Annotated in this window: 53 protein-coding genes, 2 tRNA genes, 1 other RNA gene and 1 riboswitch (1 of these 57 running past the window's edge); of the genes, 24 read left to right on the top strand and 32 right to left on the bottom strand. The window is 41.5% G+C overall.

The genetic code is table 11. The features are described from left to right. Nucleotides 1-387: the 5' end (the start) of a DUF5009 domain-containing protein gene (locus tag AC1RM2_RS27345; protein ID WP_492988332.1), read on the bottom strand. The gene continues 789 nt to the left of window position 1, outside the view; only the first 387 of its 1,176 coding nucleotides appear in the window; the start codon lies at nt 385-387; the stop codon falls past the left edge of the window. 761 nt (nt 388-1,148) lie between these two features. Between AC1RM2_RS27345 and AC1RM2_RS27340 the strand changes: the two genes are divergently transcribed. Both AC1RM2_RS27340 and AC1RM2_RS27335 read left to right on the top strand, forming a co-directional pair. Further along, the gene (locus tag AC1RM2_RS27340; protein WP_492988331.1) at nt 1,149-4,028 is read left to right on the top strand and encodes a TonB-dependent receptor; all 2,880 of its coding nucleotides are present in this window, start codon (nt 1,149-1,151) and stop codon (nt 4,026-4,028) included. 149 nt (nt 4,029-4,177) lie between these two features. Continuing rightward, nucleotides 4,178-5,104 carry an AraC family transcriptional regulator gene (locus tag AC1RM2_RS27335; protein WP_492988330.1) on the top strand — a complete coding sequence of 309 codons (927 nt, stop codon included), beginning with the start codon at nt 4,178-4,180 and terminating at the stop codon, nt 5,102-5,104. Here the strand turns inward: AC1RM2_RS27335 and AC1RM2_RS27330 are convergent. Next, a complete protein-coding gene (locus tag AC1RM2_RS27330; protein WP_492988329.1) occupies nt 5,101-5,802 on the bottom strand; it encodes a class I SAM-dependent methyltransferase in 702 nt (233 codons plus the stop codon). The two genes, AC1RM2_RS27335 and AC1RM2_RS27330, sit on opposite strands and share 4 nt — an antisense overlap. Nucleotides 5,803-5,863: 61 nt before the next feature. Here AC1RM2_RS27330 and AC1RM2_RS27325 point away from each other — a divergent pair, with 61 nt between their 5' ends. Together AC1RM2_RS27325 and AC1RM2_RS27320 are read left to right on the top strand one after the other, a co-directional pair. After that, nucleotides 5,864-6,574 carry a DUF92 domain-containing protein gene (locus tag AC1RM2_RS27325; RefSeq protein ID WP_492988328.1) on the top strand — a complete coding sequence of 237 codons (711 nt, stop codon included), beginning with the start codon at nt 5,864-5,866 and terminating at the stop codon, nt 6,572-6,574. A gap of 16 nt (nt 6,575-6,590) precedes the next feature. Next, nucleotides 6,591-7,367, top strand: a complete 777-nt coding sequence (locus AC1RM2_RS27320) for a M90 family metallopeptidase (RefSeq protein WP_492988327.1) — start codon at nt 6,591-6,593, stop codon at nt 7,365-7,367. Here the strand turns inward: AC1RM2_RS27320 and AC1RM2_RS27315 are convergent. Next, nucleotides 7,364-8,182 carry an MBL fold metallo-hydrolase gene (locus tag AC1RM2_RS27315; RefSeq protein ID WP_492988326.1) on the bottom strand — a complete coding sequence of 273 codons (819 nt, stop codon included), beginning with the start codon at nt 8,180-8,182 and terminating at the stop codon, nt 7,364-7,366. The two genes, AC1RM2_RS27320 and AC1RM2_RS27315, sit on opposite strands and share 4 nt — an antisense overlap. 160 nt (nt 8,183-8,342) lie before the next feature. Here AC1RM2_RS27315 and AC1RM2_RS27310 point away from each other — a divergent pair, with 160 nt between their 5' ends. From AC1RM2_RS27310 to AC1RM2_RS27300, 3 genes are read left to right on the top strand one after another with little or no spacing between them, the layout of a single operon-like run. Then, nucleotides 8,343-8,996: a YceH family protein gene (locus AC1RM2_RS27310; protein ID WP_492988325.1), complete on the top strand. Its 654-nt coding sequence runs from the start codon at nt 8,343-8,345 to the stop codon at nt 8,994-8,996. A gap of 20 nt (nt 8,997-9,016) precedes the next feature. Beyond that, nucleotides 9,017-9,505: a hypothetical protein gene (locus AC1RM2_RS27305; protein ID WP_492988324.1), complete on the top strand. Its 489-nt coding sequence runs from the start codon at nt 9,017-9,019 to the stop codon at nt 9,503-9,505. Continuing rightward, complete coding sequence (locus AC1RM2_RS27300) at nt 9,502-9,936, top strand: hypothetical protein (protein ID WP_492988323.1); 435 nt, start codon at nt 9,502-9,504, stop codon at nt 9,934-9,936. Before AC1RM2_RS27305 ends, AC1RM2_RS27300 begins: the two co-directional genes overlap by 4 nt. Nucleotides 9,937-9,952: 16 nt before the next feature. Here AC1RM2_RS27300 and AC1RM2_RS27295 read toward each other — a convergent pair whose 3' ends face one another. Next, nucleotides 9,953-14,257, bottom strand: coding sequence for a hybrid sensor histidine kinase/response regulator (locus AC1RM2_RS27295; protein WP_492988322.1), 4,305 nt, complete (start codon nt 14,255-14,257; stop codon nt 9,953-9,955). Nucleotides 14,258-14,683: 426 nt separating this feature from the next. Here AC1RM2_RS27295 and AC1RM2_RS27290 point away from each other — a divergent pair, with 426 nt between their 5' ends. Then, nucleotides 14,684-14,908, top strand: a complete 225-nt coding sequence (locus AC1RM2_RS27290; RefSeq protein WP_492988321.1) for a VF530 family protein — start codon at nt 14,684-14,686, stop codon at nt 14,906-14,908. Here AC1RM2_RS27290 and AC1RM2_RS27285 read toward each other — a convergent pair. Further along, nucleotides 14,905-16,197: a DEAD/DEAH box helicase gene (locus AC1RM2_RS27285; RefSeq protein WP_492988320.1), complete on the bottom strand. Its 1,293-nt coding sequence runs from the start codon at nt 16,195-16,197 to the stop codon at nt 14,905-14,907. The genes AC1RM2_RS27290 and AC1RM2_RS27285 overlap by 4 nt on opposite strands. Before the next feature lie 114 nt (nt 16,198-16,311). Next, a complete protein-coding gene (locus AC1RM2_RS27280; protein WP_492988318.1) occupies nt 16,312-17,121 on the bottom strand; it encodes a tRNA pseudouridine synthase A in 810 nt (269 codons plus the stop codon). 128 nt (nt 17,122-17,249) lie between these two features. Then, nucleotides 17,250-17,445, top strand: a riboswitch (cobalamin riboswitch). Between the two features lie 109 nt (nt 17,446-17,554). Here AC1RM2_RS27280 and AC1RM2_RS27275 point away from each other — a divergent pair. The 5 genes from AC1RM2_RS27275 to AC1RM2_RS27255 all read left to right on the top strand — a co-directional run bounded on the left by AC1RM2_RS27275 (nt 17,555) and on the right by AC1RM2_RS27255 (nt 22,993). Continuing rightward, nucleotides 17,555-19,582 carry a TonB-dependent receptor plug domain-containing protein gene (locus tag AC1RM2_RS27275; RefSeq protein ID WP_492988317.1) on the top strand — a complete coding sequence of 676 codons (2,028 nt, stop codon included), beginning with the start codon at nt 17,555-17,557 and terminating at the stop codon, nt 19,580-19,582. A gap of 11 nt (nt 19,583-19,593) precedes the next feature. Next, nucleotides 19,594-20,688 carry a YncE family protein gene (locus tag AC1RM2_RS27270; RefSeq protein ID WP_492988316.1) on the top strand — a complete coding sequence of 365 codons (1,095 nt, stop codon included), beginning with the start codon at nt 19,594-19,596 and terminating at the stop codon, nt 20,686-20,688. 169 nt (nt 20,689-20,857) lie between these two features. Beyond that, nucleotides 20,858-21,436 (top strand): DUF6580 family putative transport protein, encoded by a 579-nt coding sequence (locus tag AC1RM2_RS27265; protein ID WP_492988315.1) that lies wholly within the window; start codon nt 20,858-20,860, stop codon nt 21,434-21,436. Between the two features lie 72 nt (nt 21,437-21,508). After that, on the top strand, nt 21,509-22,198 hold the full coding sequence (locus tag AC1RM2_RS27260; protein WP_492988314.1) for an SIR2 family NAD-dependent protein deacylase: 690 nt from the start codon (nt 21,509-21,511) through the stop codon (nt 22,196-22,198). A gap of 78 nt (nt 22,199-22,276) precedes the next feature. Further along, on the top strand, nt 22,277-22,993 hold the full coding sequence (locus tag AC1RM2_RS27255) for a Dph6-related ATP pyrophosphatase (protein WP_492988313.1): 717 nt from the start codon (nt 22,277-22,279) through the stop codon (nt 22,991-22,993). A gap of 229 nt (nt 22,994-23,222) precedes the next feature. Here AC1RM2_RS27255 and AC1RM2_RS27250 read toward each other — a convergent pair whose 3' ends face one another. Beyond that, nucleotides 23,223-23,471, bottom strand: coding sequence for a hypothetical protein (locus AC1RM2_RS27250; protein WP_492988312.1), 249 nt, complete (start codon nt 23,469-23,471; stop codon nt 23,223-23,225). Nucleotides 23,472-23,474: 3 nt separating this feature from the next. After that, a complete protein-coding gene (locus AC1RM2_RS27245; RefSeq protein ID WP_492988311.1) occupies nt 23,475-24,176 on the bottom strand; it encodes a DUF3291 domain-containing protein in 702 nt (233 codons plus the stop codon). Between the two features lie 456 nt (nt 24,177-24,632). Here AC1RM2_RS27245 and AC1RM2_RS27240 point away from each other — a divergent pair, with 456 nt between their 5' ends. After that, the gene (locus tag AC1RM2_RS27240) at nt 24,633-25,346 is read left to right on the top strand and encodes a ThuA domain-containing protein (protein ID WP_492988310.1); all 714 of its coding nucleotides are present in this window, start codon (nt 24,633-24,635) and stop codon (nt 25,344-25,346) included. A 90-nt stretch (nt 25,347-25,436) separates the two neighbouring features. On the opposite strand, the gene AC1RM2_RS27235 is transcribed toward AC1RM2_RS27240, so the two are convergent. The 4 genes from AC1RM2_RS27235 to AC1RM2_RS27220 form a co-directional block, all read right to left on the bottom strand. Next, nucleotides 25,437-26,696: a nucleoside permease gene (locus AC1RM2_RS27235; protein WP_492988309.1), complete on the bottom strand. Its 1,260-nt coding sequence runs from the start codon at nt 26,694-26,696 to the stop codon at nt 25,437-25,439. Between the two features lie 185 nt (nt 26,697-26,881). After that, nucleotides 26,882-27,487 carry a bifunctional nuclease family protein gene (locus AC1RM2_RS27230; protein ID WP_492988308.1) on the bottom strand — a complete coding sequence of 202 codons (606 nt, stop codon included), beginning with the start codon at nt 27,485-27,487 and terminating at the stop codon, nt 26,882-26,884. A gap of 24 nt (nt 27,488-27,511) precedes the next feature. Continuing rightward, nucleotides 27,512-28,489, bottom strand: coding sequence for an electron transfer flavoprotein subunit alpha/FixB family protein (locus AC1RM2_RS27225; protein WP_492988307.1), 978 nt, complete (start codon nt 28,487-28,489; stop codon nt 27,512-27,514). Nucleotides 28,490-28,525: 36 nt separating this feature from the next. After that, nucleotides 28,526-29,263 carry an electron transfer flavoprotein subunit beta/FixA family protein gene (locus tag AC1RM2_RS27220; protein WP_492988306.1) on the bottom strand — a complete coding sequence of 246 codons (738 nt, stop codon included), beginning with the start codon at nt 29,261-29,263 and terminating at the stop codon, nt 28,526-28,528. Between the two features lie 45 nt (nt 29,264-29,308). On the opposite strand from AC1RM2_RS27220, the gene AC1RM2_RS27215 reads away from it, so the two are divergent. Both AC1RM2_RS27215 and chrA read left to right on the top strand, forming a co-directional pair. Continuing rightward, the gene (locus tag AC1RM2_RS27215) at nt 29,309-29,650 is read left to right on the top strand and encodes a tetratricopeptide repeat protein (protein ID WP_492988305.1); all 342 of its coding nucleotides are present in this window, start codon (nt 29,309-29,311) and stop codon (nt 29,648-29,650) included. A gap of 115 nt (nt 29,651-29,765) precedes the next feature. After that, on the top strand, nt 29,766-30,965 hold the full coding sequence (gene chrA / locus AC1RM2_RS27210; protein WP_492988304.1) for a chromate efflux transporter: 1,200 nt from the start codon (nt 29,766-29,768) through the stop codon (nt 30,963-30,965). Between the two features lie 155 nt (nt 30,966-31,120). On the opposite strand, the gene dnaB is transcribed toward chrA, so the two are convergent. Then, on the bottom strand, nt 31,121-32,683 hold the full coding sequence (gene dnaB, locus AC1RM2_RS27205; RefSeq protein ID WP_147059983.1) for a replicative DNA helicase: 1,563 nt from the start codon (nt 32,681-32,683) through the stop codon (nt 31,121-31,123). A 306-nt stretch (nt 32,684-32,989) separates the two neighbouring features. Here dnaB and rlmB point away from each other — a divergent pair, with 306 nt between their 5' ends. The 3 genes from rlmB to AC1RM2_RS27190 all read left to right on the top strand — a co-directional run bounded on the left by rlmB (nt 32,990) and on the right by AC1RM2_RS27190 (nt 37,319). Further along, nucleotides 32,990-33,757 (top strand): 23S rRNA (guanosine(2251)-2'-O)-methyltransferase RlmB, encoded by a 768-nt coding sequence (rlmB, locus tag AC1RM2_RS27200; RefSeq protein ID WP_090650107.1) that lies wholly within the window; start codon nt 32,990-32,992, stop codon nt 33,755-33,757. 443 nt (nt 33,758-34,200) lie between these two features. Then, nucleotides 34,201-36,393, top strand: a complete 2,193-nt coding sequence (gene recQ / locus AC1RM2_RS27195; RefSeq protein WP_492989285.1) for a DNA helicase RecQ — start codon at nt 34,201-34,203, stop codon at nt 36,391-36,393. Between the two features lie 398 nt (nt 36,394-36,791). Continuing rightward, entirely contained in the window at nt 36,792-37,319 is a 528-nt protein-coding gene (locus tag AC1RM2_RS27190) for a hypothetical protein (protein WP_492988303.1), read from the top strand. Here the strand turns inward: AC1RM2_RS27190 and AC1RM2_RS27185 are convergent. From AC1RM2_RS27185 to AC1RM2_RS27165, 5 genes are all read right to left on the bottom strand, one after another. Further along, a complete protein-coding gene (locus AC1RM2_RS27185; RefSeq protein ID WP_492988302.1) occupies nt 37,312-37,962 on the bottom strand; it encodes a carbohydrate-binding protein in 651 nt (216 codons plus the stop codon). The two genes, AC1RM2_RS27190 and AC1RM2_RS27185, sit on opposite strands and share 8 nt — an antisense overlap. A 112-nt stretch (nt 37,963-38,074) precedes the next feature. Next, nucleotides 38,075-38,782, bottom strand: a complete 708-nt coding sequence (locus tag AC1RM2_RS27180; RefSeq protein WP_492988301.1) for a hypothetical protein — start codon at nt 38,780-38,782, stop codon at nt 38,075-38,077. Nucleotides 38,783-38,792: 10 nt separating this feature from the next. Next, nucleotides 38,793-39,668 (bottom strand): SIMPL domain-containing protein, encoded by an 876-nt coding sequence (locus AC1RM2_RS27175; protein ID WP_492988300.1) that lies wholly within the window; start codon nt 39,666-39,668, stop codon nt 38,793-38,795. A gap of 101 nt (nt 39,669-39,769) precedes the next feature. Next, nucleotides 39,770-41,671: an OmpA family protein gene (locus AC1RM2_RS27170; RefSeq protein WP_492988299.1), complete on the bottom strand. Its 1,902-nt coding sequence runs from the start codon at nt 41,669-41,671 to the stop codon at nt 39,770-39,772. A gap of 39 nt (nt 41,672-41,710) precedes the next feature. Beyond that, nucleotides 41,711-42,334, bottom strand: a complete 624-nt coding sequence (locus AC1RM2_RS27165; RefSeq protein ID WP_492988298.1) for a 7-carboxy-7-deazaguanine synthase QueE — start codon at nt 42,332-42,334, stop codon at nt 41,711-41,713. A gap of 214 nt (nt 42,335-42,548) precedes the next feature. Between AC1RM2_RS27165 and AC1RM2_RS27160 the strand changes: the two genes are divergently transcribed. From AC1RM2_RS27160 to AC1RM2_RS27150, 3 genes are read left to right on the top strand one after another with little or no spacing between them, the layout of a single operon-like run. Next, nucleotides 42,549-43,313 carry a hypothetical protein gene (locus tag AC1RM2_RS27160; RefSeq protein WP_492988297.1) on the top strand — a complete coding sequence of 255 codons (765 nt, stop codon included), beginning with the start codon at nt 42,549-42,551 and terminating at the stop codon, nt 43,311-43,313. Nucleotides 43,314-43,331: 18 nt separating this feature from the next. Further along, on the top strand, nt 43,332-44,030 hold the full coding sequence (locus AC1RM2_RS27155) for a hypothetical protein (RefSeq protein ID WP_492988296.1): 699 nt from the start codon (nt 43,332-43,334) through the stop codon (nt 44,028-44,030). Nucleotides 44,031-44,032: 2 nt separating this feature from the next. After that, nucleotides 44,033-44,371 carry a Rieske (2Fe-2S) protein gene (locus AC1RM2_RS27150; protein ID WP_492988295.1) on the top strand — a complete coding sequence of 113 codons (339 nt, stop codon included), beginning with the start codon at nt 44,033-44,035 and terminating at the stop codon, nt 44,369-44,371. Nucleotides 44,372-44,493: 122 nt separating this feature from the next. Here AC1RM2_RS27150 and AC1RM2_RS27145 read toward each other — a convergent pair whose 3' ends face one another. From AC1RM2_RS27145 to AC1RM2_RS27130, 4 genes are all read right to left on the bottom strand, one after another. After that, entirely contained in the window at nt 44,494-45,375 is an 882-nt protein-coding gene (locus AC1RM2_RS27145; RefSeq protein WP_492988294.1) for a bifunctional 5,10-methylenetetrahydrofolate dehydrogenase/5,10-methenyltetrahydrofolate cyclohydrolase, read from the bottom strand. A gap of 99 nt (nt 45,376-45,474) precedes the next feature. After that, nucleotides 45,475-47,262, bottom strand: a complete 1,788-nt coding sequence (gene lepA, locus AC1RM2_RS27140; RefSeq protein WP_477358376.1) for a translation elongation factor 4 — start codon at nt 47,260-47,262, stop codon at nt 45,475-45,477. 100 nt (nt 47,263-47,362) lie between these two features. Then, on the bottom strand, nt 47,363-48,115 hold the full coding sequence (locus tag AC1RM2_RS27135; protein ID WP_492988292.1) for a CPBP family intramembrane glutamic endopeptidase: 753 nt from the start codon (nt 48,113-48,115) through the stop codon (nt 47,363-47,365). Nucleotides 48,116-48,119: 4 nt separating this feature from the next. Further along, nucleotides 48,120-48,662, bottom strand: a complete 543-nt coding sequence (locus AC1RM2_RS27130) for a hypothetical protein (RefSeq protein WP_492988291.1) — start codon at nt 48,660-48,662, stop codon at nt 48,120-48,122. A gap of 82 nt (nt 48,663-48,744) precedes the next feature. Here AC1RM2_RS27130 and AC1RM2_RS27125 point away from each other — a divergent pair, with 82 nt between their 5' ends. Further along, nucleotides 48,745-49,611: a fructosamine kinase family protein gene (locus tag AC1RM2_RS27125; RefSeq protein ID WP_492988290.1), complete on the top strand. Its 867-nt coding sequence runs from the start codon at nt 48,745-48,747 to the stop codon at nt 49,609-49,611. 1 nt (nt 49,612) lies between these two features. Here AC1RM2_RS27125 and AC1RM2_RS27120 read toward each other — a convergent pair whose 3' ends face one another. From AC1RM2_RS27120 to AC1RM2_RS27075, 10 genes are all read right to left on the bottom strand, one after another. Next, complete coding sequence (locus tag AC1RM2_RS27120) at nt 49,613-51,262, bottom strand: hypothetical protein (RefSeq protein ID WP_492988289.1); 1,650 nt, start codon at nt 51,260-51,262, stop codon at nt 49,613-49,615. Between the two features lie 245 nt (nt 51,263-51,507). After that, nucleotides 51,508-51,969 (bottom strand): hypothetical protein, encoded by a 462-nt coding sequence (locus AC1RM2_RS27115; RefSeq protein WP_492988288.1) that lies wholly within the window; start codon nt 51,967-51,969, stop codon nt 51,508-51,510. A 145-nt stretch (nt 51,970-52,114) separates the two neighbouring features. Further along, a tRNA-Ser gene (locus AC1RM2_RS27110) sits at nt 52,115-52,197 on the bottom strand. An 11-nt stretch (nt 52,198-52,208) separates the two neighbouring features. Continuing rightward, nucleotides 52,209-52,280 (bottom strand) — tRNA-Phe (locus AC1RM2_RS27105). A 209-nt stretch (nt 52,281-52,489) separates the two neighbouring features. Further along, entirely contained in the window at nt 52,490-53,869 is a 1,380-nt protein-coding gene (locus tag AC1RM2_RS27100) for a sigma-54-dependent transcriptional regulator (protein ID WP_492988287.1), read from the bottom strand. Between the two features lie 124 nt (nt 53,870-53,993). Further along, nucleotides 53,994-54,381, bottom strand: an RNA gene (gene rnpB, locus AC1RM2_RS27095) — RNase P RNA component class A. A 93-nt stretch (nt 54,382-54,474) separates the two neighbouring features. Then, a complete protein-coding gene (locus AC1RM2_RS27090; RefSeq protein WP_492988286.1) occupies nt 54,475-54,891 on the bottom strand; it encodes a c-type cytochrome in 417 nt (138 codons plus the stop codon). After that, entirely contained in the window at nt 54,888-55,532 is a 645-nt protein-coding gene (locus tag AC1RM2_RS27085; protein WP_492988285.1) for an SCO family protein, read from the bottom strand. Before AC1RM2_RS27085 ends, AC1RM2_RS27090 begins: the two co-directional genes overlap by 4 nt. After that, nucleotides 55,533-55,934, bottom strand: coding sequence for a hypothetical protein (locus AC1RM2_RS27080; RefSeq protein WP_492988284.1), 402 nt, complete (start codon nt 55,932-55,934; stop codon nt 55,533-55,535). Between the two features lie 45 nt (nt 55,935-55,979). After that, nucleotides 55,980-56,447 carry a DinB family protein gene (locus AC1RM2_RS27075; protein ID WP_492988283.1) on the bottom strand — a complete coding sequence of 156 codons (468 nt, stop codon included), beginning with the start codon at nt 56,445-56,447 and terminating at the stop codon, nt 55,980-55,982. 398 nt (nt 56,448-56,845) lie between these two features. Here AC1RM2_RS27075 and AC1RM2_RS27070 point away from each other — a divergent pair. After that, nucleotides 56,846-57,671: glycoside hydrolase family 1 protein (locus AC1RM2_RS27070; RefSeq protein WP_492988282.1), on the top strand; the 826-nt coding region annotated here is incomplete at its 3' end.

Below are 57,671 nucleotides of genomic sequence, written 5' to 3'. Positions count from 1 at the left end.
GAGGAAGAAACCAATGGTTATTAATATAGCCCACAAAGCTTGTGGTATAATACCTGCGGTAAGCGCATAGTTTTCCAGGTTTACATGGAAAAAGCCCATAATAATTAATGCGGCGCTACGGGTAAGTATATACACTAATATTGATGAAAAGGAATCGCCCTTATTCAACCTGTTTTTAATGGCAAAAGGCAACGAAAGCCCTACAATGAACAAAAACGCCGGGAAAATGGTATCTGCAAAACCCATCGCATCGGCTTTCCCGCTTGCGTGGTCTATCCATTCGGGAATGTGTTTTACGCCGCTGGCGTCGTTAACAAATATCATCAGTAACATAGTGACGGCACGTAGGACATCAATAGATAAAAGGCGTTTAGGGAGCTGGTTCATTGTGATTTTGCGATTTAATTACCGGCCATTAAAATACTTGTTTTCATTGAATTATCATAAAATATTAAAAACATTTTAGTTCTTTTTAAAATTTTTGTAGAACTTTTGATTTTGCACTTTCGTTGATAAATCTGATGGTTCTGGTTATAGATTACAGATAACTATTCGTTCTTGGGTTGACCATGAAATTGGTGGAAGGAAAAAAACAACAGACGCCCGGTTAGGCTACTGTTTAGTAATGTTGTTTGGATATCTGCTATTAATATTGGGCAAATTCTACACTCCTGAGAAAATTACGCTGTTATGGTTGTAGATGAAAATAAAAGTACTGGTATTCGATTGATGCTAATAATTTATGAGCAGCCAAACTTTATAGCGAGTTGCCGGTACATGTTTTGTATATGAAATTAAGTGTTTTAAATACACTAAGTTTTTATATTTATAAATTTTTATCTATAATTTTTGATAATTTTTTTATTTTTTTAACAAATTTCATGTGTTTTACTGCCATTTATGTTTGAAATTGCAAAAACTATTAAATTATGTATATTTTTTTGGTGTTTTTTTGCCTTAGGAAGATTTATTCATAAAATATTCATCATTTAATTATAAATAAATTGATAAAAATTAAATTTTATATAAAATGTTTATGTTGACAATCTGTTTTTTATATGTTTTTTGTAACAAAAATGATATTTAGTTAAAATTTATTGCTATTTTGTTGATTAATTAACATAACAATCAATCCAATCAAACAAAGCATGAATTTAAAATTACATTTTTTCCTTTTCGGAGCATTTTTACTGGCCTGCCTGCCGGTGTTTGCCCAAAAGCTAACTGGAACTGTTACAAGTGGAGGCCAGCCGGTAACGGCAGGCACGGTTAAAGTAGTACCTGCAGGCACAGGTACCATCACAGATGCAGATGGCAAGTACAGTTTAACATTAAAAGCGGGGAGTTACCAGGTAAGTTTTTCGGCTATCGGGCTTGAGAAGAAAACAATCTCAATTCAGCTTGCTGCCGGTGAAACCAAGGTATTGAATATGGATCTTGCACCTTCGGCCGAAGGATTGAAAGAGGTAGTAGTGGTAGGAAGCCGCGGTGGTGGCCGTACTAAAATGGATTCGCCGGTGCCTGTAGATGTACTCCGTATGAACCAGATAGGCGAAACTACCGCAAAGCCCGATTTAATGAGCCAGCTAAACCAGGCTGTGCCTTCATTTAACTACAACAAGCAAAGCGGCGGCGATGGATCTGACGCTATTGACTTTGCCAGTTTACGGGGCCTGGGCTTCGATCAAACATTGGTACTTATCAACGGCAAGCGCCGTCACCTGTCGGCCTTCGTAAACCAGGTGGGTACCCGCGGCAGGGGCAACAGCGGTACCGACTTAAATGCCATCCCCGAGGCGGCTATTGACAGGGTAGAGATATTGCGCGATGGAGCTTCGGCACAATACGGGTCTGATGCCATCGCCGGCGTTGTTAACATTGTTTTGAGAAAAGATATCGGTAAGCTGAATGTCAACATAGGCGGTAGTGGTTATTATGACCATAAATACAATACGCTGAACAATGTTGACCCAACCCAATATTATACAGGGTCGCAAATTGACGGCAAAACCTTCACTTTAGGGTTAGATTACGGGCTGGCTATTGGCAAAAACGGTGGTTTTATCAATTTTGGCGGCAATTTTATGGATCAGGGTAAAACCTTTAGGGCAGTACCCGAAACAAACTGGGATACCAACCCCAATGCCTTAAGTGTTGATGCCTGGAGAAGAGCTTTTGGCGATGGCTCTGTTAAATCAGGCGGCGGAATGTACAATATGGAAATCCCCCTTGCCGGTACCAAAACCACTTTTTACTCTTTTGGCGGCTATAACTATAAGCACTCCAATGTTTATGCCTGGACACGCAGGTGGAGCAGTGCAAGTAATCACATCAAATTCCCTACCGACGAAAATGGAAAGATGATATTTGTACCGGGTATTATGCGCGTTTTTGACCCTACGCCAGGTGTTCTGGATACCGCCAATGTATATTATAATCCGCAGGAAGATGTGTATATTAAAGATATGTCGGCTGCATTGGGCTTTAAAGGTACTATTGGTGATGGCTGGGACTGGGATTTGAGTAATAATACTGGCTATAATGATTTTCATTATTGGGGCAACCAAACCTTTAATGCTTCATTGCCTTTGCCAGAACAGTATACCAAAACCAGGTTTAATGACGGCGGGTTCAACTTTTTACAAAATACTGCCAATTTAGATGTAACCAAACATTTTGAGCATGTAGCCCAGGGTTTTACGCTATCTTTTGGCGCAGAATACAGGTATGAGCGCTATAAACTATACGCCGGCGAGCCCGACTCCTACAGAAATGGCGGAGCTTTGTTAAACGGTGTTCCTAAAGCTTCCGGCTCCGAAGGGTATCCCGGCTATCAGCCAACTGATGCAACCACAGCCAACAGAACAAATGAGGCCGCTTATATTGAAGGCACTTTAGATGTAACCAAAGATTGGCTGGTTGATGGTGCAGCCCGTTTTGAACATTACTCGGATTTTGGAGGGGTAAGCACATTTAAATTAGCATCCCGCTATAAAGTAAGCGACAACTTCAATGTAAGGGGATCATTTAGTACAGGCTTTAGGGCGCCTTCACTGCAACAAATGAATTTTAGCAATACCAATACCAACATTATTGCAGGTGAACTGGTTTACGCTAAATTGATTCCAAATTATGCCGATGCCGCCCGCCAGGTAGGGATTCCAAAGCTTACCCAGGAAACCTCAACCAATACCAGCTTAGGCTTTACATGGAAACCAACACATGATTTTAATGTTACAGTCGACGGTTATCTTATTAAAATTAAAAACAGGATAGTAATTACAGGTGCTTTTGATACCTCGGTAGCCGCGCTAAAAGACTACCTTATAGCTAATAATGTAACAAATGCCAACTTTTTTACCAATGCTGTCAATACAACCAACAGAGGTATCGACATTGTGTTAGATTATCGCAAATCGTGGGGTAAAAATAAATTTACTGCTTTATTTGCAGGCAACATTCAAGGGATAACTATTAATAAGGTTAATATCCCGGCCGCGCTGAATGATACCTATGCACACCAGCAAGCATATTTTAGCACAAGAGAAGCTGCATTTTTAAAGGCTTCAGCTCCCGCCGAAAAATTCTCGTTAGGGCTTGAATACGGATATGGTAAATTTGCCGCCGGTAGCCATATTACCTATTATGGTAAACTGACCACCCAAGGCTTCGGTTATAGCAGTGTACCTGGTGCTAACCCCGACGGACCGGGCGGCTCAAACATATCTGCATCGGGTAACGGCTGGGACCCTTATGTTGATTTGGATAACGGCAAAGGCGTTGTTCCCGAAAACTTTGTTTTCCACGGAAAAGCTACTACCGATTTATACGTATCTTATAAAATATCAAAGCAAATTTCATGGACTGTTGGGGTAGATAACATATTTAATGTACACCCGGATTTAGCTGTTACAGAAGGCGCCCATAAATCATCATGGGGTGATAGTGAATCCGGCGGTCCTTTTGATGCCGTACAAATGGGTTTTAACGGTATGAGGATGTTTACCAAGCTGGCATTCCATTTTTAACAGGAGGATATAGCTTAATAGTCCCCCGGCTTGAATCAGTCGGGGGATTTTTTTTGTCTTACTTTGGTAGTATTTGACAAATATTAGCCTATCGATTTGAAAAATAAGCTATTTTATGATAATATTTGCTTGTTAATAGGCAATTGCAAATGAAAGTTTTACAATTTACCATTCCTGTACCCCACGATAAAAGTGTAATTGCCGATCAGTTTAGCCTGCCTTATTTTTACCCTTACCTGCACCGGCATAAAGAGGCGCAAATTACCTGGATTCAAAAGGGAGAAGGCACACTTATAGCCGGCAATAATATGCACCATTTTGCACCCGGCGATGTTTTTTTAATAGGAGCAAACCTGCCGCACCTGTTTAAAAGTAATCCCGAATATTTTGAAAATGAAACGGAAGATGCGATAAGAGCGCTGAGTATTTTTTTTAATCCCGAAGGAATATTAACGCCGCTATTTGAGCTGCCGGAAATGAGGGCCTTTAAGCTATTTATACAGCAACATCAGCAAGGGTTTAAGGTGCCTTTTCCTGATGCGGAAAAAGCTATAAATAATATGACGGCCTTAAGAGATACCACAGGTGCCGGGCAACTGATTCAGTTTATAAAACTGATGAAAGGCTTAACCGAGATAAACGAACAGCTACAGCCGTTATCGTCCTATGGTAATTTACCAGGAATTACCGAAAATGAAGGGATTAGGATAGGCAACATTTACAATTACATTATGCAAAACTATACGGAGCCTATTACCCTGGAGGATGTATCTAAAGCCGCGTTTATGACGTCCGAATCGTTTTGCAGGTATTTCAAAAAGCATACGGGTAACACATTTGTCACTTTTTTAAACGAGGTGCGTATCAACGAAGCCTGTAAGATATTAAATGCCAATAAAGTTGAAAGTATCTCGGCGGCGGCTTACCAATGTGGCTTTAAAAGCATTACCAACTTTAACCGGGTATTTCGTTCGGTAACCGGTAAATCGCCAAGGGAGTACATGGATCATTATAACGGAAAAATCGTCAATAGCCCCTATAGTTTTAAAAGTCTCCCCCTTCAGGGGGAGATTTAGAGGGGGCTTGGGCTTGGTGTCAACCTAACCAGGTATTGCTGATATTCATCTTCCAGTAAAACATCCATATCATAACCCGCTTCATTGGCAATTGTTGTTAACGTTTTCTCGTCTATATAAAGCCATGGAAACCATTCGGATGTTTGGCGATTGTATTGATACTGATAGCTAAGTTCGCCGTAGTATTTACCGTTATCAGGCAGGTTTCCTTCGTATAGGTAAGCAATATCCGATGAATCAAAAAGCAACTGCCCTCCTTTATTAAGCAACAGCCTGGTTTGCTGCAGGAAAGTTTTTAAGTTGGATAAAGTACCCGTAAGGCCGATGCCGTTCATGAGCAGCAACAGGGTGTCGTATTTATGATCGTTGTATTCAAAAATATCGGCGGTAACAACTTTTTTAACACCGCGAGCCTGCATTACATCTACGGCGAAGGCAGAAATCTCCAATGCGGTTACATCAAAGCCACGTTCCTGTAATATAAGGGCATGGCTGCCGGCGCCTGCTCCAATATCCAATACTTCGCCGCGGCATTCATTTAAGGCAAGCCATTCAATATCGGGCATATCATCCTCATCCCTGAAATAGGTTTCAATAGGCATCTCCTCCTTTGGGCCGTATTGGTTGTTAATCCACAATTTGTGGGCTGCTTTTTTATAGTAATGATTATGTATGGCCTGGCCTAAAATATCTTTCATGCTGTGGCAAAAGTAGCAATTGACTGCCTAATTACCGGTACATTAAATACCTTTGGCAATTATGTTTAAGAGTAATGCCTTATTGACTGCCATTATTATCGCGGGTATAGGTTATAGCGTTATAGCCAAAAAGCTAACCGTTGCCGCCGCCTTAACGGGTGGGGTAGTGGCTTACCTGGTTTTTGCTGGTGCAGGGTTTACAGGAATAGCAATGATGACCAGCTTTTTTATTTTGGGATCGGCAGCTACATCGTGGCAACAAAATAAAAAGCAGACGTTTGCCACAGCCGAAGAACATAAAGGTGGCCGTACAACAGGGCAGGTATTGGCCAATGCAGGTGTCCCCGCTGTTATTGGCATCCTGGTGTTATTTTATCCCCGGCATAGTCATTTATTTACCCTGATGATGGCTGCAGGTTTTGCCTCGGCCACAGCCGACACCTTATCATCTGAACTGGGGACTGTTTATGGTACAAGGTTTTTCAATGTTATCACGCTAAAACCCGATCAACGGGGATTGGACGGCGTAATAAGTGTGGAAGGATCATTGATTGGTATTGCAGGAAGCTGCGTAATAGCCTTAATTTATGGCATTGGTTTTGGCTGGGATTTGAACCTGATTTGGATTATTGTAGCAGGTACCGCAGGGAATTTAAGTGATTCGGTATTGGGGGCATTGCTGGAGCGGAAGGGCATCATCGGTAATAATGCTGTTAACTTTTTAAATACATTTATAGCCGCATTTGTCGCGCTGTTGTTTTACTTTATTTAATCCTCACATTTACCACATGGCTTTTATAATAATTGGCTTTATCGTTTTAGCACTGATCGGCTATTTCATTTTAAAAAACAACAAATCAAAATCGGCCGGCATTGTTGCCAATACCGATTACAAACCTGTTTTGTTGCAAAACATATCGTTTTACCGGGAATTGGACGATGCGGGCAAGCTATTGTTTGAGCAGAAAGTAAATAGCTTTTTATCGGGCATTACCATAGAAGGTGTGGGAACTGGAGTTGATGATACCGACAGGGTGATGATAGCCTCAAGTGCTGTGATCCCCATATTTGGTTTTAAAGATTGGGAATATCGCAACTTAACCAATGTAATATTATACCCGGATACCTTTGATGGCGAATTTCAGTTTGAAGGCGGGAGCCGGAACATATTGGGTATGGTTGGTAGCGGTTATATGAACGGGCAGATGATATTATCGCGGGCGGCGCTCATCAAAGGTTTTTCCAAATCGGCGGGGAAGGAGAATACGGCGATTCATGAATTTGTACACCTGCTGGATAAAAGCGATGGTGCCACCGACGGTGTACCCGAAAACCTGCTGGCACACGAATATGTGCTGCCCTGGCTAAAGATGATACACCAGGAAATTCATAAAATTGAAGCGGGTAAATCAGATATCAATCCCTATGCGATTACCAACGAAGCTGAATTTTTTGCGGTAGTGGCCGAATATTTCTTTCAAAAGCCAACCGAACTTAAGCACAAACATCCCGAACTCTACGAAATACTAAGCACCATATTTATGCAGGATAGGGCCAGCGACTAATTAAAGCCCAAATCAAGCTGCCCTAAAACTTCCAGCGTTTTACCTTGGTTGCCGTCAATAAAATAAACCGGGGTTTCCTCGTGTCTGGAAGCAACAACAATGTGAACACCATCGGCGCAGGCGTTAAAAAGTTCTTCCACCAGTTTTGGATCGTTGTTGTTTTTGGATAGGTGCGACAGCAGTAAATGTGTCATATGTGCCGGGCGATGTGTTGTAAATAAGGCCAAAGCTTGTTTGTTACTCAGGTGACCCTTACCGCCACGGATACGCCTTTTAAGATGATAGGGGTAGCCACCAGTCTCGAGCATAACCTCGTCGTAATTAGCTTCTAAAAAAGCGGCGTGGCATTGACTGAAATAGCGGATAAGCCTGTCGCAAACAATGCCCAGGTCGGTAAATACGCCAACTTTTATGTCGCGGCAGCTAACTATAAAACTGTGTGGCTCTGATGCATCATGCTCTTTGGGGAAGGATGTTACTTCCAGTTGGCCAATGGTAACCCTTTCAAACTCCCGCAGGGGATGTATGAGTTTGGCATCTACAGTGTTTCCTAAATGAAGCAGTGTGCCTGGGGTAATATAAACCGGCAGGTTAAACTTTTTGGCCAGCACCGGAATCCCCCGGATATGGTCGGAATGTTCGTGGGATACAAAAATGGCTTTTACCTTGCTCATGGGCAGGCCCAGCCGGGCCATACGTTTTTCGGTTTCGCGGCATGATATACCCGCATCAACCAAAATAGCCTCCTGATCGTTCCCCACGTAATAGCAATTGCCATTACTCCCCGAATTTAGTGATGTAATAAATAAAGACATGTTTTTGAGCCAAAAGCTGAAGGCCGAAAGCTAAAAGCAATCACTTCAAAACTATTATACAAAGTAACGGATTTACTGAATGTTTTTGTTTCAGACTTGCCTATTCTTTTAAATAAACTGAAGTTTTTTTGCACTTATAAAAACCTGCTTATATTTAGCCATGGATTCACCGCAAACTTTACCCGTACTTGATGCCGCCGAACTGCGTGTGCTTGGCTCGCTGATGGAAAAAAGCAAAACCACGCCCGACTATTACCCCATGACCCTTAATGGCTTAACTGCGGCATGTAATCAGAAAACCTCCCGCAAGCCGGTGGTGAATTATGACGAAACTACAGTAACCGAAGCACTGAACACCCTCAAAAGGCGCGGACTGATTTCAACAGCAACCGGCGGATCTATCCGTAATATCAAGTACAAACACAATTTTGCCATTGTATTCCCGGTTATCCCGGCCGAAGTGGCTTTAATTTGCCTGCTGATATTGCGGGGCCCACAAACCCCCGGTGAGTTAAACACCAATTCGGGCAGGTTGTATGAATTTGAGTCGATAGAAGAAGTTCAGGAAATGCTGGAAAAACTGGCCGATCCGGCTATGCCTTATATCGTACAACTCCCTAAACGCCCCGGTCAAAAGGAACAGCGTTACGCACATTTATTGGCCGGCACTCCTGATATAAATGATGACGAGGAAATAGAAGAGGCCGGCGGTCGCTCATCAAACGGTCTTGAAACGCGTGTAGCCAAGCTGGAGCATGAACTTGCCGAAATGAAAGAGGCTTTTGATAAGCTGATGAAGGAGTTGATGGGGTAGGGAGGTACTAAACAATAAACATGAATTGGATTATAAGGCGTTGTGTCAGGCTTTCGGGTCATACTTATTTGAATGAACTTCTTGCTCCCATATTAGAGGACATACGGGAATTAAACTGGCTTATTTCTGATTTGGAATACAATACGAGTGGCTTGATGAATGGTCAGGAAATACCTGTCGACTTTGATCATGATTACTTCGTTTTGGCAGAGAACAAGTTTCGTGAGCTATTAGATCTGGACCTGCAAATTTACTGGGGAGTTATTTTGGGAATCCCGGCATCTATTGATATTGTTGTTGACGGAGATAACCTGCCGTTTGCTGAAGGCAATGGCCTGATCTGGAAAAATGATAATATTCAACACGCGGATGCGCAAATAGAAATTGTTTGCTTTGATAGCGGCTATACTATCGTTAAGTTCAGAGATCAATACTTGTCTGGCAAATTCAAGAACTATTTTACAGAGGCTGTTGAATTAGAAACTTTTTCAAATAAATGGCTTAAATGAACTTCTTCTCAAATAAAGATATTACATCCGATAACAGCTTCAGGAAACTTGATGAAACTGACGTTTTTGTTTTGGGACATGTTTACGAGGATACTTTGCTTTTTGATAAAAGGAAAAAAAAAGAAACCCTTATTGGATTTTTCTATGGTGATCCCTCATGTGGTTTGATTAGCCCTAACAATGATTGGGCTTTTGTCGGAGGCGAGCATCTTTCCGTATGGCAAAAAGACCACGGGGTTATCGAAATAGATGATGAAGAAATCGCCTGGATTGAAGATGTGAGGTTAATATCGGAAAACAGCGTTGAATTTTTGATAGATCCCTGGTCGGACCATAGTGCCGTTTGGGCGTTAAATATGTTAACGTTAGAGAGAATAAAGATTAGAGATTTCAAACCCAACGATGATGATGAAAGGCCTTTCAACTGGTAAACCTCTCCATGAAACGTTACTTCTTCTTACTTACCCAATCCATCATCTTATGCGCCGCTTTCAAAACCGCTATTAACCCTTCTGATTTCATGGGTTTCGCAATATAATCATCCATACCTTCGGCTATGCACAAGTCACGGTCATCAGGGCCTGCATTGGCGGTCATAGCTATAATAAACGGCTGTAGTTTACGGTCGCTTTCGCGGATTGACCGGGTGGCTTCAAAACCGTCCATTTCGGGCATTTGCACATCCATCAATATGACGTTAAATTCCTGCTCGTCCAGTTTCTTTAATACTTCAAGCCCGTTTTCGGCCATGGTAAATTCATAACCCAGCTTGCTCAACATCCGGCTAATGAGTTTTTGGTTAACCTGGTTATCCTCGGCGACAAGAATATTTAGCGGATATTCCACAGCAAAGTTATTGTCAAGCAATTTTATTGCTTTGGGTTCGGGTGCCGGCGTTTTTCCAACACTCCTCAATTCAGCCTGTACGCTTTTGCCTAACTGATTTAGCTTAACCGGTTTTGTTAAAATAGCTGCAAATAAGCCCGGATATTTTACCTTCGAGCTATCGCCGATGGAGCTAAGCATAATGACAGGAAGTTGCGGATACTTTGCTTTAACCGTCGCGGCAAAGCCAACACCATCCATGTCCGGCATTTCCATATCGGTTATAATCAGGTTGTAGTCTTTGTCATTAGCCAGCAAATCAAGCCCCTCTGCCGCCGAGGAGGCTGTGAGCGTGATAAGGCCCCACTGCTCCAGTTGGGTTTTAAGGATAAAACGATTTGTTTTGTTATCGTCAACCACCAATACTTTTTTGCCTTCCAGATCGGCAGTATCAAATACCAGGGGAACATATTTTGATTGTTTTTGGCTTACCGCAACTTTTATCGTAAATACAAATACCGATCCTTCGCCATACACACTCTCTACCCAAATATCGCCGCCCATCAATTTAACCAGGCGCTGGCTAATTACCAGGCCAAGGCCGGTGCCCCCGTATTTGCGCGTGGTTGATGAATCGGCCTGCCAAAACGCGTTAAATAAACCGGATACTTTTTCTTCAGAAATACCGATACCGGTATCCATGATACTGAAACCAATTTCAATTTGTCCGTCGGGGTGTGTTTTGGATGAAAATACCTTGATAAATACCTCGCCTTTTTGGGTAAATTTAAGCGCGTTACCAGTTAAATTGGTAATAACCTGTTTAAGACGCAAGCTATCGCCAATAACCTGCTGGGGCAGGGCAGGGTCTATCTGGTACACCAACTCCAGTCCCTGTTGCGAAGCTATGGGCGAGAAAATGTCCATCACTTCCTCAATGCAATGGCGCAGGTCAAAATCCTCCTGCTCCATGTTCATTTTACCCGATTCTATCTTCGAGAAATCAAGAATATCATTAATTACATTTACCAAACTATCACCACATGAAATGATGGTATCGGTATATTCCCGCTGTTCGGTGTTCAGTTCGGTTTCGCCTAAAAGCGAAGCCATACCTATAACACCATTCATCGGCGTACGAATTTCGTGGCTCATGGTGGCCAGGAAAATGCTTTTCGCCTGGTTGGCTTTGTCGGCCTCTTCGCGGGCCTCTTTTTCATGAGCCATATGCAATTCCAGCTCTTCCGACTGGGATAGTAATTCCTCGTTTAAGGCATGCAATTCTTCTGATTGGGATTGCAACTCTTCGTTTAATACCTGCAAATCTTCCGATTGCTTTTTTAACTCATGCGATTGCTGTAAAACTTCGGCCGTACGCTCAGATACCTGCTCTTCCAGCAAACGTTTTTGCTTTTCTATATTATTTACCTTGGCTTTATACAAACCGTAAATTATGGCAAAAATAACAAAGGTAATAAGCGATAAAAACCACCAGGTAAGCCAAAACGGAGGCAAAACAATAATTTCTAAAGTAAGTTCATGACGCGACCATTTGCCATCGCTGTTACGACTTTTCACTTTAAACGTGTAAGTACCCGCAGATAAGTTGGTATAGGTAGCCGTATTTTTGTTACCTACATAGTTCCAGGTTTTATCGAAACCCGCCAATTGGTAAGCATATTGTTTTTTGCTGGCCAGTCCAAAATCCAACGATACGAACTCAAATGAAATTACCGACTGCTCATGGGTTAGCGTAATAGATTTGGTCTCCGAAATATCCTCTTTTAAAGGCGAAGGATCATTGTCATTCTGGGCTACAGGTACGGTTTTATTGAAAATCTGGAAATCGGTTAATATCAGCGGCGGATCGTACGAGGTTTCACTTATTTTTTCAGGATCAAACATATTGAAGCCGTTAATTCCACCAAAATAAATGGTGCCGTCTTTACTAATCGCTGCCGAATGCGGTTTAAACTCGTCGGATTGTAAGCCGTCTTCTACGGTGAAGTTCCTGAATTGCTTTGTACGGGGATTAAACCTTGAAATACCATTATTGGTGCTTATCCATAAGTTATTGTTCCTGTCTTCCCTTATGGCATAGGTATAATCGTTTGGCAGGCCGTCTTTTGCTTTGTAATTGCTAAACTGCCTGGTATGCGTATCAAAATGCGTTAATCCATTATAAGTACAAATCCAGATGTTGCCCAGGTGGTCTTCAAATAAATCGAGCGCGGCGTTATTACCCGTGCTGTTTTTTAATACATCGTATTTGTATATTTTAAATGAGTTGGTTTCCGGGTCAAACAAATCAAGGCTGCCATCATTTGTACCAACCCAAAGGTTTCCCTTTGAATCGGCCAAAAGGGAGTTAATATTATCACTGCCTACGCTTGTTGGGTCAGCCGGATCATGCCGGTAATGGATAAAGCCATTTGTTTTGGGGTTAAATAAATCCAGGCCCTGGCCGAGTGTGCCACACCAAATTTTATTGTCGGGAGTAACCGCAACAGCATAAACATTATTGCCGCTTAAACTGGTAGAGTCGTTGGGTTTATTGCGATACGATTTGAATTTGTGGGTTTGTAAATCCATAACGCTCATGCCATCCCCCCAGGTACCTATCCACAAATTATTCTTGTAATCTTCTTTCAACGCTAAAACGTAGTTGCCGCCTATGCTTGTTTTATCGGCGTCATTATAGCGATATGCCTTAAATGTACCTTTTTTAGGGTCGAACTGGTTGAGCCCGCCACCATCCGTGCCTATCCAAATGTTTGCTTTTTTGTCTTCCAGGATGCTTAAAACAAAATTATTGGATATGCTATTGGCCAGCGAGTTATGGTTAAAATGTTTAAAGTTATCGGTTACCTTTTTATATAAACTGATACCCGTGGCAAAACCGCTCACCCACATGTTACCTGTGTTATCTTTTAGCAGTACATCAACTGAATTGCTGGCGATACTTGTATTATCTACTTCATCCTGTAAATGGTTGCTGAATGTGCCCTTTTCATAATTAAAAATGCTAAGGCCACCGTTTTCGGTGCCAATCCATAAATTACGGTTACCATCCTCGGCAATACATTGAATGCTATTATAGGCTAATGAATTGCTGTTATAGGGGTCGTTTTTGAAATGGCGAAAAGTTACCGTGGCCGGGTCGTAGAGATTTAAACCGCCAGAGCCGCAACCTATCCATAAACGATGGCTGCTGTCTTCAAAAATACTGGTTATCCTATCTGCCGATATGGTACCGCCATCATGCTCGTCGTGTTTAAAATTGGTGAAGCTTTTGGTTTTTGCATTAAAAAGGCTGAGGCCTCCATAGGCTGTTCCAATCCAAACATCGCCTTTACTGTCGACATAGGTAACCCTGGCATTATCATCGCTTAAACTGGTTGAATCATGCTTGCTATTGCGGTAGTGGATAAATTTATGCTGATTAATAATATATTGGTCAACACCATCTTTTAAGGTGGCTATCCATAGATTGCCGTTTTTATCTAAGGCAATATTTACGGTAAAGTTGCTGGCCAGTGTGTTGGATATTTTATCGTTATGCAGAAAACGGGTAAAACGGCTTTTAGTCAGATCGAATTTATTAAGGCCTCCGCTGGTTGCTATCCATAAATTGCCGTCCTTATCTTCGGCAATGTGATTTATGTAGTTGTTGCTAATGCTGGTTTTATCATTAACATCATTCCTGAAAACTTTAAACTTATTGCCATCGTAACGGTTTAGGCCGTCGCGGGTGCCAACCCAGATAAATCCTTGCTTACCCTGGATCATGGCGTTGATGTTAAGCTCAGAAAGATTTTCTTTACTGCCTATGTGCTGAAAGTGCATAGGATGCTCCTGGGCCAAAACCCCAAAGGAACATGTTATAAAAATGAATACCAGGTAATACTTTAAGCCTCTTATTGACATCAGAAAAACATAAGATTTTGGCGTACGCACAGATTTCTAATTTAAAACTTATTACGGGATTGTTTATAATTATTTGATGAATAGTTAAACGGCGTGAAGGTTAAATTAGTTATGCCCACATTAATCACGAAATAACAGGTTATGCACAGCCTCGGGTGCAAATCAGATTGTGGCTAACGGACTATTTGGGCTAAAGCTCTTAACTCCCAATTTATTATCCGCCCCTAAAAAGGGACGGCAATGAATGATTTAATTCATTGCCGTTGGCTTCAGCCAACGGACAAAGATCTAACGGAGATAGGGCTTCAGCCCAATTTACGAATATAAATCGGAAACATTTGGCAATATTCGTTTAGCGACAAATTGATTTACGCCCGCAGCATCTTACTTAAAACAAGCTGCCCTATATTTTTTAACTTTGCCCATATGGATCAAAAGAGTAAGGACCCGCTGCACGGTAAAACTTTAGAAATGATTTTGAACGAACTGGTTGCCCGTTTTGGCTGGCCCGAGTTAGGCTACCAGATAAGAATTAATTGTTTTTTGGATAATCCCAGTATATCATCCAGCCTGAAGTTTTTGCGCAAAACGCCGTGGGCACGTAAAAAGGTAGAGGATATGTACATTCACTACTTTGCCAAAAAAGATTAGTGCTTGCGCTTATTGTTCATTTTAGCTTTTTGGCCCGAGCTAAAGTTATAAGTTTTTGAATTGGCAGCCTTTTTTTCATGAAAAGCCGCGCCAACTATAGGGGCATCGGGGTTTGGTTTAGGTTCTCTTTTTGCTTTTACCTCTTTTTCAATAATAAGCTCTTCGGGTAACTCGGCAAGGGCTATTTTTTTGCCGGTGGCCTGCTCTATCTTTTTAACCTGGCTAAGCTCCAGGTCGGTAGCAAAAGTGAGGGCCATTGTCTCGTTCTGGCTTTCCGGGTAATGGTTGGTTACACGATCAATAAACAGTTCTTTTTCTGCCGGTACGTCAAAATGAATGATGAAAGGAATATCGGCCAGGCTAAACGCTTCTTCCTGTTCGTTAGATATCAATAGCACTCTCGCGTTTTCATCAGCTTTAAATGCTTCTATCGATTTAAAACCCGGGCTATCAAAAAACTGGGGATTTAAATAAGCCACGGCAGTGCGTAAACGTGCTTGCAGGCTTTTATAAACTTTATCGGCAGTTGCACGTGTATTTACAAAAACTACGGTTTTGGTAAATAGCTCTTCATCGTACATAAACAAATTGAGCAGGTTTAATTTAGTGCCGAAGTTGGGTACGTTATATAAAAATTGCGGATGTGTCTCTAACGGTTGTTCTGCCAATGCTTCTACTTCTACAATAGCAGGGTCCTTCATAAAAGGATCAAGCATTTTTTGCAGTTTGCTATGCATTACTTCGGTAAATACCAGTTTCTGACTTTTGCCAATGCTATTCGCCAGTTCTACAACGGGTAGTTGCAAGCCTCTTTTTATCATTTCATCGGCATCATCAACCACAAACATATCAACCTTGTTAAGGTTAAGGGCAAGCTTCAGGTAAATGGCTCGTGCCCTATCAGGAGTAGCAACTACTATATCGGCACCATCGGCCAATGCGTCCATCTGGGCTTCAATACCCGGGGCCACATACAAGCCAACAATTTTTATTGATTTGTTTTTGTTCAACCGGTCAAATTGTTCAATCACGCCAAATACATCCTCTTTATCGGGCACAAGGATCAACACACGCGGAACGCCTTCGGGGGCATAATTAAAGCGATTTAAAACACCCAGTACATAAGTGGTAGTTTTGCCACTGCCTTCGTAACCAATGGCGATAATATCCTGGCCGCCTACAATTCTCGAAAGTGTTTTTAATTGCAGTTCTTTAGGGTTTGTAAAACCAGCTTCATTTACCGACCGAACCAGCTGTTTTTTCAGCTTCAATTTTTCAAACCACACCATCTGAGAACTTTATTAAGTATTTAAGAGGGCGAATTTACCTAAATTAACATTCATATTCATGAATAGATTTGAGATGTGAGATTTGAGATGTGAGACAGGTATCACTTGTGGTTTTTAAATTGATTGCCAAACAGTGTTTTCATCCTTTTGGAGCAGGCCGGTAAACGTTGGTTTGGCGGGGATATCAAGATAAGGATACGTTACTTTTGACAGGTATAATCCCTGGGGATAGGCTGGGATGATGATTTTGGGCGTTTGTTTACTGATGAGGTGACTTTCAAATTCGTCAACACTCATTTCGCCCCGGCCAATTTCCAACAGGCGGCCAATAATGATCCTGATCATTTTGCTTAAAAACCGGTTAGCCGATATGCTAAACCGGAGCCTGTCACCATTGCTGCTAACAAAAAGGTTTGCCGAGCTCACGTTACAAATGGTATGGTCAATTCTGTCGGGCATTTTACAAAAGGCCCGGTAATCGTTATAAAGCGGTAGCAGCGCCGCCGCCTTTTTCATTTCATCAATATTGAGGTTGGTTTCAGGATATAAGGCGCTAAAAGCACTTAGAAACGGGTCCTTATAGGTATGAATAAAATAATCATAGGAGCGCTGCACGGCATCAAACCGGGCGTGGGGCAGGCCCTGCATCGGGATGATATCAAATACCGCGATATCATCCGGCAGTATTTTATTGAGGCGGAAAAGGAGATCGAAATTCCATTCCTTTGCTAAATCGATATGAAAAAAAAATTGGCTGGCATGTACCTGCGCGTCGGTACGGCCACAGCCGTTAACAGTTATGGGCGTTTTTAAAATTTGGCTTAAAGCTGTTTCAAAAACGGCTTGTACACTTGCAACGCCGGCATGTTTTTGCCAGCCGCTGTACTGTGTGCCGTGATAACCAATATGAAAAAAATAGCGCATGATCTTGGATCCAAAAATCCACAAAAATTATGGTAATGCCATACAAAAACGAATGGGGACGGCTAAACGGACGGCTTTAAACCGTCATTGGGCATTTTAAACAACTTGCGTATCTGCCGTACATAACCTACCTTTACAGCGCTTTAGGTTCCTTTATAGTATATCATAAAGGATTAAAAGGGAATACGGTGTAAATCCGGAACTGTCCCGCAGCTGTAAGCTCCATAACCATAGTCCATTCTATTAAAGTCACTTGCGCTTAGCTCAGGGAAGACAGGACGAAAGGGGAGTAAGTCAGAAGACCTGCCAGAGCGATAATGCGATTCACAGCTTTCGGGGATTGAAGCTTGGATGTGAATGCTCTTGTTTATTGGCGTATTTTCATTTCAAACTATTGTTCCTCGTGTGCTGTGACGTTTTTGCGCGCAACAACATGAAAAAAAACTTACTTTGTTTTCATAAGCATTTACCCTTACCGGTTTTAGCGGCAGCATTTTTTTTGCTGCAGGTCGTTGCTTCCAATAGCGTATCCGCTCAAACAGATACCGCAAAAAAAATCAAAGAGGTTACGGTTTCTTCGTCTGCTATACCCAAAATTCAAACCATCACACCAACACAGCAGGTTTCGGCCGGCGATTTTGAACGTTATAGCGCATTTAACGTTGCCGATGCAATCCGTAATTTCGCCGGTGTTATACTGAAGGATTACGGCGGGGTTGGGGGCTTAAAAACAGTCTCGGTACGCGGCCTGAGCGCCAACCACACCGCGGTTTTGTATGATGGCGTACAAATTAACGATGCCGAGAACGGCCAGGTTGACCTTAGTAAGCTAAACCTGAACAACGTACAGGAAATTTCACTTTACATTGGCCAGCCCCCTGGTATTTGTATGCCTGCACGCTCGTTTGCGTCATCAAGTGTACTGGCTATAAAAACGGTAAAACCCAATCTTAATGCGGATAAACCTTACCAGTTAACAGCGGGCGTTAAGGCAGGTTCCTTTGGCTTAGTAAACCCATATCTCCAATGGCAACAACGTGTTAATAATAACTGGTCGTTTATCGTAAATGGTTATACCGAGCATGCTAATGGCCGGTATAACTATAAAACCAGCGCTGTAGGGGCCGATTCTGTACATACCCGTAGCAACGATGACATAGGTGCCCAACAGGTAGATGGCGCTTTATACTGGGCCAAAACAGATAGTAACAAATTTAATTTACACGTAAACTATTATCATGCTGAACGGGGCATTCCCGGCGCTGTGGTGCTTTACAATCCCACCATATCGGCAACACGGCTTTGGAACCAGGACTTTTTTTTGCAAAGCGGCTATGAACGTCAGTGGCACAATTCTTTACATCTTTTATTAAACGCGAAGGTTTCAAAAACCTATCTCCGTTACCTCGATCCTGATTATTTTAACAATGAAGGACGTTTAGACCAGCGCTTTACGCAACATGAATATTATGGTTCGGCGGCTTTGGCTTATCATCTGACAACCTCATGGGAAGTATCCTATGCTACTGATCTTTCGGTCAACAACCTTGATGCCAACCTGGCCAATTTTAGTTATCCAACAAGGTTGACATTATTAAATGTATTGGCCAGTAACCTGCGCATCGGTAAATTCCAGTTGCAGGGAAGTTTGCTGAATACCCATATTACCGAAACTGTTAAAAACGGTGCCGCGGCCCCGGCCAAGAATGTTTATTCGCCCACGGTTGAGGCTACCTTTCAGCCCTTAAAAGCCTCAAATATCCAGATACGGGCCTTTTACAAGTATATTTTTCGCAACCCCACGTTTGATGAACTTTATTACAGCGCCATCGGGAACCCTACGTTAAAACCAGAGTATACCAAACAGTTTGATCTGGGCGCCACGTATGGCAAGGCATTAAGCGGCTTTTTTAATTACATCACTTTAACAGCCGATGCCTATTATAATCATGTGGATAACAAGATTGTATTTATCCCTAAGGACGCCTTCAACCGGTCGATCCAGAATTTTGGGAAGGTTGACATTAAAGGATTGGATGTAGGCTTAAAAACACAGGCTAAACCTGCTGAAGGCTGGAAGGCATCAGTGGCTGTAAATTATTCGTACCAGCAGGCACTAAATGTAACCGACCCTACATCTTCTGTTTATCTTAATCAGTTGCCTTATACGCCTAAAAACACAGTTTCACTTAATGCAGGTGTTGATCGCGGCCATTTAGGGGTTTATTACAACCAGGTGATTTCATCATCACGATATTACACCAACGATAACCTGGCATCTGATTACCTGGCAGGATACGCCATCAGCGATGCATCTGTTGTTTATCACTTTTTATTAAAAAAGAAAGCTGTTGTTGCATCAGCAGAAGTTAATAATCTTTTTGCAAAAAGCTACGCCGTTGTGCAAAGCTATCCGATGCCCGGCCGGTCGGTCAGGTTTTCCATTCAAATAACTATCTAACAATCAATATTATGAAACAAACCAAACTCAATTATTTATTTATTGCTTCAACGATGATGGCCCTGCTTTCATCATGCCATAAAGACAAGATCGTTCCAACAACCGATACCCCAACAGCCGAAAGGGCTGGTTTATATATCCTTAACCAGGGCGGTTTCGCCAGCAATAACAGTAGCTTAACTTTTTATAACTACACTACTAAACTACTTACTGCCGATTTTTATAGCAGCGTTAATGGCAGTCCGCTGGGCGATACAGGTAACGATGCCCAGATATATGGCTCAAAAATGTACATAGTTGTTAATGTATCAAGCGTAGTTGATGTTGTGAACGCTAAAACCGGCAAACTAATTAAACAGGACAGTATTGTAAACACCACATTAAAAAATAAAGCGCGTGCCCGCCAGCCAAGGAGCATCGCTTTTTACAAGAGCAATGCCTTTATTACCTCGTATGATGGCACAGTAGCAGTAATGGATACGGCTTCATTAACCATCAGCAAGTACATTACTGTTGGCCGCAATCCCGAGCAATTAGTGGTATCCAATGGAAAATTGTATGTGGCTAACTCAGGCGGTTTATCATCAACCGGCGTTTTTGACAACACGGTTTCGGTAATTGACCTGGGTACTTTAACCGAGACAAAAAAGATAACGGTAACCGCGAATCCTGTAAGCATGGCTACGGATGCTTACAATAATGTTTACGTGGTATCATTAGGCGATTATGATAAAATTGCCGGTGGTTTAACTATTATTGACAGTAAAACTGATGTGGTAAAAACGGCCCCGGTAATTTCGGTAGGCTATATTATTCCAATCACAGTATCTGGCGATTTTGTTTACTATTTAACAGCCGATAATAAAATTGCCGTTTACAATGCCAAAACACAAACTGCGGTACAAGCCAACTTTATTACCGATGGCACCGTAATAACTACACCATACACGATAGCGGCCGACCCAACAACAGGCGAAGTATTTGTTACCGATGCAAAAGATTATGCATCAAACGGAACTTTGTATGCTTTTGACAAAACAGGCAAAAAGGAATATGCTATAACCACGGGTATTAATCCGGGTAAAGTAATTCTTGTTAACAAATAAGGGAAGAGATATCAACGATAAATTGACAGATAGTCTTTAGCCCGAAGTCTTAAGTTCTAAGCCAAAAAAGAAAAATTCGACTTTGGACTTACGACTTAGTACTGTTGACTTAACACCGGCTATTTTTATTTGTACTTATAATGAGTAATTTTACATCATAAATAAAATCATGAATAAAAAAGATACCATAAGCCGTAACATTATCCTTGTTTTAATGATCATTGTTGCCGCAGCATTCAGATTATTAGCTTTTAGATATAAAGAGCTGAGCAACTTTAACCCGGTAGGGGCAATAGCTTTATTTGGCGGCGTTTACTTTGTTGATAAATGGAAGGGGTATGTAATTGTATTGCTTACGCTTTTATGTACAGATGTGGTGATTAATTACCTCTATACTTCAAAGTTTTCAATAATTTACGATGGTATCATTGGTGTTTACATCAGCTATGCCGTTATGGTGCTGGCCGGCACGCTAATTAAAAAGGTAAACTTTGCCAATGTGTTAATCGCAGCTATTGGTGTTGTACTTATCCATTGGTTAGTTACAGATATGCCCTGGTTTTATACCGAACTGAAGCTTTACCCTAATACATTAGCAGGCTATGGCAAATCGCTGGTGGCAGCGGTACCATTCGAGAAGAATATGGTATTTGGCAATCTGGTGTTTGGCTTGCTACTATTTGGCGGCTTTGAGCTGGCTAAAACCAAGTACACTTTTTTACGCACACAAAAACAATTGGTACTTTAATTTAAATTGATAAAATTGAAAAGCGATCTGCCATTATGCAGGTCGCTTTTTTTATGAACAAATATTTACTTTATGAAAAAGTTAGTAGTATTAACAGGAGCAGGGATAAGCGCTGAGAGCGGTTTAAAGACCTTCAGAGACAGTGATGGCCTTTGGGAGGGATACAATATAGAGGATGTGGCAACGCCCGAAGCGTGGCAGCGTAACCCGGCCCTTGTACAGCAGTTTTATAACGAACGACGTAAAAATGTGATGGATGCGAAGCCTAATGCCGCACACTATGCCCTGGCCAAACTGGAAGAGAAATACGACGTAACCATTATTACCCAAAATATAGATGACCTGCATGAAAGGGCAGGCTCTACCAACGTTGTACACCTGCACGGCATCATCACCCGTTCGCAATCGAGTGTTAATCCTGAACTTACTTACCCCATTGAGGGGTGGGAGCTTGGGATGGACGAAGTATGTGAGTTAGGATCGCCGTTACGCGCCCACGTGGTCTGGTTTGGCGAGGCTGTACCCATGATTGAAACCGCCGCAAGAATTTGTGGCCGTGCGGAGATTTTTATGCTGATCGGTTCCTCATTAGCCGTATACCCGGCCGCCGGATTGATTGGCTATGTAAACCGCGATGTACCCCGGTATGTTATCGACCCTAAAATACCCGATATCAATGTACGTGGCCCGGTTATCAAGATCCAGGAAAAAGCAACAGTAGGGGTGGTGGCCCTGGTAAATGAATTGTTAAATGATCAATAACATATATACATCCTGTAAATGCTACTTCACCAATCTGCCAAATCAATAATTCACTAAATCAATAATTCAATAATTAAAATGAAGAAGTGTATTTTTAACTGGAGCGGCGGTAAAGACAGCGCGTTGGCTTTGTACCATTGCCTGCAAAATCCTGACCTTGACATCAGGTACCTGGTAACAACTGTTAATGACGCTGCCGACAGGATCTCGATGCACGGCGTACGCACAGAGCTGTTGATAAAACAGGCCGAAAGTATTGGTATACCACTATACCAGATCCGGCTGCCCGAAATGCCGGGCATGAAGGAGTATGACGAGGTTATGCATTACCACCTGGCTTATTTCAAAAGCGAGGGGATAACGCACTCTATTTTCGGCGATATATTTTTGCAGGACTTGAAAGACTATCGTGATGCAAGGTTGAGCGAAGTTGGCCTTACCGGTATTTATCCATTATGGAAACGTGACACCAGCGAACTGATCAATGAATTTTTAAGCCTCGGATTTGGAACGGTGATAGCCTGCACCCAGGCGCGCCTTGAGCGAATAGTAGGGAAGGAGATAAGCCTTGAACTGATCGGGGCCCTGCCAGATGATGTAGATGTTTGCGGAGAGAACGGTGAGTTTCACACTTTCACTTTTAAGGGGCCGATTTTTTCAAAACCGGTCAACTATCAAACCGGGATTAAAATATTTAAGGAATACCAGGCCCCAAAAAACACAGACGATTCCTGCATTAAAAACCCGGATCAAAAGCCAGCCGGGTTTTGGTATTGCGACCTTATTTTGGCTTAGCCTCCCATTTATTTGGCTGATATTGTAACCAAATAAAATTATTTATAAAAATGTAAATCATTAATATCCAATAATTTATTATTGCTTAGTTGGATTTTTAGTTTAATAGCCAGAAAGAGTTAGGTTATTAATTTCATGTATTTTGCTCGTTTAGCCAAATATAATTCTGCTTGTCAAGATTATATATTTTAAAATCCTGTAAATCAACTATTAATCCTGTAAATCCTGTTTAAAAATTGTACCGATAGTATGCATCTTTAAAATCAGTACGCATCTCCATAAACCGGGCGCCAACTTTGGTTAAAAACTCCTCATCAAGCAATTCAAAAACACTGTTAACGCCATCGGTTAAATCCATTTCGGCAACTTTAAAACTTTGCTCCAGGGTACCCTGCTCTATCTTTACAATAAACTTTTGGTTCATATTCATGATCGTAACTTTAAAATCGGGGTGCGGTAGTTCGGCAATAATTCTCATATTTTAATTTTTCAATAAGTCATTTAAAAGGTCTTTGCCATCCAGCGCGCCAAAGCTGGCCACCAGCCGGAAGCGGGCAAATAGCTCTTCACTGTACCAGTTTTCGCTGCGGGTAAGTTTTATTACCTCGGCGTGCTCCCGGCTTTTGTAGGCAAAGTTTTTTACATCATCAATACTTTTCCATACAGAAAATGTTGCCTGCCGGTAAACGGGCGCCTCGCCAACACCAAATGAGGTAACGTAACCAGGGGCCGATGTCATCAACCCGGCAACTTCATCCACATGGCTCCAGAAATTTTTGAGCCTGCTTATGCGGATGGTGGCCCGCGTTAATACAGCCACGGGCCCGGTATAATTTGTAGCTTCGGGATTGCCAAAGGGTTCTTTGCCACTCCACTTACCATGGCTTTGCAGGGGCTGGCATAATACGGTATAACCTTCATGGCCAAATATTTTCCACCAACCCGATATAAACGACTGGTTATAAAATTGGTCGAAATCTTCGCGACTTTCCCAGCAGGCCAGTAAGCCCCATTGCTGCCAGTCGGGTTGTAAATCAAAAGTTCCGTTTTTGCCTGATCCAAGCAGTTTGTAAAATGTGCAGCCTTTTTGCAGCAGCAGCGGCAGCCGGTGGATAGCCATGGCGAGTAATGCGAATGGTATAAACAGCTTGCGGTAACGTATTATGGTTAAGCTAACATACATGTATCTGCTAAATAAAAGATTTAATGTGATATAGTTGGAATTTACATTCAGGAAGCAAAATTTTTACATAAAGGTGTCAGGGTAACCGCATCTGAATAATTAGCGGCGATAAGCTGTTATTGAATAATTGCTAAAACGATACTTACGTTTGTTGACTGATCCTGGTTAAAAAGATCCAGGTCGCTTCGGCACCTGTTTTGGCCAACAACAGGCACAAATATTGTGTTAACCATGATAAACATTAAATCATTAACCATCAAATACTTGCAAATAAAATACCTGAAATATGTTAAGTTATGTTAACCCAATTCAGATGCGTTTTGCCCCATAAAGGTGCCGCGACGGCAGCGGTCGATTGATTTGCAGCTTTCAAAACTAAACCTTGCCACGTGAAACATTAATACTAAATTGCATTACGGAATCAAATTCCCAAACTAACCTTTTGAAATATAAATCATGAGAAAATTAATTATCATTTGCCTGCTAACGGGCTTGGCTATCATCAATGTAGCCGCCAAAACCAAAGTGCTGGTATTTTGCAAAACAGCCGGGTTTCATCACAATTCAATAGCGGCGGGCGTACCGGCTATTATGAAGCTGGGTGCCGAAAATGGCTTTGCTGTGGATAGCACAACCAATGCCGAAATGTTTACTACGGCTAATTTAAAGCAATACGCCGCTGTAATATTTTTAAGCACTACCGGCAATGTATTGAATGACACCCAACAAACAGCCTTTGAGCAATATATCAAAGCCGGTGGCGGCTTTGTTGGCGTACATGCTGCTACCGATACCGAATATGACTGGGCCTGGTATGGAAAGCTGGTTGGCGCTTATTTTAAAAGCCACCCTAAACAGCAGGAAGCGGTTTTGCATGTGGTTGACCGTAATTTTATCGCCACAAAACACCTGCCCGAAGATTGGAAACGTTGGGACGAATGGTACAACTACAAATGGATTGGCGATGACCTGCATGTATTGATCAAGATAGATGAAAAAAGCTACACGGGCGGCGAAAACGGCGATAACCATCCTATGGCCTGGTATCACAGCTTTGATGGCGGCAGGGCCTTTTATACGGAGCTTGGACATACCGACGAGTCATACGCCGACCCATTATACCTGAAGCATTTGTTGGGTGGTATACAGTATGCGATAGGGAAGAAGTAAAATGTCAGAATCAGAATTTACAGAATTTTTAAATTTACAGAATTGATTCATTCTGAATATTCTTAAATCCTGTAAATTCTGATTCAGATATTAAGCATGTTTAATGGCGTGTTTTAGCGCAGCATTATGCCTGTATCTGAAAACAAAAGGGAAGATAATAGCTATAACCAGCGCATAGCCTGAAAAGCTAAGCCAGATACCATGCCAGTCTTTACTTTGATCGGCATGGGTGAAAAATTTATCAATCACAATGCCACTTATGCGGCTGCCAAAAAAGGCGCCAAAACCGTTTACCATCATCATAAATAAGCCCTGCGCACTTCCGCGTATTTCGGGCGCTGCCTGGGTTTCGACAAATAATGATCCCGATATATTAAAGAAATCAAATGCCATCCCATATACAATACATGATAAAACTATCATCCATAAGCCTCCTGCAGGATCGCCAAAAGCAAATAAACCAAATCGTAACACCCAGGCCAGCATGCTGAAAAGCATCACGTACTTGATGCCAAACTTACGCAGGAAGAAAGGGATAGCCAGGATAAACAACGTTTCGGAGATTTGCGATATCGACATAATAATAGCCGGATACTTAACAGCTATCGAATCTTTATAAACAGGTACTTTGGCGAAATCATGAATAAAGGTATCGCCATAAGCATTGGTAAGCTGCAATGCTGCACCCAACAACATGGAGAAGGCGAAGAAGATGACAAACTTTGGATCTTTAAACAATGCAAACGCATTTAACCCCAACGAACTTGCAAATGATTTTTTCTCGGTTTTAGCCGACAACGGCGGGCACTTTGGTAACGTAAATGAATATAGACCCAATACTAATGCCACTGCACCGGCTATATAAAATTGATTGGCCGAAATTTCGCTGTGCGTTAAACTAACTGTCCACAATGCCGCAATAAAACCAATGGTACCCCAAATTCTAATAGGTGGAAAATCTTTAACAACATCGATATTATTACTTTTTAATGCAGAATATGATACCGTGATGGACAGTGACAACGTAGGCATGTAAAACATCATGTTCAGCAAAATTACCCAAAAAAAGGTTGAAGGATTAGTAACAAGGGGCAAGCTGAATAAGGTTAGTGCCCCCAGGATATGCATTATACCGTATAGCTTCTCGGCATTAATAAACCTGTCTGATATAATACCTGTAATCGCAGGCATAAAGATAGATGAAATGCCCATCGTCGAAAAAATAGCACCGAATTGTGCCCCCGACCAGTGTTTGTTTTGAAACCAATATGCGCCGATAGTAAGCAACCAAGCCCCCCACACAAAAAATTGCATAAAATTCATTAGTATTAAGCGGAACTTAATATTCATATGGTACGGGTTTTAATAATGATAATCAGTGTTAAATTAAAAACGGGAAAGTAGCGAAATAAACGCAAATCAAAAAGGAGTAAGCACCAAATAAGCTACCAATAAGAAATATTATTTGTTTAAATATTTGCTTTGCTACAAAATAGCGAAGTGGAATTACGAATTTGAGACATAAAAATCCGAAATCAGGACGCTTTTCGTTTATTCAGCTCATCGCGAATTTTGGCGGCCTTTTCGTATGATTCTTCGGCAAGGGCCTCCTGCAGTTTTGACTTTAACTCGTCAACGCTTAAAGATGAAAAGCCGCTGCCTACCGATGATGCGTTGGCCGTTTTTTCTTCCTGGGTTTCGTTTATATTTTCAAGGTATACAAAGTCGTTGCCTTCAATTACAATTCCGGCTGTCGACAGGATGAATTCGTAGGTAAAAATTGGGCAATCAAACCTAACCGCTATAGCAATAGCATCAGATGTACGTGCATCAATTTCAACCGAGCGTTTACCATCGCTGCAAATCAATTTAGAATAAAAAATGCCATCAACCAGGTTGTATATGATAATCTCCTGCACCTCTATCTGGTAGGCCTCCGCAAAACTTTTAAAAAGATCGTGCGTAAGCGGGCGGCTTGGCGTCATTTTTTCTATTTCAATAGCGATAGCCTGTGCCTCAAAGCTACCTATGATAATAGGCAGCCTGCGCCGGCCGCTAACCTCGCCTAAAACTAAAGCATAAGCGCCGGATTGTGTTTGGCTATATGACAAGCCTACAATATCCAGCTTAATTTTTTTCATGTTATTACCCATCGCACCTAATATTTATGCTGAAGCTTTATATTCTTTTACTGCCGCTATTAATTGTGGCACCACTTCAAAGGCATCGCCAACTATGCCGTAATCTGCCACTTTAAAAAATGGCGCTTCGGGATCTTTATTGATAACCACTATTACCTTTGAAGAACTGATACCTGCCAGGTGCTGAATAGCACCTGAAATTCCTATCGCAATATACAAATTTGGACTGACAGCTATACCAGTTTGTCCAACATGTTCGCTATGTGGCCGCCATCCTGCATCTGATACAGGTTTTGAGCAGGCTGTAGCAGCGCCAAGTAAATTGGCCAGCTCCTCTATCATACCCCAGTTTTCAGGGCCTTTTAACCCGCGCCCGGCAGATACAACTATTTCGGCATCAGGCAACGAAACTTTATCAGTAGCACGAACAATCTCTTTTATTATCGCCTTAAAATCCGATTCTTTGGTTGTCGCCGCAAAATCTTCCACCTGCGCGGTGCCGGCGGTTTCTACAACTTTATAGGAGTTTGGAATGAGCGCGATAACCTTATTTGCCGAAGTTAACTCAACTATCGCGAAGGCCTTTCCCGAAAAAGCTGTTTTTTTTACCCTGAATTTACCATCATTTTGTTCCGGCAATGCCACAGCGCCATCGGCAACGCCTGCATCCAGCTTAACGCCCAAACGCGGTGCCAAACCACGGCCCGAAAAGGTGTTTGATAGTACTACAACGTCAGCGCCTTCTTTTTTTGCAGCTTCGGCTATGATAGAAGCGTAGGCCTGGTTTATGAAGTTTTTTAGCTTATCGCCCGATACATTAAGCACTTTTTTTGCCCCGTACTTGCCCAGGGAGGCTAATCCGGCGGTATCTACGTCGCCGATAGAGATGGCTACCAGGTCGGTATTATGTTGATCGGCAATGGCTTTGGCATAGCTTACAGCTTCAAAAACTGATTTTTTGAATGTGCCGCCGGCATTTTCCGCATATATTAAAACTGACATATATAATGAGTTTCGTAAAAAACGATTTGAATTAGGTTAGATAACGCGAGCTTCAGTATGTAAAAGATTAACCAGTTTGGCTGCGTCATTTGCGGCTACCAAAGTTACCTGTCCGCGCGGGGCCGGTGTTTCATAACTGATGATTTCCGAAAATGTTTTTACGTCAACAGGTTCCACCACAACTAAAGGTTTGGTACGTGCCGACATAATGCCGCGCATATTCGGGATCTTCGGCTCGGCAACACCCTCGGCCGTGCCGGCAACAAAAGGGAACGGAATGGTTAAAATCTCTTTGCCGCCTTCTATTTCCCGCTCAACTGTAGCCTCATTATCCGCTGCATCCAGCTTTTTAATGATAGATACCGACGGAATGTCCAAAAGCTCGCCCAGCATGCCGGCAACTTTTGATCCGTTATAATCAATAGATTCGCGACCGGTCAGGACGAGATCGAAAGCGTTAGCCTTTGCATATTGCGCAACCTGGTAAGCTACATACCATGCATCATGTGGCTTAGCGTTAATCCGTACCGCATCGGTGGCCCCAATAGCCAGTGCCTTGCGAATAGTCGCCTCGGTACTTACTTCGCCAACATTAATAACTGTTACTGTACCTTTACCGCCATCGGTTAATTCAATAGCCCGTGAAAGTGCTATCTCGTCGTAAGGATTTAATATAAATTGAACACCGTTGGTATTAAATTGGGTGTTGTTATCAGTAAAAGTTATTTTTGTGGTGGTATCGGGAACATTACTTATACATACCAAAATCTTCATAACAATAGGTTTTGGCAAATTTAACTAAAAAACATAGAGTTTAAAATGGAGTTGAGCAGATTAGATAAGCTACTGGAATTTATTAAAAATGAACCTAACGACGAGTTTTTAAAATACGCGCTCGCTACCGAATATCTTCGTCTTAATCAGGTAGATAAGTCGCTTGAATATTATGAAGACCTGGTAAATAACCACCCCGATTATACCGGCACCTATTACCACTTAGGTAAGCTTTATGAGGCCCTGAACCGCAAAGATGACGCTATTGCCACCTACGAAAACGGCATGAAAATTACCAAAGCCAAGCGCGATAACCACGCATTTTCGGAATTGCAGGCCGTTTACCGGCAGGCTAAAGGTATTGAGGAAGACGATGACGACTATTGATTTTGCTTATAGTTGATGGTTCATAGTTCATGGCAGCTTCATTGTATTTACAATAACTATTGTCAAATTAGCCCAGAACTTACCATGAACCATGATCTATTAACCATGAACTAAAATGACCAAGCGCCATCTACTATTTCTTCGCGATGTTTTGATGTACACCTTTACGGCCTTTGGCGGTCCGCAGGCACATATAGCTGTTTTGCTGCGCGAGTTTGTGCAAAAGCGCCGTTATATCACCGAGGAGGAATTGATGGAACTGAACGCCTTATCGCAGGTATTGCCCGGTCCTTCATCAACTCAAACACTTGTAGGTATAGCCTGGAAAGTTGGCGGCTTACAATTAGCGCTAATAACTTTTTTTATCTGGATTTTGCCTTCGGCCGCCATAATGGGAATGGCTGCCATCAGCTATAAAATGTTTGCCAACCAGGCTAAGTTTAATCATGTGGTAAGTTATGTACAGCCGGTAGCTGTGGGCATTGTTGCCTACGCAACCTTCAGTTTTGCCCATAAGTTTTTGAAAACTAAGGTGAGCACTATGCTGGCCATTGGATCATTAATAGCTACGCTGATATTACAAAATGCCTACGCTTTTCCGTTGTTGATTTTGTTAGGGGGTATCCTGTCATCTGCGATGGAGACGCAGCCACAGGAAAACGAACTAAGGGTAAAGCTTTACTCCAATGTAAACCCTAACAAGGTAGCTTACTTTATTGGTATCCTGTTGTTTTTTGCTGCACTGGGCGCTGTTATTAACCAAACATCGCCGTTCAGTTTGCCTATCCGCCTGTTTGAAAATTTTTACCGTAACGGCATCCTCACATTTGGTGGGGGGCAGGTAATGGTACCCTTGCTTTACACCGAATTTGTTGAAGTGAAACATTACCTGAGTAGTTCGGAATTTCTTTCCGGTTATGCCTTGCAACAGGCGTTACCGGGGCCTACGTTTTCATTTACTTCCTTTTTGGGAGGAATAACTTTAGGTAACAAAGGATATGGCGTTGGCGGGCAAATAGTTGGTAGCCTGGTTGCGGTCATAGGCGTAAACACTCCCGGGCTAATTTTGATACTCTTTATCGTTCCGTTTTGGGAGGATCTTAAAAAAATAACCCGTATCAAAAACTCGTTAAGCGGCATAAACGCAGTGGCAGTAGGCTTCATGGCAACAGCGTTTATCTTGCTGGTACGTCCATTTGGCGGAAATTGGATGGCTTATTTGTTAATGGCTTGTACGTTTTTATTACTGAAGTTTACAAAAATTAAAGCACCATTAATAATCATTATGGGGGTGGTTTTAGGGTTGATAGTTTAACCTTTGTGGTAGTGCAGCTGAAAGCTGCAACCAGTGTTCACCACGAGCTGAAAACTCGCGGCAGCGATATAAATAAATGATAAAGCCTCAATTTTTAAAATTGAGGCTTTATCATTTAACAAACATCTGCACATCTGAAATCTATAATCTGCATATCAGAACGGCGGCTCATCATCAATATCATCCATCCTCGACGGGCGGATTATAAAATTACTTTGCTTTTCAAAATCCTGTGATGGTGCAAGGCCGCTAAATGCGTTACCGGCAGCAGGAGGGAAGCTGTCCATACCTTCTTCAAGGTTGGCAAATTTCACGTATTTACCAACAAATTTAAGCCTTACGGTGCCGGTTTCACCGTTACGGTGCTTAGCGATAATAACTTCACCCACGCCCTGGGTTGGATTGCCGTCTTCGTCTTCGGTTAAGCCATAATATTCGGGGCGGTAAAGGAACAAAACCATATCCGCATCCTGCTCGATAGAGCCCGACTCACGTAAATCTGATAGCATTGGCCTTTTAGCATTACCCGGCCTGGTTTCCACGGCACGGCTTAACTGGGATAGCGCGATAACCGGCACGTTTAATTCTTTGGCTACTGATTTAAGGGCGCGCGAGATACTACCAATTTCCTGCTCACGGTTACCACCGCCTTTGCCGTCTGATGATTTACCATGCATCAGCTGCAGGTAATCAATGATGATTAACTGGATATCATGCTGCGATTTTAAACGGCGGCATTTTGCCCTGAACTCAAATATATTTAATGCCGGGGTATCATCAATAATAAAAGTAGCTTTCTCCAGGCGACCAATTTTCGAGTGGATCTGTTGCCATTCCCACTCTTCTAACGTTCCCTTACGGATCTTTTCCTGCTCAATTTCGGCTTCACCGGCAATTAAACGATTTACCAACTGGACTGACGACATCTCGAGCGAGAATACTACAACCGGTTTGTCAAAATCAACCGCGGCGTTACGGGCACAACTTAACACAAAGGCTGTTTTACCCATTGCGGGGCGGGCAGCTATAATTACCAGGTCGGATTTTTGCCAGCCCGAAGTCATACGGTCAAGCCCGGTAAACCCGGAGGCAACACCGGTCAAACCGTCTTTTTTATCTTTTAGCGATTCGATATCACGCAAAGCTTCCTGTACCAGGTCGTCCATTTTACGGGCATCACGGCGTAAGTTGCTTTGGGCTATCTCAAACAGGTTTTTCTCCGCCTTGTCCAACAGGTCAAGCACATCACTGGTGTCTTCATAGGCGCTGTTGATGGTTTCTGTAGAGATGCGGATCAGCTCGCGCTGAATGTACTTCTGTATAATAATACGCGAGTGGAATTCGATATTGGCGGCAGATGCTACACGACTTGTTAATTCGGTAATATAGTACGCCCCACCAATCATTTCCAGGTCGCCTTGTTTGCGTAATTGGGCGGTAACGGTAAGTATATCTATCGGTTGCGATTTTTCGAAAAGTTCTTTTATCGCCGAAAATATTTTCTGGTGATTGTCACGATAAAAAACTTCGGATTTTAGTACGTCGATAACCGATGACAGTGCATCTTTTTCCAGCATCAGCGCACCTAAAACGGCCTCCTCCAGGTCTGTAGCTTGCGGGGGTAATTTGCCCATCCCCGTGTAAGGAGTTGGGTTGGTAATTCGGCTGCGGCGTTCGTTTGTATTAGGCTTGTACTGATTCTCGTTCTCAAAACTCATAAGGCAACAAAAATATACAAAAATTAGTTTACCGATGCTACTATTCCATCCACATAGTGTATTGACGTTTTAAAGCAATCATTCTCAATTTAATAATTTATAGTGTTGAATGCTTTTGATATTAACACACAATTGTTAGTAAGATGTTAGTCTCGATATTAAGAGGCTTATTGATAGTTACTTACATCGGTGTTAATAAAGTTTGAAAATGTTAGTTGTAATGTCGTGAACCAAAATGTCAATTGAGTTCAATAACCGCTTAATCAATTAATATAGCTATTTTTGCCAAAATATACTATATCAAAAATGACATTTAATTCAAGACCTCAGCGCGAAAGTAACCAGATGGTGTTTGGCATCAGGGCTATCATGGAAGCCATTACTTCGGGTAAAGAGATTGAGGCATTATACATACAACGGGGCGCGGCCGGCGGCTTATCGCACGAGTTGAAAGCGCTGCTTACCGAATATAATATTACAGCACAACAAGTGCCCATTGAAAAGCTTAATCGGCTTACCGCCAAGAACCACCAGGGTGCCGTTGCTTTTATTTCGCCAATTGTTTATCAAAAAATAGAGAATATTATCCCCGATGTTTTTGAAAAAGGCGAGGTGCCGCTGATATTGGTACTGGATTCTATTACCGATGTGCGCAACATGGGTGCTATTGCCCGTACTGCCGAATGTGCAGGCGTGCATGCCATCGTTATCCCGGCGAAAGGATCGGCTCAGATTAACCCGGATGCCATCAAAACCTCGGCCGGTGCATTGTATAAGATCCCGGTTTGCCGCCATGATAATTTTATGCAAACCGTTAGGTTTTTGCAGGAATCAGGCCTGCAACTGGTTTGCTGCACCGAAAAAACTAAAGAAGATATTTACGTACCCGACTATACAGCCCCAACGGCCATCATCATGGGATCTGAAGAAGATGGCATCCGCAACGAGATCATCCGTATAGCGGATCACCTGGCTAAAATCCCGATGTTTGGCGAGATCGAGTCGCTTAACGTATCGGTATCAACCGGGGTTATTTTGTATGAGGCAATAAGGCAGCGTGGGTTGATCAAGTGAATGGTTGATTAAGTTAGGTTTGAGAAAATTTACACAATCTGTCTAATCGACAGCGCATGAACCCTGCTTTTAACCCACTCAGCTACCAAAATTTACTTCGTTTTGCTAAATTGTTTTAGTGCATTGGCATTTTACTTGCCAAAAAAGGCAGCCTGTTTTGCCTGCCTTAATAACGACATAATAGTTTTATTGGTACAGTTGTCAGGGAATTTTAATTTGGTTTTGCAAACGTAAAATTGTATATTAATCTGTTAATTATATGCCAATTAAAACTTAATAGTTGCAACACCAATTTTATAACAATTTAAATAGGTTGAATAAACAAATTGTTTTTTATCCAATAATCATATTTGATTAAAATTAAAAAGTAAATCCATCGTTTATTCATAAATTTTTGTTACTTTAAACTTTTAAATCGGACTTTAAGATTATTTAAGATAATGATAGAAACTAAGAAGTCGCTATTTGATAACCTTCAGAATTTTTTCGGATTCGACAACTTTAAGGGGGAGCAGGAAGCGATAATCACTAATATCCTGGCGGGTAATGATACTTTTGTAATTATGCCTACAGGTGGTGGTAAATCCATGTGTTATCAGTTACCGGCGCTAATGAGCGATGGTACTGCAATTGTAATTTCGCCATTGATTGCCCTGATGAAAAACCAGGTAGATCAGTTAAGGGCCTTCGGAGGCTCAGATAGTATAGCTCATTTTTTAAATTCGTCGCTCACCAAAGCAGATATTGGCCGGGTTAAAGAAGACGTATTAGCGGGCAAAACCAAGTTATTATACGTAGCGCCCGAATCATTAACCAAACAGGAAAATATTGATTTTTTGCGCCTTAACCAGGTATCGTTTGTTGCGGTGGATGAAGCGCACTGTATCTCGGAGTGGGGACACGATTTTCGCCCCGAATACCGCAAGATAAGGCAGGTGATCAGTAATATTGGCGATAATATACCAATCATCGCTTTAACGGCTACAGCAACGCCAAAAGTTCAGCAGGACATCCAAAAGAACCTGCAAATGAACAATGCAACCATTTATAAATCGTCGTTTAACCGGTCGAACCTTTTTTACGAAGTACGTGCCAAGCGCAACGTGATTAAGGAGATTGTAAAGTTTGTAAAACAAAACCAGGGCAAATCGGGCATTATTTATTGCCTGAGCCGCAAAAAGGTGGAAGAGGTTGCCGAAGCCCTTAACCTGAACGGTGTTAAAGCCCTTCCATACCATGCCGGGTTAGACCCCAAAGTACGCGCCGATACACAGGATAAATTCCTGATGGAAGATGTTGACGTTATTGTGGCTACCATAGCCTTCGGGATGGGTATTGACAAACCGGATGTTAGGTATGTAATTCACCATGATGTGCCTAAGAGCATGGAAGGCTATTACCAGGAAACCGGTAGGGCGGGCCGTGATGGCGGCGAGGGCGTTTGCGTTGCTTTTTATTCTGAAAAGGATATTGATAAGCTGCAAAAATTCATGAAGGATAAACCTGTAGCCGAACGCGAGATTGGTACACAGATACTGAAGGAAGTTATTGACTATTGTGAGTCGTCGGTTTGCCGCCGGAAGCAATTGTTGCATTATTTTGGCGAGAACTTTAACGAGGCCGGCTGTAATAACATGTGCGATAATTGCTGTGGCCACAAAGATCATTTTGATGGCGAGGAACATTTGCATAAAGCCCTGAGCCTGATTAAACACATTGGCGAGAAGTTTGACGATCATTACATCATCAGCATATTGATGGGTGAGGATAACGCGCAAATAAAAAACTACGAACACGATGCCCTTGATTACTACGGGTCGGGCAAGGAGCAGGGTAAAAACCTGTGGAACTCGTTGTTGCGCCAGGCATTACTCAGTAACTATTTATCAAAAGATATTGACCAGTACGGTTTGCTCCGGCTAACCAAGTTGGGTAATTCGTTTATTGAGAACCCGCACAGCATCCGTTTTGTGATGAACCATGTGATAGAGGGGACAGATGACGATGATGAAGCAGACGGCCCTAAACAAGGCGGTGGCGCCCTGGATACCCAGTTGCTGCAAATGCTGAAAGACCTGCGTAAAAAGCTTGCCAAACAAAAAGGATTGCCTCCGTTTGTTATTTTCCAGGATCCATCATTGGAGGAAATGTGTACGCACTACCCTGTAAATACCGAGGAATTAAAGCAAATTTCGGGCGTGGGTGCTGGTAAGGCTTTAAAGTTTGGTAAACCATTTACAGATTTGATTCAGAAATATGTAGATGATAATGACATTGACCGCCCTGTTGATATGGTAATTAAAAGTGCCGCCAACAAATCGGCCCTTAAAGTTTTCATTATCCAAAACATCGATCGTCATTTAAACCTGGATGATATTGCCGCTTCAAAAGGGCTTACCTACGAAGAGATATTGAAAGAAGTTGAAACCATAGTTAACTCGGGCACCAAACTTAACCTTAATTATTATATTGATGAGGTGATTGATGAGGATAAGCAAGAAGAGGTATTTGATTATTTCCGCACTGCCGAAGCCGACTCGATAGACGATGCCCTTGCCGAATTAGGCAATGACGATTATACCCGTGAAGAGGTACAGTTGATGAGGATTAAGTTCTTATCCGAAATGGGGAACTAATATAAAACCATATAGGTAAAAAAGGGAAGCAATCATTGTTTCCCTTTTTTATTGGCCAAAAACCTTAATTTTAATATTCAACTTTAAATCAATTGGCAAAAGCTTTAAAACTGATCGCAATATTTTTGATTTTTGGAATATTAACGCTGTTCACTCAAATAGGTGGGGTTGTGTACTTGTTGTCATTTTTAACGCATGCTTTTATTAAAAAGAAACTTGTCAACTGTTACGCCATATTTGTTATTAAAACTACCACATTCCTTGTTCTTTATATTGTATGCACATTTTTAATTGTACCTCCGTTGGCGAGATTATTTGGGCGGGTGCCGTTGCCGATGACAAACACCAATAACCTGCAACCGCTCAATATCCTAACATGTATTTTTAATCGCAATTATGTGCGGCCACAGCTAAAGGACGTCGCTTTTGATGTCGCCAAGCAGATGAATGAAAGATATCCCGGTACGGTTATAAATTATTTGGATGCCAGTTTTCCGTTTATCAATAAGTTTCCGTTATTCCCTCACCTAAGCCACAATGATGGTAAAAAGCTTGATTTTGCCTTTTGTTATATCGACAGCAAAACATCAAAAGCTACAAACCTTGCGCCATCGCCCGTAGGCTATGGCATTAGCGAAACCCCACAGCCTGATGAAATAAATACGGCTGCTTTTTGCAGCAAACAGGGCTATTGGCAGTATAGTTTCCTGATGAAGATCGTCCCTCAAAAAAACAAAGCGAATTTTATATTTGATGGCAACCGTACCAAAAATTTGGTCGAAATACTTGCCTCAGAAAAATCAATAGGTAAAATATTCATTGAACCCCATTTAAAGACAAGGCTAAAGTTAACAACCCCCAAAATAAGGTTTCATGGATGCAGGGCTGTGAGACATGACGATCATATTCATGTGCAGCTTATCTAAAATCAAGATAATCCAGGTTCATATTACCATTAGCAACAATATGAAGTTTTAGCACATGTACACCTTTGGTTAAATTTATTGAGCCGATAGAGTTTGATCCGTTCCAATGATGCCATTGCCGCCACGCGGTTGTATCCTGATCATTGTGGGTTGATGCTATTTTCATGGGACCGGTAGCATCTTTACCATCAACATCTATAGAGATAGCGCCATCGCCATTGGATGTATATAAAATGCCGATAGCATAAGTTCCTGATTTGGTTACCTTAACGGTGTAGTTGATCCATTCGCCAGGTTGTGTCCAGCCAACATAAAATTTGTTCATGTCGCGTGGCACCTTATTGTACGGGTTATCATCAATATGGTCGTGGGCTTTGGTATACGATATATCAACACCCTCTTTCATCCTGAACTCATTTAAAAAAGTTCCGTTGGCAGGGTTAAGCTTGCCGCTGCCGTTATTGGTGCTGTCGCTGTCATGATAGGCTACACCCTCGCCACCGGTATTATAAAATTCGCACTCCAGCCTGCCAGGTAGTTCCTGCATTTTATTTTGCCAGGGTTTGCCGGCATCAGTTTGCTTAAATGTAAAGGCATAGCAAAAAAATGCCATACCGAATAAGGCCAATAAAATGGTTTTCATGGTTGAGGTTATAATTGGTTGGCCTAAGGTAGGTACTAAATTGATAAACAGCTAAATAAATTTGCCGGCTTAAAGCAGGAAAATTTGTGGGATCAAATTTGCAGAATGATATTTAACGCCCGGCTTTCTTTAATCTTTTTATCGGTTTTAACCTATAAAATGCACCATCATGATACTTGTATACACCGTCGGTATCGCCTGATATTACTTTTGGATGTTTTAAATACCAGGTTTGATGGTTTTGATAAACGCTGGTCTTGCAAACTGTTTTGATCTTTAATATTTTATCGCTCAAGTTTATCTCGCAATTACAATTTGTCGTGGTAGTTTTTTGTTCGCGATCTATTCGGGCTTCATAATGTTCGTCATTTTCGTTGTGGTGTTTTTGTGATGGATCATTCCAATCCTGAAACTCATTATGGCGTTCAATTTCGATATATGAATGATTTTTCAGGTTCAATATATATTGGTTTTCTGTAGACCATGTTGAGTTTTTTGTACTCCCGGCGCGCCTGCCACTAAACAAAACAAATGACCCGTTTTGTTCGAAATAATTTAAATCATTTATATCACATGGCAATTGATATACAATCCATGTCCCCTGGTCTTTTTCAAGGAGCAAGGCGAGGTCTTGTTTTTTGTTTATCGATAACAATATATTGCCATTTTCAAAGGTTAATGGCTCGTTAAAATCTAAATTTCTTTTTTCATCACCTATGGTATCAATAGCATCTAATTTCTGGAATTCAATTTTCTCCTTTTTTTGTGCACCAGCCTGCCGGCAAATAAATAGCAGTGCTACAACAGCGAATATCCTCATCAGCAGGGCGTTACTTAGCGTTTATTATTTGGAATTTTATCTGCAATCCTATCCCAAATTCAACTGCAGGTTCGGTAACTGCGGGATTGATTACCGTATCATATCCTGAGTAATTTATCTTATCGTAATAAACTGTATTGTCGTTTCTTAAGTCCTTCCGTATTACGCCATAGTCGGCATTTACAGTACCGGTACTCTCTGAAGTGTATGTTTTGTAAAGCTGAGTAGGGTAGTAGCTGTATAACTCTTGAGCATAAATTTGGGAAGCGACTTTAATTTTTGTGTTTGTTACTTTTATATATTCTTCCTTTTTTTGATCGATTACTTTTGTTGCCAATTCAAATAATTGCCTGTTAATTTTATCCAGGTCGGTTACAATATAATCCACCTTTACCAAATCATATATTTGAAACCTGGAGGCTTCCGTTAGCATCTTATCTAAATAGCTGATATTTTTAAACTTGATTATTACGTTTTTTTTTATCTCGAACCCTTTGATGTATTGTTGGGCAATCTTCCCTTTAATATTGTAATCAAAAAACTTATTTTGCGTGGTCATATCAATATATACATCATCTGGCGATATATTAAGTTTATCTAAGGCTGCCTTAAAACTTAAAATCCTTTTTGTGATCTTTTCATTGGCCTGTTTAATTGTTCCGGCAGAGTCGGCCAAACCAAATGTTGCAACATAGTTATCAGCAATTACATTAATTAATACATTGGCTTCTAAAATAAAAGTGGAATCGGATAAATAAACTTTATGATTAATGGCCGGCCTTAACTGGCGACTTGAATTATCACCATAAATAATATTGCCACTGTGCTGGGCAAATAGCAATGTTGTTGCACTGATTAGCAAAACAGTTAAATAAAAAAATTTCACGTGATTGGTTTTAAGTTAAATGAAAATAATCATTGGTGCTTTGACTATTGCCCCTATAGATAGTTTAAACTTTAGGTAAATAATATTCAAAAAGAATGTACCTATTTCGCGATAATCATAAACTCTGTTCTTCTGTTTTTGGCTTTGTTTTCATCGGTGGTATTTGGCGCAATAGGCTGGGTTTCGCCATAGCCTTTATAAACAAGGCGGCCGGCCAGTATGCTGTTGGTAATAAGATATTGGTAGACAGATTTCGCCCTGTTTTCTGATAACGTTTGATTAAACTGAACCGCGCCTACGTTATCTGTATGGCCTGATATTTCGATATGAACAGTTGGGTTTACATTTAAGAATTCGACAAGCTTTAATAATTCTGCTTTCGAGTCGCTCTGCAGGTCGAACTTATTTGTATCAAAGAAAATGTTTTTCAGAATTACCTTATTGCCAACCTCGATGGGGGATAACAATGCTTTAATATGAAAAGGTTTCTGCTCTTTGTAACCAACCAGCGAGAAATTATCTGAATAAAACAAATAACCGCTTTTTGAAATATTCAATCCGTAATTTTTGCCCGATGTAATAGTTGCCAAAAAGTCGCCCTCGTTGGCACTGCTGTAGTCCTGGTAAACAGGCGTGTTATTTTGTAAATCAATAATTTCAACGGCGGCTTCCAGCGGCTCATGGGTTTTTATGTCGTTTACATTGCCTTTTACATAAGTTACAATATGTGGTCTTAAACTTGCGGGCAGTTCAAATGTATAAATGTCATACCCTCCAAAGCCATTAAGGTTATCTGAAGCAAAAAAGGCGTAGTTACCGTAAGCAGTAAGTGTAAGGCCGTTTTCATCGCCATTGGTATTAATAGGATAGCCCAGGTTTTGAGGTTTTTGCCACTTGCCATCTTTGCCAAGCCTGCTTACAAATAAATCTTTGTTGCCTAAGCCCGGCCAGCCGTTTGAGCAAAAATAAAAAGTACTGTCATCGGCATGGATAAACGGCGATTGCTCATCATAGGAGGTATTGATATTTGGCCCCATATTTTCGGGTTCGCCCCAGCCTTTATCTGTCAGGGACGATTTCCATATATCGTACCCGCCGTATCCTCCTTTTTTATTGCTAACAAAATATAACGTGCGTCCATCGGCACTGATGGATGGCTGTGATTCCCAGCCCGAGGTATTTATCGGCGGGCTCAGGTCAAAAGGTTTGCCCCAATCATCGCCCCTTTTTTGTGCGATATAAATGTCACAGCGGCCACGGCCGTCGGGGCGGTTACAGCCTGTAAAAAAAAGATATTTACCATCCTGCGATATGGATTGCGCACCCTCATTATATTGATCGGTGTTAATGCGGTTGCTCAGGTAAGTGGCTGTATCCCATTTGCCGTTTACTTTCAGGCTTTTATAAAAATCTTCATTTTTGTTTATTTTACGGGTAAAAATGAGCATGCTTTCGTCCGCAGTAGCTACCGGCAGGTACTCGTCATCGGCAGTATTGATATTTGCGCCCATATTAATTGGTTTAAAGGGCACGGGATGTTGTAAGGCTTGAATGCTAAATTTTGTATCGGCTATAAGTTTTTGGGCCAACGCATTATTTTGAGGAGTTAAATCGGGATAGGTGAGGTATTTTTCGAGGTGTTGTTGTGCCTGCAGGTATTTAGCTTCAAAAATTTCTGTTTCGCCAATTCGAAGATAAATAGAGCGGTTAAACTCGGGATTTAACTGGATCACCTTAAGGTATTGTTCAATTGCCTGCTTATAAAGGTGCCGCATCTTTAATACATCGGCAAGCTGGGCATGGGCCTCAACAAACTTCGAATCTTCGGCGATAGCCTTTTGCAGGTTTTCAATAGCATCATCGTAGTAATGCTCATCAAGGTTTTGACCAGCCTGGGCAAAATATTTTATTGCCTCACTATTTTTGGTGGAGTATTGCCTTTGCTGAGAAAACACAGCAATAGAAAAGAACAAAAACAGGGCAAAGACTATTACAACTCTCATCTGTTACAATACGATAATTTATATCGTAAGTTACAAATATTACGGAATATTAAGGTATTTATGCGTTTGCAACGAAATTTCCCATTGGGGATTGTTCATTACATAGTCAACAATAAGCGGGATCATTTCTTTTGATTTTGACCACTCGGGTTGTAAATACAATTTACAATCAGGCGATACCATTTTGGCGTGATACTCGGCCCATTCAAAGTCCGATTTGTTAAACACAATTACCTTTAACTCATGAGCATGTTCGGCAACTTGTGGTGTTGGTGCTTTGAATTTTTTTGGCGATAGACAAATCCAATCCCAATCGCCTGACAGCTGGTATGCGCCTGATGTTTCGATAAAGGTTTTTATTCCCCGGTCATGTAATTGTGTGGTTAAATAATCGAGATTATAAATGAGTGGCTCGCCGCCGGTTACCACTACAGCTTTTGAAGGATGTACTGAGGCGTTGGCAACAATCTGATCGGCAGCGGTAAGCGGATGTAGTTCTGCATCCCAACTTTCCTTTACATCGCACCAATGGCAGCCAACATCACAGCCGCCAAGGCGGATAAAATAAGCTGCCTTGCCGGTGTTGTATCCTTCGCCCTGTATCGTATAAAACTCTTCCATTAAAGGAAGCAGCGTGCCATCATCTGGAATTTGGTGTGCCATAATATTTTGCAAAAGTACCTAAATAAGCCGAAAGCATGAAGCTGAATGGTAAACGCAGGGTAAAACGTTTACATGTTTTAAACACCCGGCACAAGGTTGTTAGTACTTATTGTCAAATAAGCAATATTTAAGTGCCTGTATCACTGCAATAATTGGTTTTGAATTGTAAATTAGCGTCATGAAATCATAATTAATTTATAAAACAATTGTCGCCATGAAAAAACTGTACGTTCCAATTATCTTTTTGGCTTTGTTATGTTTTAGCTCATGCGTTGACATTGAAGAGCATTATGACTTTAAAAGCGACGGCAGCTGTAACGTTGCGTATGGCTTCGACATGAGCAAAGCTGTTTCGGTGTTGGTAAACCTCGTGTCCGATTCGTTGAAACAAACACCACAGTTCAGTTTGGTTAAGGATACTACGCTTAATTTTTACAGTGCTATGCCAGATAGTACCCAGCAAAAAATGAATGCCGCCGAAACTGAACTGGCAAAAAGCAGCGACCTTACCGTAAATATGAACCTGAAGAAGAGTATTATGAAGGTTGCTATTAATCATAAAGCCAAAGATGCTGCCGACCTTAAATATTACCTTCAAAACGTATCTAAAATAGCACTGAATAGTCAAATCAGCGGCCTATCAACAGGGGAAAAAAACAGTAAAACCCTTGATGCCAAACAAATGGTTGCAGGGCAGGACTATTACTCGTACGAGATTACGCCACACCGCTTTTACCGCATAGTTGATAAAATAAAATTTAACGCTTTTTTAAAGAAAACAAAATCAACCTTTATGATGGCAAAAGCCATGCTGATAGATATGCCTTACAAGGTGGTGTTAAATTTTGCAAAACCGATAAAAAAACTCAATAACCCTAAAGCCGTACTCTCGGCCGACAGGCGAAGCATCACCCTGGTAACAAATATGGACGAGGTGATTAAAAATCCCTCGGTTATGAATTTGAAGATCGATTTTTAAGACCGGTATTTTACATCCATGGAATCTGAGCTGGATTTGCTGATTGAATTGCTTGAAACAGAAAAGCAATCGCTCGAGTCGCTGATAAAAGAAAATCTTACGGAACATGAATACTTAAATGTCCACCATTATGGTGAAGCATTAATGAGGGTTAATGGTCAATTATATCTGTTTAATTGTTTTAAAGATCCTTTTTATGAGCGCGAGCAGCGACTTGAAAGGATGCTAAATCAGGATAAGATTGATGATAGCCCCTTTTTAAAGTCATTTTGGGAAAAAACAATAGCCGATGAAAAAGAAGAAATTAAAAAATTAAGAAATCAAACAGGAAATTATTTTAATGATACCCAGGAAATAGACGATGCTTTATTTGAGCTTTTGGCTGGTAAGTTAAATAGATTCCGTCTTAGGTTTTCTCATAGAGGAGGGCCTTTTTATCTTGAGTTTAAAATGGAAGATGAGCGGTTTTTAAATATTTCGACAGAATTAAGCGGTTTAGTAAATGATGATGATCCTGATGATTTGGAGTCAAATCAATTTCATTTATTCAGGAATTTAGGGTTTAAGTTAAGGGATGGGAACAACATGTTGGTTTATCGATATGATATGTACGGCGCGAAAGATGCGATAGCCATTAAAACAATGTTATCCAGAATTGTATATGATATTGGCTATTATGGCGATGAACGGCAAGCTAAACTGGAATATTTTGAATAACTATGAACTGGTATAAAATCTCCGAAATAAAAAATACTCCTGAACCATTCATAAAAAAAGTTAAAGCCGGAAATAGAAGCATTTGCCTGGTGGGCTTTGAGGGTAAGATTTACGCAACTGCTATTAACTGTCCACATGCCGGGTTTGACCTAAGCCAGGGTTTGTGCGTTAAAGGAAAGATTGTTTGCCCTTATCATCGTTACACATATAACCTAATTACCGGCAAGGGTGGGGAGGGGCAGAATGACTTTTTGGAAACCTATGCTGTAGATATAAGGGGCGACGATATTTACGTTGGTATTAATTCTTTTTGGGATAAGGTGAAGCAGATGTTTAAGTGATAGGTTGAATGGGTTGGATTCAACAGTTTAATTAAGGGAGATATTATTACGGCTAACTTAACCTAATCAACTCAATCCAGCTTAATCTAACTTACCCGCCTAACTTACTCAACCCAATCAACCTAACTATACACTTCTTTATTGGCCGAAGCTAAAGTGTTTTTCAGTAGCCCGATAATGGTCATTAAGCCAACACCACCTGGTACAGGGGTAATCCACGAGGCTTTAGGAGCCACATTTTCAAAATCAACGTCGCCATAAAGTTTAAAGCCAGATTTTGTTAGGGCTGATGTTTCGCGGTTCATGCCAACATCAATAACCACAACGCCTTCTTTTACCATATCGGCAGTGATGAAATTCTTTTTACCGATGGCTACAATCAAAATGTCGGCATCTAAAGTAAATTTCCTGATATCCGGTGTACGGCTATGGCAAATAGTTACTGTGCAATTGCCCGGAGTAGTATTCCGCGCCATTAAGATACTCATGGGCGAGCCAACTATGTTACTACGGCCAACAACTACGCAATGCTTACCGGCGGTTTCAATGCCATATTCTTTCAGCATTAATGTGATGCCATACGGTGTAGCCGGGATAAATGACGGCAGGTTGCGCTGCATCCGGCCCAGATTTACCGGGTGAAATCCATCCACATCTTTCCTATGGTCGATACGTTCTGTTACTTTCTCAGGGTCAATATGCTTGGGCAACGGGAGCTGCACAATGATGCCATCTATATCGGCGTCAGCATTTAATTCCTCTACTTTTTTTAGCAGTTCATCTTCGGTAACATTATCTTCAAAACGCACCAGGGTCGATTTAAAACCAACCTTTTCGCAATTTTTAATTTTACTGGCTACATAAGTTTCGCTGCCGCCATCATGGCCAACCAAAACTGCAACCAAATGTGGCTGCCTGCCGGTTTCGTCTAATATTTTAGCCGCTGCTTCGGCTATTTCAACCTTAAGTTTTTCTGATACGTATTTTCCGTCGAGTAATTGCATTTTAGATAGAATCAAGAAGTAAGAGTCAAGAACCAAGAATAAAAAATCAAGTTGATGTTATCTTGGCTCTTGATTCTTGACTCTTGATTCTCTTTAAATTTAATCAAGTTTCAAAACCGCCATAAATGCCGATTGAGGTATCTCTACGTTACCTACCTGGCGCATGCGTTTTTTACCTTTTTTCTGTTTTTCCAATAATTTACGTTTACGGGAAATATCACCGCCATAACATTTGGCAGTAACATCTTTACGTAACGCTTTCACCGTTTCGCGGGCGATGATCTTGGCACCTATCGAGGCTTGCACAATAATTTCAAACTGCTGGCGCGGAATAAGTTCTTTCAGCTTCTCGCAAATCTTTTTACCAAAGTCGTACGAGTTGCCCCTGAATATCAATGACGACAAAGCATCAACCGGCTCGGCATTTAAACGGATATCCAAACGCACTAAATCAGACCGGCGGTAACCTATCTGGTGATAGTCAAACGAGGCGTAGCCCTTTGATATGGTTTTCAACTTGTCGTAAAAATCAAATACAATTTCGCCCATTGGTAATTCAAATATCAACTCAACGCGATCTGAAGTTAAATACGACTGGTTAACGATAGAGCCACGTTTTTGGATACAAAGCGACATTACCGGCCCAACGTAGTCGGATTTGGTGATGATGGTAGCTTTAATGTATGGCTCCTCAACATAATCAATTCTGCTTGGATCGGGCAGGTCTGATGGGTTGTTAACAATGATGGGATCACCTTTGGTGGTATAAGCGATGTATGATACGTTGGGAACTGTGGTAATCACCGTCATATCAAACTCGCGCTCCAACCGTTCCTGGATAATCTCCATGTGCAGCATGCCGAGGAAACCGCATCGGAAACCGAAACCTAAAGCCGCCGATGACTCCGGTTCAAAAACCAGTGATGCATCATTTAACTGCAGTTTAGCCATTGATTCGCGCAATTCTTCGTATTCGTCGGTGTCAACAGGGTAAATACCGGCAAAAACCATTGGTTTTACTTCTTCAAAACCCTGGATGCCGCTTTCGCATGGGCGGTCAACCCGGGTTATCGTATCGCCAACTTTAACCTCGCGCGCTTCTTTAATACCAGATATAATATAACCTACGTCGCCCGTTTTAATAACGTCGCGGGGCGACTGTTTTAGCTTTAAGGTACCAACCTCATCAGCAATATATTGCTTTTCGGTAGCAAAGAATTTTACTTTATCATTTTTGCGAATCTCGCCATTTACCACTTTAAAGTAAGCAACAATACCGCGGAAAGAATTATAAACCGAATCGAAGATCAAAGCCTGCAAAGGAGCTTCAGGATCGCCGACAGGGGCGGGGACGCGTTCAACAATGGCCCGTAAAATATCGTGTACCCCCATACCTGTTTTACCCGATGCTGCCAGAATTTCTTCGCGTTTGCAACCTATTAACTCAACAATCTGGTCTTTAACCTCCTCGGGCATAGCGCCGGGAAGATCCATTTTATTGAGTACCGGGATAATTTCCAGGTCGTTTTCCAAAGCAAGGTACAAGTTGGATATGGTTTGGGCCTGGATGCCTTGCGCCGCATCGACAATAAGCAAAGCGCCTTCGCAGGCAGCTATCGACCGTGATACTTCGTATGAAAAATCTACGTGGCCGGGAGTATCTATCAGGTTAAGGATATATTTCTGCCCGTTAAGCTCATAATCCATCTGGATGGCATGGCTTTTTATAGTAATACCCCGCTCGCGTTCCAAATCCATATCGTCAAGCAATTGTGCCTGCGATTCGCGTTGGGTTATAGTGTTAGTGTATTCTAATAACCTATCGGCAAGTGTGCTTTTGCCGTGGTCGATGTGCGCGATGATACAAAAATTACGAATATGCTCCATTGAACCGCAAAAATAGCTTTTTAGGATGATAAATTGGCAGGCTGTTTTTTATTTACTGTTATGTTAGTTATGTACTACCTAAATATACTGTAACAATATGTTATAGCAATTCAAATAAACAAGCCGTTAAGTTAAAACAGAAATGAAAAAATATGCCATACCAAATGGTGTTTTCGCGGATACGCATACGTCCGATAAATAATGCGAAAGGAATAAGCCAAAAAAGCGAAACAAAGCTCAGGTGTATTATTGCAAACAAGAAGGCCGAAACGTAAATAGCCTGCTCGTTGTCGGCAACTTTTAATAAAACCTGCAACAAATATCCTCTGAAACCCAATTCTTCAAATAAAGCGGGTAATACAGCAGTAAAAAATATGACCAGGAAGATAGCACCGTAGCTGCCGGCAAAAAACGAGTAGTAATGTTCTTCTTTAGAAAAAATGGTAATGTTTAACCATCCCACCGAATAATGTACCACGAACGAACCTAACATGGCTAAACCGCAATAGGCCGACAGTTTTTGTATCGAAAAATTAGGCCATCGTAAAACCTGTTTATTTTCGGCCCAATTGTAAGCAAAAAAAATAACGGCAGTGCCTGCAATAATTACCTCAATAACCAGGCTCCATCCAAGAGATTTAAAAATATCAACAAAATTACCTAACGAACATACGATAATGTATATGGCATAGAAAATAGCAGCCTGCTGAAGCAATAGCCATTTATTTGCAGACGTAGCAATTTGAGTGGCCTGGGCAGAGCCACAATTGTTACAAAACCGTGTTTGCGACAAAATCAAAGCCCCGCACTTGATGCAGGGCTTCTTATCAGCTAATCCTTCAATGTCTAACAATGGATCAGGCTAAGTGGTTATCCTTTTTTATTTTTTCGATGTCAATGGCCGATTTGATTCCTTTTATCAGGTATCCAATAATGGCTATTTTAAAAATGATACCCCTGGCAATATTAACGGGATCGTCAATAGCAAGCAAAATCTGAACAATTACGTAAAGGCTTAAGCCCGAAATTAAACAAGCCAGGGGCTTTTTTGCACTGTAGGCACCTAATATTAAAAAAAGTACAGCTAAAATAAAAATAGGGATTACTATAGCAAGTACTTCAGGATCATCCTTACTGAGGAAAAAGTTAACAAAACCGCTTATCACAAAAATGCCCGCTAAGTAGTATAATGACATGCCAGCATTTTTAAGCTTCTTGTTAAGATCGGCCAGATCAATATCATTGAAATCTTGCTGGGTTACAAAGTTCTTTTGCTCAAGTTCGGTGCCTTTTAAAGGATATCCGCAATTGGTGCAAAAAACATCCTCGGCTTCGGGTTTTGAATGACAATAGGTACAAAGCTCTGTTTGTATTACTGGTGCAGATACAGAATTTTCCATTTAATTTAAATTGTGATTAAGGAGAGTCCAATATAATTATAGAAATTCAATTTTTAATAATTATTGTAAAAAAGCATATAGGATGCATAACGTTAAAGATATTATTCAGGCAATTGAAAATGAGCTTGACGCAAAAATTTTGAATATTATGCCTTTAAGTGGGGGTAGCATAAACCAGGTTTATCGCCTGCAAACTGCTCATGAAAGCTTCGTTCTTAAGGTTAATAACCGCTTTGATTTCCCCGGTATGTTCAGGCTGGAAGCAGATGGCCTGGAAACTATCCGGGATACCCAGACCATCGCCGTTCCGGTTGTATTGTTACAGGGAGAAACAGATGAGGATAGCTATTTAGTACTGCAATGGGTAGACACCGGAGATCGCACCACAAAATCGTCGCAAAGACTGGGCGAGCAGCTTGCCCAAATGCATATGCATACAGCTATTAAATTTGGTTTTAAAACGGATAACTACATGGGCTCGCTTACCCAAAGCAATAGGCAACATGACAGCTGGAGCAGTTTTTTTATAGAGGAGCGGCTAAAAACCATGGTGCAAACTGTTTTAAAAAAAGGCAGGTTAACTAATCAGGATGCATTGTTATTTGAAAAGCTATATCAAATTATCCCAGGTATTTTTACCGAAGAGCCGCCGGCATTGGTACATGGTGACCTGTGGAGTGGTAATTATTTAATCGGCACAGGGGAAAAACCATACCTGATAGATCCGGCGGTTAGTTATTGTAACAGGGAATTTGATATCGCCATGACCACCTTGTTTGGCGGTTTCGACGAGACTTTTTACGATGCCTATCAAGTAAACTATCCGTTGCAAGCCGATTGGCAACGGCGGCTTAAACTATGGAACCTTTACCCTTTGCTGGTTCATGTTAACCTTTTTGGAGGTGGGTATACCCACCAGGTCCGTGAGTGCTTAGCTTACTTTGTTTAATTTATTGGTTAACACCCTCAATAAACATAGGCGTTTCCGTCACGTTCACGGTTACTTTACCGGCTACGGTTGCAACCTGGCTTTTTACTGCTGTAGACAGGCCTGTTTTTAAATTGTAAATATTTGCTTTTAAGGTTCCCAAATTAAGGGTGTAAGTTCCAGCGCGCCCCTTCGAATCGGGAATCGTCAATACATACATTGCTTTTTTACCATTTACATATTTGTCTACCAAGGGGTCGCTATTAATAGTCGATTTATAGGTGTAGTTACCCATTAATGTATTGGTTTGCAATATAAAATCGGCGGCGGGCCTGCGTTTACCGTTTTCTGACAGGCCAGCGGTAGCATATTGAACACTGCTAAAGGGTTTATCATCCTGCAGCTGGTAATAAAATACCCTTTTAATGCCGTGCCTGATATACAATAATGATGTTCTCAGTATCCAATCGCCTTGCGTATCCAGGGCCGATTTATTACCGATATAAATAGCTTTCTGGTAACTGTATTGGTTTATATCATACCCCGACTCGGTAACCCAAACTTCCGGTGGTTTGCTTAATGAATTAGATAGTTTTACAAACGAATCTGCAATCTGGCCGGCCATTGAAAGTTCGGGTGCAACGCCTGTTGTAGCGCGCTCGCGTTTAAGGATGTCGCCGTTATTGTTATAAAAATGGTAATTGATCACATCAAAACATAAGTTGATGCTGCCATCTGCACGGTAGCCGCGGTTAGTTTTGCACCAGTTTATCATTCGTTGTACAAAGTTAACATCACAGCTTGCAAGGCCGCCCATTACTACCTGCATGGCAGGATCGGCTGTTTTTACACCTGCATTGGGGCCGAGTTTTTCTTTATTGCCATCATAAAAGGCCGACATGTTGGCTGCATACTCTTCCGGGCTTTGCTGCGCGGCCGGGCCTTTCCACCATTTATCGCGTTCGTTATCGCACTCAATATATTTGATAAGGCCCATCCCGATTTTAACAATATTAATCTCGTCATTATTCCAGCGTGGGCGGCTATCTACTTTTACCAAAGCTTTATTTACAGCCGTGTTATATCCATATCTTGCTGCAAACTGGAATGCGGTCCGCGCCTGATCGGCGTATGATGCCGGATCGCTTTTGTCCAAACCGTATGGCGCGGGTACGTTTTCATTGCCGCGCATTCCGGTAGGGTAGGTGGCCTCCATCCAGTTGGGGCAATTTTTAAGATCGGCAAGTACCAAAATGCCATCTTGTTTACAACGCGTGTACATTACGTCGTAATCCCAGCTACCGCTGTTTGTGGGGTTATAGGTGTAATTTCCTTTGGTGTTTTCCAGCTTATTCCAGTTCATATAATGCCGTACCGAACTAAACGATTTAATGACAGCCATGTTGGCTTCGTAAATAGTATGGTGCAGGTTAATGTCTGCCGGGTCCTGTAAAAAATTCCATTCGTAGGCATTAATACCAAACATGTTTTTTAAGGCTACGGCATTGGGGCTTGCAGAGTTATCGCCAAGTGTAAGTTTATTTATCTTCACGCTGTCCCTTATAGCTAAAGGCGTACCCCCTTTTTTATTTTTTTCGGCATGGCAGTTGCCAAAAAATGAAGTAATACCAACAAGGAGCATTAAATACTTGTAATGAAATAATATATTCATCCTTTTTGTCGATTTTTCGCCAATAAGCTACGCATTTAAGTTTAAATTAATTAAGGGTGGGGGATTGTAATGTTTACGACTTGTGTATCTTCAAAGTTGCATAGTTCAACATTGTACCGTTCTTAAAAATATAAAGCATTAATTATCAGGATATTTAAATCATCAGGCGTGGTATTTTAATAGTATCGAAATAAATAAGGCCGAAATGTGTTCCGGCCTTTTATTTCAATAATTAAAGTTAGGGGTTATTTAACTTTAACATAAGTTTCAATAATAATATGGTCTATTTTCAGGCTGTCTATTTTTTCAATGCCGCTTTGTATAAGGGTATCTCCCTTAAATTGAACGGTAAATTTGAAATCCCTGTTTTCCCACTCACGGGCATCGCAATAGGCCAGGTGTTCAGCATAATCATTCCCGGTAAGGGTATAGGTACCGCTACCAGAACTATAAACAGGTTTGGCTGTTTTGCCATGCATCAGATCATGAGTAAAGAAGGCGAAATTAGTTGCATTAAAAATTTTAACCATTTCTTCGTCTTTTGATGGGGTAGTTGTCACTGTATCGCCCTTAGTTATACTTTTGCTGTTGATCAAATGCCAGGTACCGATAAGCGACTGATCAGGCTTAGGCTCAGATTTGGTTTCTTTTTGATTGCAGGATGATAAAATAGCTGTGCAAATAAATGCAAGGTAATAAAGCTTCATAATGGTAGTTGGTTTGCACAATATTACCATTTTAAGGCGAACAAAACCAATAAGTATTTGCGGTAGATATAGGAATCGAACCCTGCGCTTGCACGCCGCTACGGTTTTCAAGACCGCTTGTCCCCATGGACGCTATCTACCCAGGCAGAAGATATTGGATTCGAACCAATGCAAGTATTACCTTGTACAGTTTAGCAAACTGCTGCCTTACCACTCGGCCAATCTTCTTTTTTAAATTGTGGTAAAGGCTGGGATCGAACCAGCGGCCTGCACACCTTCAATGTGCCACTCTACCTCTGAGTTACTTTACCAAAACAAAAAGCCCCATATCATCTGATACAGGGCTTTTATATTATATATTTTTAGGTATATAGCTATTCCCTGACCGATTTTTCAATCGAACTAAAGAAATTACTAAATGACCTGTTTAAATTCATAACGCAAAGGTAGCGATTTTTTTTAGTTACTCAAAAAAAATAATTCACCACGGCAAACCGCTAACAGGCTGAAGTTTAATTTGTTATTCTCCCCGTTTTAAGCCGAACTTTTCAATCTTACTATACAAGTGACTACGCTGAATATCAATATCATCGGCAGTTTTTGATACATTCCAATTGTTTTTTTCCAGCTTGAATTTAATGTATTCCCGCTCGGCAAAATCCTTATACTCCTGGAAATTATTGAACTGGTCGAAATCAGTTTGGGGTGCTGCATGGCTATCTGCTATTGCAGCAGCTGGTGCCGATGGATTGGCAAATGCCCGTACGTCGTTGTCAGTAATGGTTTTATCACTTAAAATTATCAAACGCTCAACCATGTTCCGCAACTCACGGATGTTTCCTGTCCATGGTAATGCTTTAAGGGCATCAAGGGCCGCGTCCGATATCTTTTTAACCGGCATGCCGTACTCATTACATATCTCATCAAGGAAACTTTGGGTAAGTAATGCAATATCATCCTTCCTGTCAACCAATGGCGGTACGTGGATTAATATAACGCTAAGGCGATGGTAAAGGTCCATTCGGAAGTTGCCGGCTTCAATTTCTTTCAATAAATCTTTGTTGGTAGCTGCTACAACACGTACATCAACATCAATTTCTTTTTCGCCGCCTACACGCGTAATCTTGCTTTCTTGTAAGGCGCGCAATACTTTGGCCTGGGCCGATTGGCTCATGTCGCCTATTTCATCAAGGAAAAGTGTTCCACCGTTTGCTGATTCAAATTTACCTATCCGTTGTTTAATTGCCGATGTAAATGAGCCTTTCTCGTGTCCAAATAATTCGCTCTCAATTAATTCAGACGGGATGGCGGCGCAGTTAACTTCGATGATGGGCGCATTTGAGCGGTGCGATTTTTCATGCAGCCAGCGGGCCACCAATTCTTTACCGCTGCCGTTTGCACCGGTAACCAGTACGCGGGCATCAGTTGGGGCAACACGGTCAATAGTTTCTTTTATTTTAAGAATGGCCTGTGAATTACCTAATATAGGGCGAACCTTGGATACTTTCCGTTTTAATACTTTGGCTTCAACAACCAAGCTTCCGCGATCGAGCGCGTTACGTACCGTAATAAGCAGGCGGTTTAAATCAGGTGGTTTTGATATAAAGTCAAAGGCGCCTTTTTTACTGGCTTCAACGGCTGTTTCAACGGTGCCGTGACCGCTTATCATGATAAAAGGCAAATCGGGCTTTAGCGCCAAACCCTCGGTAAGCACTTCCATGCCATCCATCCGGTTCATTTTTATATCGCAAAGCACCAGGTCAAAATCTTTCTTTTCAATCAGTTGCAGGCCGTCAACGCCGTTATCTACATCCTCAACGTCATAATCTTCATATTCCAGAATTTCACGTAAAGTGCTGCGTATCGCCCGTTCGTCATCAATAATTAAAATTTTTGCCATGTTTTATATATGTAATAGGTAGTAATAGTTCTGTCGCTAATATATAGATTTGTATAGAAAAACAAACACTTTTTGCTTGTAACAAAAAATAACCCCTTCCTGTTTGCAGGAAAGGGTTATATAATTCAGCAGCAAATCTGTAAGCCGGGTTCTGTATTGCCCCTAAAGGCAACTTCTATCATTAATCTGGCCCTGCCATTGCTGACAGGTTTAAACAACCTACCCATCTTAACGTCACCAACAAGTTGGTGAGCGGGAGCGAGCAGCCCCACTTTCAAGACCTATTTGGTTTTTCAACTCCTGAGGTTTACCGTCATCTCCGGTCGCCCGGAAAAGCCGTGAGCTCTTACCTCACGTTTTCACCCTTACCCCGGTTTGCACCGTGGCGGTATTTTCTCTGTGGCACTTTGCTGTCGCCGGCTGCCGGCGCCTTCCCGTTAGGAAGCAGGATGCTCTGTGTTGCCCGGACTTTCCTCCGCTAATAAATTAGCAGCGATAGAACGTTTTGCAGATGTAAAGGTAGCAGTTTTAGTTCATAGTTGATGGTTCATAGTTCATAGTCTGACCAGGAATCTATTGTTTAGATAACGTGCAGAGCCAATTATCTATTTACATTTCTCCAAATCGCCCTGAACCTGCTGCAAGTTTATGGTGCCTAATTTATTACCAAATGAGTTGGTAACGTAAGTAAGAACCTTAGCAATTTCGATAGGAGCGAGGCTATCAACCGGCATTTCGCCCTCAAAAATTTTGTTATTGATGCTGATTTTTCCTTTCAGCCCATTTTTAAGAAAACATGCTAAAACGTTTTTATTCTTTTTTAGAAAAACTGAATCTGTAAGTGGTGGTATCAAGGCTTGCAGGCCTTCGCCCTTGTTGCCGTGGCAATTGGCGCAATGTGCCAGGTAAATGGCACTCCCGCCAGAATAATAGCGGTTAAATTCAATCTGCCCGTCGTTCTGGCATGAAAAAATCACTACTGTCAACAATAATAAAATACTACCTGTTACTTTGAATTTCATTTGGTAACGGCTTGTTCTGGTTCGGCCTTCAATATTTTTATGTCGGCTATTAATTTATCTACCTCTTTGGGGTCGGTACCCTCGTAGGTACCGCGAATGCGCTTTTGTTTATCTATAAGTATAAAAAAACCATCGTGAATGTACTGACCGGCGGGATTTTTTTCCTGTACGGTTTGCAGATAGCTTTTGGCAATAGTGTAAGTGCTGCCTTTATCGCCATGCAAAAGCCACCAGTTGTTACCGCTTAGCCCCATTTTATCGGCATAGCGTTTAAGTACCGGAACAGTATCATATTTAGGGTCGATGGTGTGTGATATGATCCGGAAATTATCATCGGCCTTAAACTCTTTATACACATTGAGCATGTTGCGGTGCATTACCGGGCAAATAGAAGGGCAGGTGGTAAAAAAGAAATCGGCCACATAAATTTTGCCTTCCAGGCTTTTCTGCGTAATGGTATCGCCATATTGGTTCACAAATTTAAAATCGGGAATAGTAGCGTAGGCTGTATCCACAACCGATTTGCCATCTACCGTTTTGGTTACAGGCTCGCGGTTGCCTAAAATAGGCAGTTTGCTTTGTTTATTGTTACAGGCATTTAACACCGATAATACGATAACGCCCAAAATTAACTTGCGCATTTATTTTTTATTTGGGGTAAGATATTTGTCAGATTCGGTTATAGCATTGCTGATTTGAACGTCAATAGCCGCAATTTTCTTTTTTTGATCACTTAGGTAATCAATAATTTCCTGGTGCGATTTGCCTTTGTTTTCCACATCAAAATTATGCATCCAGTCGCTCATGGCGCCATCGGCATTATCAACCAGTTTAAGGCACACCTTAGCCGAATCGTTAATGTCGGGTACGTTTTTAACCAGGCTATCCAGCAACATTTTGTTTTTCATCAAGTGCTCGTCATTGGCCATTACCTTGTCATGCACGGCAATAACGCTATCTAACAGCAATTTTTCCTGTTTTTTATTATCCGCACATCCCAGTAAAATGGTAAGGCTTAATACAATCCCGATATATTTTTTCATGGTTGCGTTTTGTATTGGCAAATATTGTAAATAAACCCATTAATGTTAGCTATTTAGTTGCCTTAAATAATAAACATAGTCGGTAATTGGTAAGGTTTCGGCACCGCTAAGTTTCAATTGCTGGCCGGCCTGCGCCCGGGTGTGCGTACCATGATTAATTACGTGAATAAGAATGTCGGTTACCGAGGTTTGGTTACTGCCCAATGCGTTTTGGTATATGATAACCCTGCTCAAATCCTCTTCGGTAATTCGATCCAGAAAACCAAGCCACTCTTCATTATATTCGTTTACCAGGTGGGTACAATGTTCAATGGTATAATCCTTTGGCCATAATTCGGTGTTGGGGTAAGGCTCCACATCATTTACCCTATCCAGCCAACGCCGTTCGGCAGCAAGCAAATGCGACATCAACTTTATAGGGCCCCTGGGATTGCCTGCTTCTGCAATTGCTTTTAATAAAGCATGGTTAGCGAAGTGGCCGTAATTGAACATTTTTATAAAATAGTTTTTCATATAACACGAATGTCTCGAATTAAGGCGAATTTCACGAATTATAAAAGCACGGTTTATAATTTAAATAGTGCTCCATCCGCGCTAACCGCCCTGATTAGCGAAATTCGATTCAATTGGTGAAATTCGTGTCCATTCAATTCGAGACATTCGTGTTCATAAATCAGTGTTTAACAATTTGATAATATAGTTGTTACAATTACAATATATCTACATGGTACCTTTAGTCAACTAAAAAACAAGGTTATGAAATTCATCAATGTGTTTTCAAGGCTTATCAGCGGTATAAGGGAGTGGATGATGTTAAAAAGTATGAAATCATCGTTCATTCATTAATATTGAAACTTTATACCCCACTTTCGTAAATATTATTGCAATTTTGGACCCTCGTAGTCCATTTAATGAAATCCACTCCACAGCATACAGCTCTGAACAGAGAACTTTTTGGCCCCGATTTTAATTGGGGCGTATCTACTGCCGCTTTCCAGATTGAGGGCGCCCATGATGCAGATGGCAAGGGCCTATCTGTTTGGGATAATTTTACAGAAAAAAAAGGTAAGATATTAAATGCCGATCATGCCCGTGATGCCTGCGATTTTTACAACAGGTACGAAGAAGACATCGACCTGATAAAAAAGTTAAACATCCCAAATTTTCGCTTCTCTATATCCTGGACACGTTTGTTGCCCGATGGTACCGGCAGGGTTAACCAGGCAGGAATTGATTATTATAACCGCGTTATTGATTATTGCCTTGAGCAGGGGATAGAGCCTTGGGTAACTGTTTACCACTGGGATTTACCGTTAGTACTTGAGCAAAAAGGAGGGTGGGCCAATCGTGAGGTTATTACCTGGTTTAGCGAATTTACTACCTTATGTGCGCAAAGTTTTGGCGACCGCGTAAAATACTGGATGGTAATGAACGAGCCTGTTGTTTTTACGGGAGCAGGCTATTTTTTTGGTATTCATGCACCAGGCCGTAGTGGTATCCGGAGTTTTACATCGGTAATACACCACGTTGTTTTAAGCATTGTTGCCGGGGCAAGGATATTGCGCGACTTATTACCCGATGCGCAAATTGGTAATACATTTTCGTGTTCGCTGGTAGAGCCATTGACAGATAAACCACGTGATGTGGCAGCGGCAGTTAGGGTTGACGCTCTGATAAATCGTCTTTTCATCGAACCGCTATTAGGGCTGGGTTACCCAATTAAGGATTTGCCTGTTT

This window comes from Mucilaginibacter sp. GW822-FHT03E02, from assembly GCF_058801545.1.
This window is presented reverse-complemented; position numbering and strand designations above follow the sequence as displayed.

Bases quoted from the DNA above. Each gene is read 5' to 3' on its own strand.
- AC1RM2_RS27265 (WP_492988315.1), top strand. From the start codon at position 20,858: ATGAATAAAAAAGATACCATAAGCCGTAACATTATCCTTGTTTTAATG.
- AC1RM2_RS27300 (WP_492988323.1), top strand. From the start codon at position 9,502: ATGAACTTCTTCTCAAATAAAGATATTACATCCGATAACAGCTTCAGG.
- AC1RM2_RS27150 (WP_492988295.1), top strand. From the start codon at position 44,033: ATGAACTGGTATAAAATCTCCGAAATAAAAAATACTCCTGAACCATTC.
- AC1RM2_RS27165 (WP_492988298.1), bottom strand. From the start codon at position 42,334: ATGGCACACCAAATTCCAGATGATGGCACGCTGCTTCCTTTAATGGAA.
- AC1RM2_RS27075 (WP_492988283.1), bottom strand. From the start codon at position 56,447: ATGAAAAACTATTTTATAAAAATGTTCAATTACGGCCACTTCGCTAAC.
- AC1RM2_RS27250 (WP_492988312.1), bottom strand. From the start codon at position 23,471: ATGAGAATTATTGCCGAACTACCGCACCCCGATTTTAAAGTTACGATC.
- AC1RM2_RS27100 (WP_492988287.1), bottom strand. From the start codon at position 53,869: ATGGCAAAAATTTTAATTATTGATGACGAACGGGCGATACGCAGCACT.
- AC1RM2_RS27285 (WP_492988320.1), bottom strand. From the start codon at position 16,197: ATGGTGTGGTTTGAAAAATTGAAGCTGAAAAAACAGCTGGTTCGGTCG.
- AC1RM2_RS27120 (WP_492988289.1), bottom strand. From the start codon at position 51,262: ATGAATATATTATTTCATTACAAGTATTTAATGCTCCTTGTTGGTATT.
- AC1RM2_RS27255 (WP_492988313.1), top strand. From the start codon at position 22,277: ATGAAGAAGTGTATTTTTAACTGGAGCGGCGGTAAAGACAGCGCGTTG.
- rlmB (WP_090650107.1), top strand. From the start codon at position 32,990: ATGACATTTAATTCAAGACCTCAGCGCGAAAGTAACCAGATGGTGTTT.
- AC1RM2_RS27220 (WP_492988306.1), bottom strand. From the start codon at position 29,263: ATGAAGATTTTGGTATGTATAAGTAATGTTCCCGATACCACCACAAAA.
- AC1RM2_RS27260 (WP_492988314.1), top strand. From the start codon at position 21,509: ATGAAAAAGTTAGTAGTATTAACAGGAGCAGGGATAAGCGCTGAGAGC.
- AC1RM2_RS27170 (WP_492988299.1), bottom strand. From the start codon at position 41,671: ATGAGAGTTGTAATAGTCTTTGCCCTGTTTTTGTTCTTTTCTATTGCT.
- AC1RM2_RS27325 (WP_492988328.1), top strand. From the start codon at position 5,864: ATGTTTAAGAGTAATGCCTTATTGACTGCCATTATTATCGCGGGTATA.
- AC1RM2_RS27180 (WP_492988301.1), bottom strand. From the start codon at position 38,782: ATGAGGATATTCGCTGTTGTAGCACTGCTATTTATTTGCCGGCAGGCT.
- AC1RM2_RS27130 (WP_492988291.1), bottom strand. From the start codon at position 48,662: ATGGAAAATTCTGTATCTGCACCAGTAATACAAACAGAGCTTTGTACC.
- AC1RM2_RS27115 (WP_492988288.1), bottom strand. From the start codon at position 51,969: ATGAAGCTTTATTACCTTGCATTTATTTGCACAGCTATTTTATCATCC.
- AC1RM2_RS27185 (WP_492988302.1), bottom strand. From the start codon at position 37,962: ATGAAAACCATTTTATTGGCCTTATTCGGTATGGCATTTTTTTGCTAT.
- AC1RM2_RS27315 (WP_492988326.1), bottom strand. From the start codon at position 8,182: ATGTCTTTATTTATTACATCACTAAATTCGGGGAGTAATGGCAATTGC.
- AC1RM2_RS27335 (WP_492988330.1), top strand. From the start codon at position 4,178: ATGAAAGTTTTACAATTTACCATTCCTGTACCCCACGATAAAAGTGTA.
- AC1RM2_RS27310 (WP_492988325.1), top strand. From the start codon at position 8,343: ATGGATTCACCGCAAACTTTACCCGTACTTGATGCCGCCGAACTGCGT.
- AC1RM2_RS27160 (WP_492988297.1), top strand. From the start codon at position 42,549: ATGAAAAAACTGTACGTTCCAATTATCTTTTTGGCTTTGTTATGTTTT.
- dnaB (WP_147059983.1), bottom strand. From the start codon at position 32,683: ATGAGTTTTGAGAACGAGAATCAGTACAAGCCTAATACAAACGAACGC.
- AC1RM2_RS27295 (WP_492988322.1), bottom strand. From the start codon at position 14,257: ATGTCAATAAGAGGCTTAAAGTATTACCTGGTATTCATTTTTATAACA.
- AC1RM2_RS27125 (WP_492988290.1), top strand. From the start codon at position 48,745: ATGCATAACGTTAAAGATATTATTCAGGCAATTGAAAATGAGCTTGAC.
- AC1RM2_RS27290 (WP_492988321.1), top strand. From the start codon at position 14,684: ATGGATCAAAAGAGTAAGGACCCGCTGCACGGTAAAACTTTAGAAATG.
- AC1RM2_RS27145 (WP_492988294.1), bottom strand. From the start codon at position 45,375: ATGCAATTACTCGACGGAAAATACGTATCAGAAAAACTTAAGGTTGAA.
- chrA (WP_492988304.1), top strand. From the start codon at position 29,766: ATGACCAAGCGCCATCTACTATTTCTTCGCGATGTTTTGATGTACACC.
- AC1RM2_RS27320 (WP_492988327.1), top strand. From the start codon at position 6,591: ATGGCTTTTATAATAATTGGCTTTATCGTTTTAGCACTGATCGGCTAT.
- AC1RM2_RS27225 (WP_492988307.1), bottom strand. From the start codon at position 28,489: ATGTCAGTTTTAATATATGCGGAAAATGCCGGCGGCACATTCAAAAAA.
- AC1RM2_RS27330 (WP_492988329.1), bottom strand. From the start codon at position 5,802: ATGAAAGATATTTTAGGCCAGGCCATACATAATCATTACTATAAAAAA.
- AC1RM2_RS27085 (WP_492988285.1), bottom strand. From the start codon at position 55,532: ATGCGCAAGTTAATTTTGGGCGTTATCGTATTATCGGTGTTAAATGCC.
- AC1RM2_RS27245 (WP_492988311.1), bottom strand. From the start codon at position 24,176: ATGTATGTTAGCTTAACCATAATACGTTACCGCAAGCTGTTTATACCA.
- AC1RM2_RS27280 (WP_492988318.1), bottom strand. From the start codon at position 17,121: ATGCGCTATTTTTTTCATATTGGTTATCACGGCACACAGTACAGCGGC.
- AC1RM2_RS27275 (WP_492988317.1), top strand. From the start codon at position 17,555: ATGAAAAAAAACTTACTTTGTTTTCATAAGCATTTACCCTTACCGGTT.
- AC1RM2_RS27155 (WP_492988296.1), top strand. From the start codon at position 43,332: ATGGAATCTGAGCTGGATTTGCTGATTGAATTGCTTGAAACAGAAAAG.
- lepA (WP_477358376.1), bottom strand. From the start codon at position 47,262: ATGGAGCATATTCGTAATTTTTGTATCATCGCGCACATCGACCACGGC.
- AC1RM2_RS27230 (WP_492988308.1), bottom strand. From the start codon at position 27,487: ATGAAAAAAATTAAGCTGGATATTGTAGGCTTGTCATATAGCCAAACA.
- AC1RM2_RS27270 (WP_492988316.1), top strand. From the start codon at position 19,594: ATGAAACAAACCAAACTCAATTATTTATTTATTGCTTCAACGATGATG.
- AC1RM2_RS27235 (WP_492988309.1), bottom strand. From the start codon at position 26,696: ATGAATATTAAGTTCCGCTTAATACTAATGAATTTTATGCAATTTTTT.
- AC1RM2_RS27305 (WP_492988324.1), top strand. From the start codon at position 9,017: ATGAATTGGATTATAAGGCGTTGTGTCAGGCTTTCGGGTCATACTTAT.
- AC1RM2_RS27340 (WP_492988331.1), top strand. From the start codon at position 1,149: ATGAATTTAAAATTACATTTTTTCCTTTTCGGAGCATTTTTACTGGCC.
- AC1RM2_RS27240 (WP_492988310.1), top strand. From the start codon at position 24,633: ATGAGAAAATTAATTATCATTTGCCTGCTAACGGGCTTGGCTATCATC.
- AC1RM2_RS27090 (WP_492988286.1), bottom strand. From the start codon at position 54,891: ATGAAATTCAAAGTAACAGGTAGTATTTTATTATTGTTGACAGTAGTG.
- AC1RM2_RS27215 (WP_492988305.1), top strand. From the start codon at position 29,309: ATGGAGTTGAGCAGATTAGATAAGCTACTGGAATTTATTAAAAATGAA.
- AC1RM2_RS27080 (WP_492988284.1), bottom strand. From the start codon at position 55,934: ATGAAAAAATATATCGGGATTGTATTAAGCCTTACCATTTTACTGGGA.